Below are 57032 nucleotides of genomic sequence, written 5' to 3' on the forward strand. Positions count from 1 at the left end.
GGTGATATTGAACGCTGGACAGCGTGATATCAGGGGTTACGCGGGCTGGGCACATAGGGTAATTCTAGACCCATGATCTCGGCCCAAGACCTTTCCCCGGCAGAACTGGCCGCGCTTCTGCATTTTCATGCAGATGCGGGCGTTGACTGGCTGTTGGAAGACACAGCGGTGGATCGCTTCGCAGAATTTGCAGCGACCCGCCAAAACCGCGCACCTGCCAGAGAGGCCGAGCCGCGCCAGAGCGAGGCCGCATCAAGCGCACCCTCGCGAAACAGCCCGCAACGGGCCACGCAATCTTCGCCCGCCCGCAGCAGCGGCGCAGTTCAGGCGCCCGCTGTTCAGGCGCCCGCTGTTCAGGCCAATGTCGCGATGCCAGATGAACAGGCGATCGCTGCGGCACGTTTTGCTGCCGAAACAGCGCGTTCGCTATCTGAGCTGAAATCGGCGCTGGAAAGCTTCAATGGCTGCAATCTGAAGAACAGTGCCCGCAACACGATTTTTGCCGAAGGCGACCCGTCCTCCGGCATCATGGTCATCGGCCCCATGCCGGATGCTGATGATGACCGCGAGGGCCACCCCTTCATGGGCAAGACCGGCACGCTGCTGGATCGTATGCTCGCCGCCATCGGTCTGGACCGCGCCAATCTGCTGTTGACCAACGTCGTGCCATGGCGCCCGCCTGGCAACCGCCCGCCATCTGGCCCGGAGATGGAAATATGCCGCCCGTTCATCGAGCGGCAGGTTGCTCTCGCTGAGCCGAAAGTGCTGTTGCTTCTCGGCAACTTCACCGCCCGTTTTTTCTTTGGCGGCACGGGCACCATTCATTCGCTGCGCGGACAGTGGCGGGATGTCGCATGTGGACCCGGCGTCGTGCCGGCAATCGCCACTTTGCACCCGCAGGAGCTTTTGAACGCTCCGGCCAGCAAGTCATTGGCATGGCAGGACTTATTGGCATTCCAGGCGCATCTGCGCCAAATGTAAATGCTTCCTTTTTGATCAATATGAATCATTTGTGAAGAAAGCCATGCAAATTACGCATGACAGCGGCCCATTTGCGTTTCTTGCCGAATCTCTGCTGCGCTGCAATAAGTCATCTCGTCTTGGGAGGAAACGGTTTAAGGAACCAAGGCAATGACCACTCGCTTCCGTCCGGTTCACTCCGGTTTTGAAACTCTTCGGCTTGCAGGCCTCGGCCCGCGCTCCAGCGAAGGCTACCACCGCTTTGGTGGAACCAACGAACAGCTGACAGCGCGCGCATCAGCCCAGCAGGTTCGCACAACACGTCCATCGGCTGTATTCGCAGACTTCCGCGAACGCTGAGGATACCTCTTCAGGCTTTGCCTGTTGGCGGTTATAGCTACGACGCTTTGCAGCGCCTTTCCTATGGAGAGGCGCTTTTGCGTTTCTGCTTTCGTGAAACGAACCGCCATGGCCAGGCTGGAGAGCCCCTATGGGGCGCTGGCAGCGCAATGTTCCAGCGCATCGGCAAAAGCATTGTTCACATAGACGAACTTGATGGCCTGCCAGTTGCAGTATTCGTCCAAAAAGTCCCGCGAGAACCACATTCCGCTTCGAATGCTGTCATCGTGCCAGCCGATGGTGCCCTGCTCTGCTGCCTTGTTGAGCAGGCGTTGTAGATGGGTGCGCGACATCATGAATTCAGCGGATAAGGCCCGCGCATCGACATAGCCTATGTCGATGCGGTCATTCTGACGGCCAGCGTCTTCGATGCGGCTGATGAACTCGTCCATCACAAGCGCGCCCGCCTCTGTCCACAAGAACAGGCCAACGCGCTCAGGCGGATCTACCCATGCCTTGTCGGCAATGCAATTCAACGCGGCGATGGGCTGCGCATGGAAGGCAAGCTCTGGTCTCGCCATCATCTGCGCGGCCCGTATTCCCCCATCCATCCCATCCAGCGCGGCCAGATTTGCCGTGTACCACATCACCATCGATTGCTCGCTGATAGCGGTCGCCCGGTAGCGTCGAGGGCGCACAGTCAGCGGCGATACGCGTTCGCTATAGCGGTAGATTTCAAGCTGATCGAGATAGTTCTGAACGGTGTTGCGGCTGGCGATACCGTTATCGGTCACAAGCTCGCGCAATTGCGCCACGGTAAAACCATGCGGCTTGTTGCGAAGGTTGAGCGCCATACCCGCCTGCGTCATCAGCCATTTCTGGTGGGCTGAGAGCAGCCGTGCGATGCGCGGATTATCGTTATAGGCGGCACGCAGATGGCGCGCCAGCGTGCGGATGGCCCCCAGCAACTGAGGATGCGCGACCAGTTCGGCATGGGAATATCTCATGGCGTCAACCCCGCAGGGATCTGCATGCATGACATAGCCAGGAAAGCAGGGCCTGCAAAAACAGCATGGCCAGCGCCGCGTGCTCGATACGAGCCACCTCGAAACGCCGATGTTGCACCTAGTCCCCTTGCCCATTGCTTGCCGATGCTGTCCGTAGACAACAGGCACGCGCAATCAAGCCCCGCGCATTTTACCCGAAACACGATATGCCACCCGAATTACCTTTACCACCGCTGCGCTCCATAACACATCTACGTGAAGTGTGGGTAAAACTTTGATAAAAATGTAGTATTTCGGCTGTCAACGACAGTGTGCTGAAATTGCAGGCATGCGCCTCCTCAACCCTGTGGAGTCGATGCCTTTCTGGCCGCTTTGCGCGCCAGTCCCAATTGATGCTCGCGAAGTATGATGAATATTCCAGCAGAAACGACAATCGCGGTCCCCACCAGCATCGTTACCGTCGGGATATCTCCGAACAATATGTATGAGACGCCGATCCCAAACAGAATTGAGCTGTATTCAAACGGGGCGATGGTCGAGACTTCCGCGTGGCGATAGCTTTCGGTCAGCAATATCTGGGCAATGCCACCGGCGATACCCGAGGTTATGAGAAGCATGGTCTGCCAAATATCCAGCCATTCCCATGCAAAAGGCAGGCTGAGCGCGGATAGCAGAGTGCCCGTCAGCGAGAAATAGAGAACGATGGTTGCCGTTTTTTCCGTTACCACCAGCTGGCGGACCTGAACCATGGCAAGGCCTGCGAGAACGGCACCGAGCAAGACTGAAAGCGCACCGATGCCCTCGCCTGCAGCAAAGCCACCTTCCTGCAACAGCGTCAGCTTGGGCCACAGGATGATGATGACACCCGTCATACCCACAAGAACCGCAGACCATCGATAAATGCGCACGGCTTCGCCCAATATCAACGCCGCAAAGACGACTGCCATCAGTGGCGAGGCATAACCAATCGCGATGAACTCCGGCAGCGGCAAAAGCGTAAGCCCGTAAAAGCCGCAGATCATCGAGAGGATTCCCAGCATTCCCCGCTTGAAGTGACCCGCAATATTGTCGGTGTGGAATGCACTGTGCAGGCTGCGAAGCCACGCCAGATAGATGACGATCGGCACGATGGCAAAGAGAGAGCGGAAAAAGCTGATCTGCCCGGCAGGCACATCCGGCCCGACGGCTTTGATGCAGGTCTGCATGACCAGAAAAAATGCAACGGAGATCAGCTTGAAGCTTATTCCCTTGATGGGATTGTATGCGGCGGCACTCATGGGGATAGGCATTCCATGGTTCAGCAGGCGAACCGGTTACATCTCACAGACCACGGATCCAGCCTGCATGTCCAACCGTGAATAACAGAGAATCACTGCTTGTGCAGGCAAACTTGTTACGTGCGGCTCAGACACCGCATTTTTCCCTCAATGGCATGCGCAAATGCAACGACAATGGCATGCGCAAATGCAACGAGGAGCAGTGGTGCAAAGGCAAGCCACGGATCATCGCCGTTTGCTGAAGATAATAGAATTGCTAACCAAGCGGATATTTTATGATAATATAATCTAGTCCCGGCGATAATTTCAGTAATCGTTCAACATTTAATGGGATGGTGTGCCAATGCGAGACATGTTCATTGATCATCAATGATCAATTTGTCTTGCGCTACACTACCAAGACATCACGTCTTGCGAATCTCACATGTATGTGACCCATTTTCAGTTCTACTTTCAGGTGACATGCAGCATGAAACCTGAAGCGCGCCAGGCAAGGTTCATTCAGGAATAGTCATGCGAACAGACACAGGCCAAATCGTTCATCTGGCGGATTATCGCCCTACCGATTTCGTTCTCGAACGAGTTGACCTCACTTTCGAACTCGACCCGACAAATACCAAGGTCGAAGCGAGGCTGATTTTCCACCGGCGCGAAGGTGCCGAGAAGACAGCACCGCTTGTTCTTGACGGTGATGAGCTGACGCTTTCAGGCCTCCTGCTGGACCAGATCGATATTCCCGCGACGCAGTTTGATGCGACGCCGGACAGTCTGACGATCCGCGACCTGCCAGAAGCAGAACCATTCGAAATCTGCGTGACGAACTACATCAACCCGGAAACCAATACGCAGTTGATGGGCCTTTACCGCACGAATGGTGTCTACTGCACCCAGTGCGAAGCCGAGGGCTTCCGCCGCATTACCTATTTCCCCGATCGCCCGGATGTACTGGCGCCCTACACCATCACCATTATCGCCGCCAAGGAAGGCAACACCTTCCTGCTGTCGAATGGCAATTTCCTCGGTGGTGGCAATTATGATGAAGGCCGTCACTTTGCGGCATGGTTCGATCCGCATCCCAAACCCAGCTATCTGTTTGCGCTCGTTGCTGGTGATCTCGGCCTCATCGAAGATACATTCACCACCATGTCCGGTCGTGAAGTCGCCCTGAAGATTTATGTCGAACACGGCAAGGAGCCTCGCGCTGCATACGCCATGGATGCGCTGAAACGCTCCATGACGTGGGATGAAGAGCATTTCGGTCGCGAATACGATCTGGATATCTTCATGATCGTCGCCGTGTCCGATTTCAACATGGGCGCGATGGAGAACAAGGGTCTCAACGTCTTCAACGATAAATACGTTCTGGCCGATCCTGAAACAGCGACCGATACCGATTATGCCAATATCGAACGTATCATCGCGCATGAGTATTTTCACAACTGGACCGGTAATCGCATCACCTGCCGCGACTGGTTCCAGCTCTGCCTCAAGGAAGGCCTGACGGTTTACCGCGATCAGGAATTCTCTTCCGACATGCGCTCACGCGCCGTGAAGCGCATCGCCGATGTGCGCCACCTCAAGTCGGAACAGTTTCCGGAAGATGGCGGCCCGCTGGCACACCCGCCACGCCCCGATAAATATCGGGAGATCAACAATTTCTATACGACGACCGTCTATGAGAAGGGTGCCGAGATTACCGGCATGATCGCCACCATTCTGGGTGCCGATGACTTCCGCAAGGGCATGGATCTCTATTTTGAGCGCCACGATGGTGACGCCTCGACCGTCGAGGATTTCATCAAGTGTTTCGCCGATGCAAGCGGTCGCGATCTTGGTCAGTTCTTCCGCTGGTATGTTCAGGCTGGCACGCCGCTCGTCAGCGCTTCCACGGCCTATGACGCCGCCTCCTCAACCTTCACGCTCTCGCTTGAACAGACGGTGCCAGCAACGCCGGGGCAGACCAACAAGCAGACCCTGCATATTCCGCTGTCCACCGCGCTGATCCTCGACAACGGCCAGATTGCCGAGCCGGCCAAGGTCGAGGGCGGCGAATATCGCGATGGCGTGCTGCATCTGACCGAACGCAGCCAGACATTTACATTCTCAGGCATTTCTTCCCGGCCCGTGCTGTCCATCAACCGTGGCTTCTCCGCACCCATCAACCTGCATCTCGAACAATCCGCAGAGGACATGGTGCAGATCGCCCGTCACGACACGGATATGTTCTCGCGTTGGCAGGCACTGGCAACGCTGGCCATGCCTGATCTCATCAAGGCAAGCCACGCGATGCGCGATGGTGCAGCCGTGGCGTTCGACGCGGCCTTCATTGCGACACTGATTGAAATTGCAGCCGATGAGACATTGGAGCCAGCGTTTCGTGCGCAGGCGCTGACCCTTCCAAGCGAAGCTGATATTGCTCGCGAAATCGGCAGCAACAATGACCCGGAAGCCATCCACAAGGCCCGCAATGCGGCCATGACTGCCATTGCCGAAGCTGGCGTGGAAACATTCACAGCACTCTTCACCGCATTGGAAGATAAGGGCGCTTATTCGCCTGACGCCACAAGTGCCGGTCGCCGGTCGCTGCGCAACATCGCCATGAGCTATTTGTCCTTCGTTGAAGGCAGCCCTGCCCGCGCCTCTGCGGCATTCACGGCCGCAACGAACATGACCGATCTTGCCTATGCCCTCAGCGTTTTGACGCAACGTTTCCCCGATGCGCCAGAAACAGCCGAGGCGCTGGCGACATTCGAAACCCGCTTTGCCGACAACGCGCTGGTTCTGGACAAATGGCTTTCCATTCAGGCGGCCATTCCGGGCTGCGGTGCGCTTGATCGCATCAAGCAACTCACCGGCTCGAAGCACTTCACTAGCACCAACCCAAACCGCGTTCGCTCCCTGATCGGCACCTTCGCATTTGGAAATCCGACGGGCTTCAACCGTGCAGACGGCGAAGCTTACCGGTTCCTTGCAGAACAGATCGTCACCATAGACAAGCGCAATCCCCAGCTTGCCGCCCGCATCCTCACGTCCATGCGGTCTTGGCGCTCTCTGGAGCCTGTTCGGGCTGATCACGCACGTGGCGCATTGACGACCATCGAACGGTCTACTGCACTGTCTGCAGATGTTCGTGACATCGTTGAACGTGTGTTAAAGGCTTGACTTTGCTGAGTTAGGCGACTTCGCAAAGAGTCGCCTAACCTGCCCCAAAAAAATACAGAGTCCGTTCAAGGGGTTAAATTTCTTTTAACCTTAAGCTCTGGACAAGCCGAATCAGCTTTGATTCACTGGTGTCAGATTCGAGCAATATGCTTCGAATATCACGAGGAATATCAAGGCGGATTAATGACGAATGTGCGGCGGGCGATTGCGGGCGATGAGCGCCCGTATGCCAAATTTGCTGACATAGCTGCATGGGGCGAAAGGCTATCCGGTTATTTAACTGCTTTTGCCACGGTGCCAAGAAGCAGTATCCAGTTACCACAATTAGAATTGCTGCTGAAGCGGCTCATACCTGTCCTGATACTGGCTTTTCTCGTTGTCGTCGCGACATCGCGCATGCTGGGCATCGTTGCAGAATCCGGGAGGATGGAAGAGGCTGCGCGGCAGACGACAGCACTTTCGGCGCTTGCCGCCAGGGCGTCGCTCCACAATGCCGAACCCCTCTTTGCCACACAGGATCGCGCCGATGCTGAGGCTCGCCTCAGAACGGCTTTTCCTACGGGCAGTCTCGATGATGACACGCTGCTGCTGGTCGCTGGCAATAATGGTCGCATTTTCGGTGGCATCGGCAAGAGCGCGCCGCTTTACGTGGGCACATCGCTGACGAGCCTTCTGCCGGAAATTGCCATCGTCCGCCGCTTTCCAGGCGCGCCCGGCACCATCGAAACCTATATTGAGGACACGCCTCACTACGCAACCATGCTGCCGCTGGGCGTCGAGGGTGGCATGATCATTGCTGCGCGGTCCTTGCAGCCGATCCGGTCTTTCTGGCGCAGCGAAGTGGCCATGAACGTCACACTGTTCACCGGCATTTCCGCAATCCTGCTCGTCATTCTCTACGCCTATTACATGCAGGTGAAGCGGGCGCGGACGGCGGATGAAATCTTCGTGGAATCCAACCTTCGCGTCGAAACCGCACTGTCTCGCGGACGCTGCGGCCTGTGGGATTTCGACCTCTCGAACCGTCGCATGTTCTGGTCCACATCTCTCTACGAAATTCTTGGATTGCCGCCCAAAACAGAGCCTCTGTCGTTCAGCGATGCTGCCCGCATGATGCACTCGGAAGACGGTAATCTCTATGAGCTTGCGCGCTCTGTGGGCTGCGGCGAACTTCGCCAGATCGATCAGATTTTCCGCATGCGCCACGCCCACGGTCATTATGTCTGGCTGCGTGCTCGCGCTCAGGTCATCCACACTTCCGCAGGCCCGCGTGTCATCGGCATTGCCATGGACATTACCGAGCAGCACCGTCTGGCGCAGCGTTATGCCGAGGCCGACCAGCGTCTGGCAGACGCCATCGAAAGCACATCGGAAGCCTTCGTACTCTGGGACAAGAACGACCGCCTAGTGATGTGCAACGCCCACTTCCAGCAGGCATATGGTCTACCGGATAGCGTTCTCGTCGCTGGCACCGAGCGATCCGTGGTCAACGCTGCCGCCTGCCGCCCCGTGGTGGAGCGCCGTGTGGCTGACCCGGACCAATCAGGCCTGTCGCGCACAACGGAAGTTCAGCTGGCCGATGCGCGCTGGCTGCAGATCAACGAACGCCGCACCCGCGATGGCGGTCTGGTGTCCGTTGGCACCAACATCACCCTTCTCAAACGGCACGAAGAGCGCCTTCGCGATTCTGAGAAACGTTTGATGGCAACGATTGGCGACCTCTCGGCCTCCCGCCACAAGCTGGAGCGCCAGAAGACTGAACTGTCGTCCGCAAATGCACTCTATCAGGCGGAAAAGGAACGGGCCGAGGCTGCTAACACGGCCAAATCCGAGTTCCTCGCCAATATGAGCCATGAGTTGCGCACGCCGCTCAACGCCATTCTCGGCTTCTCGGAAATCCTGCTGGCAGAAATGTTCGGCCCGGTCGGGTCCCCAAAATACAGCGAATATGCCCGTGATATTCATGATAGCGGCAAGCATCTGCTCAACGTCATCAATGATATCCTCGACATGTCGAAGATCGAAGCCGGCCATATGCGGATCAACCGCGAGAAGGTCGACCTTGTGCCGCTGGTGGACGAAACGCTTCGCCTCACGGCCATCCAGGCCGCCCAGAAGAACATCTCCATCCGGCAGCGCGTCTGTAAGGACCTGCATATCTCGGGGGATCGCCGCGCCATGAAGCAGATCATGCTCAACCTGCTGTCAAATGCGGTGAAATTCACCGGCAATGGCGGGCGCGTGGAAGTTCGCACTCATGTTCATCAAAGCGGCCTCATGTTGACCATCGCCGATACCGGCATCGGCATTCCCTCGGCAGCCATCAACAAGATCGGCCAGCCTTTTGAGCAGGTCCAAAGCCAGTATGCCAAGAGCCAGGGCGGCTCGGGTCTCGGCCTTGCCATTTCCCGCTCTCTGGTGCGGCTACATGGTGGATCGATGAAGATCCGCTCCTGCGTCGGCAAGGGCACCGTCGTCACCCTGTTCATTCCAAACAGTGAAGCGGTATAAGCAGTCCGCCTCACCTGCATCTTCCATTATCCCGGAAGATGCAGGTCGAACGCGCTCAGTTCATTGCGCGCGTCGCAGCGTGATGCGTGTCAACTCTGACGGAACGCCCAGCCGCAACGCAAAGCCCGGCCAAAGCGCCGTGCCATTGTTCACGTAAAGCTGCATCTCGCCCACTTGGTAAAAGCCCGATACGAATCCTTTGTTGGCGAGCGCCACGAGCTGGTCGAGGCCAAGCACCATTCCGCCATGGGTGTGGCCCGAAAGCTGGACAGAGACGCCAGCCCGCGCATTGCGTTCGGCTTCCATTGGCTGGTGGTCGAGCAGGATGACAGGCGAAGCCACCGGTGCGCCATTCAGTGCTGCCGCTATATCAGGCGCTGGGAAACCAGATCGCGTCGAGGTCAGATCCGTTACGCCAGCGATCACGATGCTCGCGCCATTCCGCTCGATCACGGTATGGGCATTCGCCAGCGTCTTCATGTTCAGACCTTCAAAGTAGCGCATCCATTCTTCGTACCCGAAGAAATATTCGTGATTGCCGGGAATGGTCATCACGCCGTCTCGCGCCTTCAATTTGGCAAGCGGCGCGATATCGGCCTTACGGCTTTGTATGTTGCCATCGATCAGATCACCCGTGATGACAATCAAATCAGCGTTCAAGGCATTGGTTCTGGCAACTACCTCCTCAGCCCATTCTCCCGTAAACAGGCGGCTGATGTGAAGGTCGGTCAGCTGGATCATCTGATAGCCGTCAAAAGCAGGCGGTAGGCCTTTTATGGAAATCTCGATATCCTTCAATGGCGGCACGCGAATGGCCTGCGCGACACCGAAAGACGCCAGCGCCAGGGCCACGAGGCCCATCCCATATCTCAGCCCGGCCGGTGCTGCCGGAAAATGCCCTTTGAACGGCCAAAGCACCAGCGAAACAAGATCCAGCGCTATCTGCAAAACCGCCAGCAGCAGAAGCGTCCCCATCAAGACGTTGAACGCGACGACAAGCATCCTTGGAAATTCAGGCGAGAAAACCGAACCGGACGAAAGGCGGTTGAAGAAATGATATTGGGACGCGACCAGCAAAAGCATCGCCAGCGCAATCTTCACGGACCATATCCACGGCAGCGGTGCGATGAACCGCGTCGCGACCAGCAGCCACGGAAGTCCGAAAATCAGATGAAACATAGGCGAGCCTTTGTTAAACACTTTACTACGGCCAAAGCCACTGATCGGATCAAGGTCCAGACGTGGGCAACGCCATGCCAGTCACTCTGTTCCCGTGATGTCGTAACAGACGAAAGCAATCTTGTTGCCAGCAGCAGCTCTCCCATCACTAAACACCAGAAGACACAGACATCATCCCTGACCTAGTCCTTGGCCGTCGCAACGGTTGAAAACGCTTTCCGAACAGTTTTCGACAACCGTTTCACCTCACCCTCCAGAGTGCCAATATCGGGGCAATCTCCCGCCCGGCAAACAAGGTCGATCAGCCCGGCAGGTGCCTGTTTCGGCTCGAAATCGCTGTCGATGCACAGGCGGATGATCTGGGAAAGCTCAGTGAACAAGTGCAGCGCCGCCATGCAGTCGTCATAGGATTGAGCATCCATGGTGCCAGCCGCAACCCGCTTCCAGACATCAGCCGTACTTTCACCGGCAATATGTTGGGGCAGATTTTTGGCAGAGGCGACCAACGTCAGATACTGCGCAACGAATTCCAGATCGACTAGGCCGCCGGGAATAAGCTTGAAATCCCAGCTATTGGCGGGTGGCTTTTCCTCGGCGATCAGCTTGCGCATGTCCTGCACGTCGGTTGCGATCTTTGCCACATCCCGCGTCTGGGAGAGGATGGAAGCAATGATATCCTGCGCCTGTGCCGACAAGGCCGCATCACCGCAGATCAAACGGGCACGTGAGAGCGCCAGATGCTCCCATGTCCATGCTTCCTCGCGTTGGTATTTCTCGAAGGTTGCGATGCGTGTGGCAACCGGCCCCTTGTTGCCGGAAGGGCGCAACCGCATATCGACCTCGTAAAGCACGCCTTCTGCCGTGGGGGCAGATAGCGCCGAGATCACGCGTTGCGTCACGCGGGTGTAATAGCGGACGGCATCCAGCGGCTTTGGCCCGTCGGATTCAGTAACCCCATCGTCGAAATCATAAAGCAGGATCAAGTCCACATCGGAACCTGCCGTCAGCTCGAACGAGCCAAGCTTGCCCATGCCGACAACCGCGAGCCGTCCACCGGGATAGGCGCCGTGCGCCGTTTCCATCTCAGCCATCACAGCCTTTACCGCAGCCTCGATGACGAGATCGGCAAGGTGTGTGAAGGCGCGTCCCGCCGCGTCACCTTTGATAGCTCCGGTCAGCAACCGCACGCCAATCAAAAACCTTTGTTCGGCGGCAAAAATGCGCAGCCGGTCGAGAATGTCTTCATAGTGCCGCGCAGGTGCCAGAAAGCCCTGCATGCGCTGGCCGAGATAGTCCCGGGTCGGTATTTCGGTCATCAGCGCCGGGTCCAGCATGCCGTCAAACACATGCGGGCGCGCAGCAATGATTTCAGCCAGACGCGGCGCAGATGACATGATCGTCACCAACAGCGCCAGAAGGGCTGGATTGTTGCCAAGCAGGGAGAAAAGCTGAATGCCGGCAGGCAGCCCGGAGAGAAAATTGTCAAACCGCAACAAGGCCTCATCGGCCCGCTTGCTCTCGCCAAAGGCCTTGAGCAATTCAGGCGTCAGTTCCGTCAGCCGCTCGCGTGCCTCAACCGATTGCGTTGCCCGGTAGCGACCATTGTGCCAGGTGCGTATCACCCGCGACATGTCCTCAGGGCGCTCGAAGCCGAGCCTGGCCAGCGTTTTCAGCGTATCAGGGTCATCCCGCTGGCCGGTGAAAACCAGATTTCCGCTTTCGCCCGAAAGCTTCGTCTCCTGCTCGAACAGTGCGGAATATTTGCGCTCCACCACCCGCAGCACGCTTTCCAGCTTCTCAGAAAAGGCCTTCGTATCGGCAAAGCCCAGCATGAAGGCGATGCGTTTCAACTCCGCTTCACTATCGGGCAGAATATGCGTCTGCTCATCGCGCACCATCTGAATGCGGTGCTCGACTTCGCGCAGAAACCAGTAGGCATCCGTCAGGCTGTCGCGGGTCTTGGCGTCGATCCACTTCGCCTCGGTCAGTGCCGCAAGCGCTGCCTGTGTCGAACGAACCCGAAGCGGAGCCATGCGCCCGCCCGCAATCAGTTGCTGCGTCTGCGCGAAGAACTCAATCTCGCGAATGCCGCCGCGACCAAGCTTGACATTGTGCCCCTTCACCGCAATTGCGCCATGGCCCTTATGGGCGTGGATCTGCCGCTTGATCGAGTGGATATCGGCAATCGCCGCATAGTCCAGATATTTGCGAAACACGAAGGGCGTCAGCTCCCGCAGGAAGTTCACACCCGCCTTGATGTCGCCAGCCACCGGCCGCGCCTTGATATAGGCTGCCCGCTCCCAGTTCTGGCCCCTGCCCTCATAATAGGTCAACGCCGCCTCAACCGGTATGGCAAGCGGCGTCGAGCCAGGGTCCGGGCGCAGCCGCAGATCGGTGCGAAACACATAACCATCTGCCGTCCGCTCCTGCATGATACGGATCAGCCGCCGCATCATCCGCCCAAAAGTCTCCAGCGCATCCAGAGGGTCAGGAACGATACCTGCGGTTGGCTCGAAAAACACCACGGCGTCGATATCGGAGGAATAGTTCAGCTCCTGTGCGCCCAGCTTGCCCATGCCAAGCACGATGAGGCCAGAGCCTTCGCTCGGCGCATGCGTGCTGACAAGTGTCAGTTTGCCGCTTGTGTGATTGCTCAGCAGCAGGTGGTCGATGGCTGCGGCAATGCTCGCATCGGCCAGATCGCTCAGCCAGCGCGTCGTGTCGCGGGCTACGAATAGACGGGCGAGATCGGCCAGCGCAGCAATGAAAGAGAGCCGCCGCTTGGCAATGCGCAACCGCGTCATCACCTCGGCTTCGGTCGGTATGCGCCCATCAGCATCCGGCCGCCAGCTGTTGCGCGCATCGTCAACCAGTCGGGAAAGCGTGGGCTCGAGCGGCGCTGATACAGCGAGGCTCAACACGCCCTCATCAGCCACCACCAGATCGCGCAAATAGGGAGAAAGCGTCAACGCATAGGCGATGAAGTCCTTGAGCGGCCTGTCGCTTGCCATGAGGTCTGCGACATCCGGCTGGTTCTTGGCAACGTCCTTCAAGGTCGAAAGAACGGATTTCAGCTCTGTCTGGGTATAGGGGCGGATCACACCCGGCTGCACGTCTTCCAGCCGTCTCTCAACGGTTGCCGCTTGTTGCACTGTCTCTCTCCCTACAACTGTGAATACCCAATTCGCAGAATCGGCTTCATCGTTTTGGAAGCAACCTTACGGCGTGGAAACGGGAAAAACCATCGAAACAGTCAGGCCGGGCGCTTGCGCGTCATCGGGGCCGGTGTCGGAAAGCCGAAGCGATCCGCCATGCAGTTCCATCACCGCTTCAACGAGAGAAAGGCCGAGCCCCGTGCCGGGTTTCGAACGGCTTTCATCCAGCCGCACGAACCGCTTGATGACCTCGTCACGCTTTGGCGCTGGCACGCCGGGACCATTATCGGCAACGGACAGTACAATTCCATCCTCCTCTCGCGCTAGTCGCACCAGAAGGCCCTTCTTACCCTCGTGACCACCAGCATATTTGATGGCGTTGTCGATGAGGTTGGTCAGCGCCTGACCGATGAGTTCGCGGTTGCCCTGCACAATCAACCCCGGCGCAATATCCGCCGTCAGCGTCAGCCCTTCCTCGTCAGCAACCGGCTCGTAGAGCTCGGCACTGTCTTCGGCAATTGCGGACACATCCACATCGCTCATCTCGGCGGCAATGGAGCCTGCCTCTACGCGCGAGATCATCAGCAGGGCATTGAAGGTGCGGATCAACTGATCCGATTCGGCGATGATGCCTTCCAGCGCTGCACGGCGCTTATTGTCGTCCCGGTCCTCCAGCGCCTCGGTGGCCTTGTTGCGCAGGCGTGTCAGCGGGGTCTTCAGGTCGTGGGCGATGTTGTCGGAAACCTGTCGCAGACCCTCGTTCAGCTTTTCGATGCGCCCCAGCATGGCGTTGAGTGAACCGGAAAGGCGGTCGAATTCGTCACCGGATCGCCCCTGCGGCAAACGCTGCGAAAGGTCACCAGCCATGATTTTCTTGGTGGCCGCAGACATGCGGTCGATGCGCTTCAGGGCATTGCGGCCAATCGCAAACCAGATGAGAACCGCACCGCCACCCATAATGGCCAGCGCCACCATCAGCGCATTGCGCACCAGCAGCCTAAACTTCCTCGGCTCACCCAGATCGCGCCCGACCAGAATGCGCAGGCCATTATCAAGCTTGAAAATATGGGCCGTTGCCAGATGCTTCACGCTGTCGCCGCTTTCGGAATAGCGCTCATAGCCAAAGGGCAGTTCGGTCCATCCGTCATTGTCCAGAACACCCGGCTGCACGGAGGCCACGTTGCCCGCCAGAATTTCACCATTCGGCCCGGCAATCACGTAAAGGCTCGCACCCGGCTGGCGGGCACGGCGTTCCATCATGCGCAACAGCGGGTTGATGCCGCCGCGATTATAGATGCGCTGAACGTCGTTCACCTCCTGCTGCACGGCATCGCGGGTCTGCCGGTTCAGCAAACCTTCCGATAGTGCCGTCACATAGAAAACGAGAAAGGCGGCGCAGAGCGCAAAGAGGAGAATGTATAGCGCCGATAGGCGCACGGCTGTTGAGCCGAACAGAAGACGAAGACGTGCCATGAGGCGGATTTACCCCTCGTCCTTCATCATATAGCCCGCACCGCGAATGGTCTTCAGCAACGGCTTGTCGAAGTCTTTCTCGATCTTGGAACGCAGGCGCGAGACGTGAACGTCGATGACATTGGTCTGCGGATCGAAGTGATAGTCCCAAACATTTTCCAGCAGCATGGTACGGGTCACGACCTGACCGGCATTCTTCATCAAATATTCCAGCAGACGAAATTCGCGCGGCTGCAGCAGGATTTCCTTGCCCGCGCGGCGCACATCATGGGACAGCCGGTCCAGTTCCAGATCGCCAACACGGTAGATCATATCCTGCTCGGGCTTGCCCTTGCGCCGGCCCAGCACCTCGATGCGGGCCAAAAGCTCGCTGAAGGCATAGGGCTTCGGCAGATAATCATCGCCACCGGCGCGAAGGCCGGTCACGCGGTCGTCTACCTGCCCCAGCGCAGACAGGATCAGAACCGGCGTCTCGATACCGCGACGGCGCAGCTCGCTGATGACGGATAGTCCGTCCCGGCGCGGCAGCATGCGGTCGATGACCATCACGTCATAGGTGTTTTCAACGCCCATGAACAAGCCGGCCTCGCCATCACTGGCGTGATCGGCAACAATGCCCGCTTCGCGGAATGCCTTGGTCATATAGGCCGCAGCTTCGAGGTCGTCTTCAATAACAAGAATCTTCATGTGCGGGACAATAGCGTTCTCCGCCTTCACCACACAACTGGAAACGGATGCGGGAGACACTTCCTGAGCCTTGTTTTCCATGGGGTTTCTCCGAAGATTTCGCGGCGAGACAATCGCCAAAGCGGAGCGGGAGAGACAATCGCCCCTCCCGTCCATTTTCACGCATCAGCCCTGGTCGATATCCAGTGCGATGAAGCGGCTGCCATTCTCGGTCTGGATTTGGAACAGAGCCTTGGAACGACCGTCCTTCTTGGCCTGCGACAGGATCTTTTCGACATCGGCAGCAGACGCCACCTGCTGGTTGTTGACGGAGGTGATCTTCTCACCTTCCTTCAAGCCACGGGCCGCCGCGTCTGAGTCTGGATCGACATCGGTAATCGCAAGGCCAGCGCCATCTTCAGATGGTGCAACCGTCAGGCCAAGGCTGGACAGCGCCTTTTCCGTTGAAGACTGGCTGCCGCCATCATCGTTCTGGGCTGGAGAAGCCTTCGATGCATCATCGCTCGCAAGGTCGCCCAGCGTCACGGTGATGGGCTGGGACTTGCCAGAACGCCACACGGAAAGCTCAACCTTGGTGTTGGGCGAAAGGGCACCGATACGACGCGAGAGATCGCGGGCGTCCTTGACGGTGTCGCCGTTCAGCGCGGTGATGATGTCACCCTGCTTGATGCCCGCCTTGTCACCCGGTGAACCGGCCTGCGGAGCCACAACCAGCGCGCCACTTGCTTCGGAAAGTCCAAGCGATTCGGCTATGTCCTTGCTGACAGGCTGAATTTGCACGCCAAGCCAGCCACGCTCAACTTTGCCATCCTTCATCAGATCCTGGATCACGTCCTTTGCGACAGACGCAGGAATGGCGAAGGCGATACCCACATTACCGCCGGACGGCGAGAAGATGGCGGTGTTGATGCCGATGACTTCACCGTTGAGGTTGAAGGCCGGACCACCGGAGTTACCACGGTTCACAGCCGCATCGATCTGCAGATAATCGTCATAGGGACCGGAGCCGATATCGCGGCCCCGTGCCGAGATAATGCCTGATGTTACTGTGCCGCCAAGACCGAATGGGTTGCCGACAGCCACCACCCAGTCACCGACGCGGATTTTGCTGTCATCGGCAAACTGAACATAGGTGAACTTGCGGTTTACATCGACTTTCAGCACGGCCAGATCGGTGCGGCTGTCACGACCAACCAGCTTGGCGTCCAGTTCCGTGCCGTCATTCATCACAACGGTGAAGGCTGAGCCGTCATCGACAACGTGGTTGTTGGTAACGATATAGCCGTCTTCGGAGATGAAGAAGCCGGAGCCCTGAGCCGTTGGGCGAAGCGGGCCTTTACCGTCGCGGTGGGCCTTAGGACCACGCTCGGCGCGCTTGTCGCCTTCACCGGAACCCGGTCCGCCGAACTCCTTGAAGAAGCGCTTTAGCGGATGGTCATCCGGCAGCTGGTCGAGGCCACGACCGCCAAAGTTGAACGAATAGCCGTTGCCTTCGTCGGATGCGGGCTGAACGTTGGATTGCACGCGCACCGAGACAACAGCAGGAGAGACAGCGTCAACGACGTTGGCAAAGCTCGGCACCTGCGGCGCTGTCACCTCAACGGGAGCTGCGAAAGAATGAGCAATTGGCCCTGCTACGCCGGTCGTCAACATCAGAGCAGCCAGACCACCAACGGCGGAAGACTTGAGAATAGTCTTCAGCGAGGGACGTCCGTTTTGCGAATTAGACATGGATCTTACCTTCTTTCTTCATTCAGACTGGAGCCCCGTTTTGGCCGGGGTTAAGCGGTGGATGACAAAAGATATAGGTGCCCGCACCTTACTGCGAAGTGTCTGGCATGTGAAAAATCGGTAATGTTGAGCGATACTGTGAAAGGGCTGGTCGAGCAGCCTCGCCCTGAGCACTCATTTTCAGCAGAGCGCCCTTATTTTTCAAGAAGATCGCGAATGCGCGCCTCTTCGTCCACTGTCAGCTTCTGTCCTTCGGAAACTGCCACGCGACGCCGCGCAAAAACAAAAACAGCAGTCGCCCCGATCAGGATCAGAGCAATCGGCGCACCCCATAGGGCAATCGTGCGGGCGCTCACACGCGGTTTGAGCAGCACGAATTCGCCGTAACGGGAAACGACATAGTCCATCACGGCCTCGTCGCTGTCGCCCTGCGTCAGACGCTCACGCACCAGCACGCGCAAATCCCGCGCCAGCTCGGCATTGCTGTCATCGATGGACTGGTTCTGGCACACCATGCAGCGCAACTGCACTGTCAGCGCCCGTGCCCGCGCTTCCAGTGCCTTATCAGCCAGAACTTCGTCAGGGTTGAAGGCAAAGGCGGGCAATGCCGTGATGAACAGTACGAGGAAAAGTGCTGTGTTGCGCATCTGTCGTTGAAGGAAACTCATTCCGCCGCCCCAAGCACAGCATCCTTGGCCGCTCTGGCCTTGCGCTTGGGGGCACCCACACGCAAACGCCGGTCCGATAGCGAAACCATTCCGCCAATCATCATGAAGATCGTCCCGCCCCAGATGCACAGAATGAACGGCTTCCACCAGATGCGGACGACGATACCGCCGTCAGACATCGGGTCGCCCAGCGAGACGTAGAGCTGCGAAAGCCCGAAGGTCATGATGCCAGCCTCGGTCGTCGGCATGCGCCGCGCCGTGTAAAGCCGCTTGGATGACCACACATCGGCCACCTCTGCGCCAGCCTTGCGCGCGGTAAAATGTCCCCGATCCTCGGTAAAATTCGGGCCGACATGGTGGCGGATGCCATCGAAGGTGAGGCTGTAGCCGCCCGCATCCACCGTCATGCCCTGCTTCATCTCGACAACGGTTTCCGTCTCGAATGTCGTCACGATGACGATGCCGAGCACAGTCACACCAAGACCCATATGGGCAAGCGTCGTGCCGAAGGTGGAGCGTGGCAGGCCTTTCAGTCTGCGCATGGCAATCCCGAAAGCGAGCTTTCCGAAGTTGGCGCGATACCAGAGATCGGCAAGCGCCCCGAAAATCAGCCAGAACCCGGCCATGAGGCCCAGCGCCGCCAGCACAGGCCCGCCATGCTCGATGTACCACAGCGTCAGGCCTGCAAGGGCCGCAAGGCCCGCCGCAACATAAAGCCGCTGGAATGCGCCGAGAAGATCGCCGCGTTTCCAGGCAAGCATTGGGCCGAAGGGCGTCACGATCAGGATCGGGATCATCAAAAGCCCGAAGGTCAGGTTGAAGAATGGCGCGCCAACGGAAATCTTCTCCCCCGTCAGCGTTTCCAGCACCAGCGGGTAGAGCGTGCCGATCAGCACGGTCGCAGTCGAAACAGTGAGGATCAGGTTGTTCAGCACCAGCGCGCCTTCACGCGAAACCGGCGCAAACAGCCCGCCCGCCTTCAGCATCGGCGCACGCCATGCAAACAGCGAAAAAGCACCGCCGATGAAGATCATCAGAATGCACAGAATGAAGATGCCACGGCTCGGATCGGTCGCAAACGCATGGACCGATGTCAGCACGCCGGAGCGAACGAGGAAGGTGCCGAGCAGTGACAGCGAAAACGTCATGATCGCCAGAAGCACGGTCCAGATTTTCAGCGCCTCGCGCTTTTCCATCACCAGTGCCGAATGCAACAAGGCGGTTCCGGCCAGCCATGGCATGAAGGATGCGTTCTCAACCGGGTCCCAGAACCACCAGCCGCCCCAGCCCAGCTCGTAATAGGCCCAGTAGGACCCCATCGAAATGCCTGCGGTCAGAAAGGTCCAGGCCGCCAGCGTCCAGGGCCGCACCCAGCGCGCCCATGCGGCATCGATACGCCCCTCTATAAGGGCTGCAACAGCAAAGGAAAAACACACGGAAAATCCGACATAGCCGAGATAAAGCAGCGGCGGATGGATGGCGAGACCAAAGTCCTGCAGCACCGGGTTCAGATCCTGCCCTTCGGCTGGAACCGGCGAAAGGCGCGCAAACGGGTTGGAGGTGAGCAGAATGAACAGCAGAAACGAGCTCGTCACCCAGGCCTGCACAGCCAGCACATTGGCGCGCAGCGTATCTGGCAGATTGCGCCCATAAACGGCCACCATCGCACTGAACAGCACAAGGATCAGCAGCCAGAGCAGCATGGATCCCTCATGGTTGCCCCACACGCCTGTCAGCTTGTAGAGAACAGGCATCAGCGAGTGGGAGTTCTCATAGACATTCTTCAGCGAGAAATCGGATACCGCGTAGGCATGCGTCAGCGCGGCGAAAGCCAAGCCCACCAGAAGAAACAGCAGAACAGAACCAACCGGCGCGATGTCCATCAGCGCCTTGTCATTGCGGCGTGCGCCAATGGCTGGCAGGGTGGACACGACAAGCGCGACAACGAGCGCCAGAACCAGAGCATAATGGCCGATTTCAGTGATCATTTCACGGCTCCTGTTTCCAGTGGTCCAGTCTTACCCACGCCGTCAGGTGTCTGCTGCCACAGGCCCTTGTCTTTCAAACGGTCGGCAACCTCCTTGGGCATGTAGTTTTCGTCATGCTTGGCCAGAACGCTGTCCGCAACGAAAGCATGGGTCGCCGCATCGAAAGTACCCTCGGTCACCACACCCTGCCCCTCGCGAAACAGGTCCGGCAAAATGCCGGTATAGCTTACCGGAACGGTCGACCCGCCATCCGTCACCGCAAAGCTCACCGTGCGTCCCTCGCCGCGCTTGACCGAACCTTCGGCCACCAGCCCGCCAAGGCGAATGCGCGTGCCGGGGGCAACGCTGGTCTTTTCCAGATCGCCGGGCATGTAGAAATAGGCAATGGACTGGCCAAAGGCGAACATCACCAGAAATGCCGCGATCATGATGAAGCTGACACCGCCGCCGATAATCGCCAGTCTCTTCTGCTTGCGGGTCATTGTGCCACTCCCTGCGCATTCACGCCAAGCTGCTGCGCCAGCGCCAGCAATTGTTTGCCCTGCTCCCCGGCAGGCGGAAAGGCTTTCAAACCATCGGCCAACGCTTGCCGTGCCTTCTCATCGTTCTTCAGCATCGCGTAAGACCGCACCAATCGCATCCAACCCTCGAAATTGTCAGGGTTTTCCTTCAGCCGCGCATCAAGGCTTTCCACCATACCAGCCACCATTGCCTGCCGATCTTGCGGCGACATATTGCTGGCGGCAGCAACATCCTGCTCGCTCGGCCCACCTGGGGCCTGCGGTTTGGGCGCTTGCGGATTTGGCGCTGTAGCAACGGCCCCGCCGGTATTCTGCAAATGCGCCTGAACCAGCGGTATCCACGGCGCACCCTCAGGCGAATCCTTCAGCAATCCGGCAAAGGCACCGCGCGCCTCGGCGGTCTTGCCCGCCTGCTCCAGCGAAAGCGCCAGATAGAAACGAGCGCGCGGATTGCCGGGGCTCGTCCTTTCGGCCTTCTCCAGTGCTGCGCGCGCATCCTCGATGACAATACCCTGATTGGCCGCAATCAGCGTCTCAGCAAGGCCCGTCAGGCGCTGCGGGTTTTCACCTAGAAAGCGAATGGCATTGCGATAGGCCATCTCGGCATCACCGAGCCGCATCGTCTTGAAATAGATCGGAGCCAACACGTCCCAGCCAGCGCCGTCATCGGGCTTCTGCGCCAGATGCCGCTCGGCCTTGGCAATCATCAGATCCATGTCGTTGCCGGGCTTTTCCAGCCGCGCCTCCAGCGGCATGTCGGGCGCATTGGGGCTGCCCATGAACAAGTAAAGACAGAGGCCCGTCAAAGGCAGAAGCAGGGTCACGATACGGGCCAGCACATCATGGCGACGTGGCGCGCTTGTGGATTTTTCACCCTTCTGGCCGGATGCCGCCGCTAAAAGACGCCGTCCGATTTCGGCGCGGGCATATTCCGCCTCGGTCTCGCCAATCAGCCCGCTTTCGCGTTCGCGCTGCAATTCGGCCAGCTGGTCGCGATACACCGCAACCTCGCCATCACGGCCCGTGTCGGCTGTGCCATAGCTGCGCATCAGCGGGTAGGTCAGAACGAGGGCAACAGCTGCCGTCAACAGGGCGATAATAATCCAGAACATGCCGTTTCAATTACTCGAATGCGCACCGCTTTGGAATGAGTCGCGGCGGAATGACGTGAATTTGAGGATATATACCGCAGGTGGTAGCAGCAATGCACCACTCCCGGCAAGAAACCTCACAGTTCAGCTTTTGAACGACAAATCCTGCGCCTGCCTTGACATGTGTCAAATCGAGGTCAGGTCAGCGGCGTCCATGTTCCATTGCTGTTGCGACAGGCAGCACCGCGCACTTTCGCCTGCTTGCCATCAACGGTCAGGCTGTGGGCATATTGGCGGCAATTCTGATTACCCACCTGGTAGGGTGCATTGGCAACCACTTCGCCGCGCGTATCACCGCTGCCCCATACCACAGCCTGTCCACCGGGTGATGTTTCCAGCGCCTGATATTCGGCTTCCATAGCCCTGTTGAAGTCGCCACGGCTCATCTGCAGGCCGCTTCTGCCGGCAATCCCGCCCTGAAGCGCGGAAATGTAGGGCGTTGCAGAGGCACCGCCGCGACCCAGCAATCCGCCACCGGCGTTGCGGGTATTGGATGTCGTGCAGGAACTGAGAACTGAAATGCAGAGCAGCGAGACAACCACAGGGCGCATAAGGCTGGAGTTCATACCGGCAAATCCGGCTTTGCCTATCACGTCAACCAAGAATACACTCCTTCTCAACGCGCCATCCTGGCGCGGTCATTCCTCACGCAATGTCATGCCAGTTTTTTTTCGTCATGCAAGCTCTTTCGAAAGTCCCGGCAGAAGCAATTCGGCTTTCAACCCACCAAGCGGGCTGCGCTGCATGGCAAAAGTACCGTGGTATTCTGAAACCACTTCGCTGACGATGGAAAGACCAAGACCGGTGCCCGGTCGGCTTTCATCCAGCCGCCTGCCCCGCTTCATCGCTTCGGTAATCTGTTCCGGCTCCAGTCCCGGCCCGTCATCCTCCACCAGAAGCGTCACCCATGACCTGCGCGTCACATCAGGGTCGGAAGACGAATGCGTTCCAGGCGTCACCGTGACCACAACTCTTGACTGTGCAAAGCGCGCCGCATTTTCCAGAAGATTGCCCACGGCCTCTTCCAGATCCTGCTGCTCCATGGCCAGCACCATGCCCGGATGCTCCATGTTCAGTTCGAAGCTCTTTTCCGGGTTCAAACGACGCATCACCCGCACCAGCCGCTCAAGCGCCGGCTCGGCCTCGGCACGCGCCAGAATAGAGCCCCGCTGCGCCGCAATGCGTGCCCGGGAAAGGTAGGATTGAACCTGCGCCTGCATGGCATCCACCTGTCCTCGCACCAGATCGCCATGGTGGGTGTCCATCGTGCGGGCCTCGTTTAGCAGCACCGCAATCGGCGTTTTCAGCGAGTGCGCCAGATTGCCCACCTGCATGCGCGCGCGCTCCACAAGGCGTCGATTGCTCTCAATCAACGCATTGATCTCAGTCGCCAAGGGCTGGATTTCCCTCGGAAATTCACCCTCCAGCCGCTCTGCATCCCCGCCGCGTATCTTACCAAGCGCCACACGCGCATGGTCCAGCGGCCGCAAGCTGTAGAGAATGGCAAGGCCGTTCACCACAAGGCTTCCAACCCCGAAAACAGCCAGCGCCAGATAAAGACTGTTGGAAAAATCGCGGACATCGTCTTCCACGACATTCAGATTGCCGGTCACGCGAAACCGCGCCGCCCGGCCCTCACCGTCCAGCACCACTTCGGTCTCGGCCACCTGCACCCGGTTTCCAGCACCATCCGTCACTACGTAATAGCGCTCATAGCGATTGTCGAAAGGCACATCCAGAATGCCGGGAACCGGCAGCGTCGAAACGCCAAGCGAAGACGATACAAGTGGTGCGGTCTGGAAATTGCCCAACGGCTCAACCACCCAGTACCAGCCTGTATCGGGCTGCGAGAACCGCAGGTCGCCCAGCTGCGGGCTTCCGGCAAGCGTGTTTTCGTTGGAAACGGTAATGGAGTTGATGACGTTGTAGAGCTGCGCGCGCAGCAGATCGGTAAAGCTACGCTCCACACCTTGCCGGTAGAGCGTCGAAATCACCACCGCGATCACCACCAATGCCAGGGCAGACCATGCCGAGGCCAGCAGCAGAACGCGGGCGGTGAGTGAGTTACTTCGCATCTGCGGGCGCTTGCATCCGGTAGCCAAGCCCCCGGATCGTCTCGATCAGATCCACGCCCAGCTTCTTGCGCAAGCGTCCAACAAATACCTCGATCGTGTTGGAATCGCGGTCGAAATCCTGGTCATACATATGCTCGACCAGCTCGGTGCGCGACACCACCTCGCCCATGTGGTGCATGAGGTAGGAAAGAAGGCGGAATTCGTGAGACGTCAGCTTCAGCGTCACGCCGTTGACCGTCGCCTTGGAAGATTTGGTGTCGAGCCGCACCGGTCCGCAGACAATTTCGGATGACGCATGGCCCGCCGCACGGCGGATCAGCGCGCGCACACGCGCCAACACTTCTTCCACATGGAAAGGCTTGGTCACATAATCATCGGCACCGGCGTCGATACCCGCCACCTTGTCGCTCCAGCGGTCGCGGGCGGTCAGAATGAGAACCGGCATGGACTTTCCACCAGCGCGCCATTTCTCGACAACGGTAATACCGTCCATCTGCGGCAGGCCGATATCCAGAACGATGGCATCATAGGGTTCGGTTTCGCCCAGATAATGGCCTTCTTCGCCATCATAGGCCTGGTCGACGACATAGCCCGCTTCTTTCAGCGCGTCGGTCAGCTGCCGATTGAGATTGGTATCGTCCTCGACCACAAGAATGCGCATCGTCAGTCCCTCTTCATTCCATCCGTCGATTCTGCAGTACGACGGTCATTCCGGCTCAGGTCTATACCAGTTTTTGAGGAATTGCGACGCTCTACATCGGAACGCGCATAGTCACCTTGCGCGGGCGCTCGCCATTGCCCTGCACCAGCACGGTCACGACGCAATTCTCGCCGTCATTGGAAGGGTAGACCGAAAGAAGCTGCCCACCCGTTTCACGCACCACGCGGGATACGGCACGGGTGCAATCGCTGGCCACCTGTTGAACCTGGCCCTGCAAGGGTGCATCCTGCACACCCACCTGCGGCGCAGGAAGGCCAAAAAGCCCGGCTGCTAGCGTCGCGATGATGATAGGTGATGCCATTGCAAATAACTTCCACAGACAATTCGGATGCACGCCGAAGCGAACTCATGGCCAAATATGTAGCGCAAACCTTCTGAATGGCAAATGAATGTGGGCCACCATATTGCGTTGCACGGCAGCGCGCGTGTCACTACGCTGCCGTGCAACAACGCATCGCGTTATTTGATTGCACTGGTCGCAGAGAGGCGTCCGTACAGGGCAATCAGCCCGCCCACGCCGCCCGCAACCGTGACAAGCCCTTCCGCAAGCTCGTCCTCAAAGCCGCCCGGCAGGTTTAAGCCCACCACATGCAGCAGCGGTGCCAGCACCGCAATCAGCGCACCCCAGATGGTTTTCGATTGATACCAGGCTTTCATATCGTCCATTTTTGGTCCTTTCGGTTGACGTTATTGTGAAGGTGAGAGCTGTTTGTTTTTACGCAATTCCGGACGCAAAACCGGTTCCCACTTTTGCTGGAATTGCTCTAAAGGCTGAGCGTGCGGCTTGCCGCAATGCCCAGCGGCACGGCCCGGCCAAGCTGGCGCACCCGCACGGAAAGCGTGCTTTGTGCCGCGCCGAAGTCGGCAAGCTCATCACTTGCCGCATAGAAGCAGGCGGCTTCGCCCACCTCCATCACGCGCCGGACCGTGATGCCGGAGAGCACCTCGATCCGGTAGCGTTCGGAAACCTCGTCCAGCGGAATATCCGCCGCGTCCCAGCCATCGGCCTCCACGCGGCCCCGGCGCACCCATGTCAGCCGCACGCCGTCCGGGGTGCGAAGGCCACGCAGATGCACCGGCGCGAGCGGCGTTTCCACCCGCATTCCACCCGCAAAGGAAAATGGCCCGACGCGTGAAACCTGCGCACCCGCCGCCTCGACGATCCAGTTCAGTTGCAGCCCGCGCTCTTCGGCACGAAGTCCCATGGCAACCACGCCCGCATCCAGCACCACCACGTCGGCGCCTGCAGCAGCGCCCGCCGCCATCGCATCTTCCGTTCCGGCAAGTCCGCGCAACAGCCGCGTAAGCCGCCATTGGCCTGATAATGTCTCCTGCGCCACCGCAAACGCCGCCACCTCCCAGGCACCAGTTTCGCTGCGAATAGCAATGCGGTTTGCGCCGTTCAGCACGGCCAGATCGGACGCCGATGACAGATCGCCATAGGGCAGCGTGAGGTCGATGGCGCCAGCCCCGTTGAACCGTCCCGCAAGGCCCGGCGGCAAGCCACTGGCAAGCGCGCCGATCTTCGCAGGCTGGTCCAGCAGCACCCGTCCCACATAACCTTCAGTCCCGGCAGAAACGGAAAGCGCCATGCGCCGCCATGGCCGCGCAAAGGCCGCCACCCGCGCAAAGCTGTGCGCCTCGCCCGTTTCAAAGCGCGGCAGGTCCATCAGCACGATGTCGGGGTCAAACCCGCTGGATGCCCCACTTGCGCTCGCGCGTGGCGCTTCTCCATCAATTGAAACGGTCAGTGCCGCAGGCGCAAACTCCCGCGCTTCGATGCGTCTGAGGTCGCCATCCTCGATACGGCTCACCATGAACCGCCCGGCGGGGCCATCCACCAGTTCCACACAATCGCCGGGGTCCAGCGCAATGTCGCTGGGCGAAATCGAAAAGCTCACCGTGCGGCGCGCCAGCCGGTTATCCCGCAACAGCGCTTCCACCATGTTCTGCGTGGTTTCCTGCGCCAATACCGCGCCCAGATCGTATCGCAGCACCCGGTTTCCGGCATTGTCGATGCGGCGGGAACGAACGCTGGCCTGCTCATAATCCAGCGCCGGGTTATACGCCGTCAGCACGGCTTCAGCGGCAAAATCGCTGTCATGCCCACGCGCCTCGGACCAAAGTGCCGCATCCTCGCTGTCGGCATAGGCCGAAATCACTTTCGTGCAGGTGGCCGCCCGTCCGCGAGAGATGAACTGAAGCGTGCCCCCGTCCTCTATGACATGAACCTGAAACGCCTCCAGCAGCGGCTCCAGCAGGCTGCGGGCTGATGTCACATCGGCCTGCGCATAGCCTGTCACATCGCCCGTCACGGCAGAAACGTCGAAATCCTCAAAGCCGTGGTCCTGAAGCACGGCGGTGATCAGGTCCGCCAGCGTGGTGGCTCCCAACCTGCCGTTCAACCAGTGCCCGGTGCGCCAGTTCGCGCCATCACTCCATGTCGCCGTGTCCTGTGGAAAGGCCGGAAAGGGCCGCGCATCCCATGTCCACACGAAAATCCTGTTAGGATCAACCATCCCCGCAGGTGCTGATCCGCCTACCCAGTGGTCGTGATGCGCCTCCAGAAACCGCCGCTGCTGGCTGTCGGCGCGCATGCGGCTGGAAAAATGCGGATAGGCGCTTTCGGATGATTTCGGGTCGATAAACGTATTGGGCCGGTTCGCGCCCTTGTCGATGGCCGGGCATCCCAGTTCCGTAAACCAGATCGGCTTCATCCACGGCACCCAGGCGCTTGCCACAGTGCTTTCCACACCGGCAATGCGGTTGTAATGCCGGTTCTGCCACCAGTTCCCTAAGTCCTTGTAGCGATAGATCCAGTGCTTGCCGCTCAAACCGTCTGATATGGCACGGCGCGTGCGGCTCGCCCGGTCAGCGTCACCGCCATAATACCAGTCGAACCCTTCCCCTGCCGTAATGCAACGGCCAAAGCCCGCCGCATCGTCAGGCCCGTCAAACCCATCGGGATTGCCACCCTGCACATCCTCGTCGCGCCAGTCGGAGAGCGGCATATAGTTGTCGATGCCGATAGCGTCGATGTTGGGGCTGGCCCACAGCGCATCGAGGTTGAAGAACACGTCGCCGGTGCCATCCGCCGGGTGATAGCCGAAATACTCGCTCCAGTCGGCGGCATAGGTCAGCTTTGTCGAAGCGCCCACAACGGCGCGCACATCGCCCGCCAGCCGCACCAGTTCTTCCACGAAGGGAAAGGCGTTGGTCCCGTCGCGCACCCGCGTCAGCCCGCGCAGTTCGGAGCCGATCAAAAACGCGTCCACCCCACCCGCCTGTTTTGCCAGCGCCGCATAATGCAGCACCATGCGGCGATAGCCGTCTGCGCGATTGCAGAAGGTGGAAATCTGCGTGCGCGCAGCCGCAGTCTTGTCTGCACTGCCGCTCATTCCCGCTGCCGGGTGGCAGGTAATGTTGCCCCGCCAGCCATAGGCGTCCTGCTCGGCCTTGCCATAGGGGTCGGGCAAGCCGTTGGCAGAGGGAATATCCATCATCACGAAGGGGTAGAGGCACACCTTCAGCCCTCTCGCCTTCAAATCCGCAATCGCCTGCAAAACGGAAGCATCACCTGGCGTGCCGCCATAGGCGGGGCCACCGTCGCGCCGGCTCACCAGCCGCGCATGCCCGCGCCCCATCCCCGCCACAGACCAATGCGCGCTTTCGCGGTCACGGAAGGCCACCTCCACCCCCGGCAGAATGCGGCACTCACCCGCGCGCATATCCGTGCCAAACCATGAAACCACCAGCGCCACGCTTTCAAGATTGGGGCACAGCGCCTGCAATTCGTCCATCGAGGCCTGCCAGTCGGTGGCCGCCGTCAATGTGTGGCGGTTCATCACCCGGCTTTCGCCAGCCCCCGCCCGCTCGGAAACCGCAACCGTCGAGTATCCATGCTCGGTCGCGCCGGGAATAACGGTTACGGCACGGATCTGGCGTTCCAGCTTGCCAATGGGCCTCACCACCTCGAACTGAAACAGCGGAATGCGATTGCCAAAACTGTCCAGCGGCAACCGCTCGAACACCACATAGGAAAGCCCGCGATAGGCTGGCGCGTTTCCGCCCCCCTGCCGCGCCTCGATCAGCGGGTCGGGCAGCTGGTCGTCGCTGCCGGGGTAAAACCGCATCTCGATGCCGGTCAGGTCCAGCTCCTGCCCGTCCGCCCAGACACGGCGCACCAGCGCAACCTCGCCCTCGCACAGACCCACGGCCAGATTTGCGAAGTAACTATAGGTCTCAACCGTGGTCGATGCGCTGCCACCACCGCCTTTGCCGCCCTGCCGCTCCCGCGTCACGCTTTCCTCAAACCGCGTGGCCCAGATCAGCGTGCCACCAATGCGCACTGTGCCATAGGCACGCGTTATCGCCCCACCTTCTTCGGCACCGGGAATACGCGCCGTGGAAAGCCGCGTGCCCGTGACGGTTTTCGAGGATGACAGCATCGCACTATCCAGCGCACTGCCTGCCAGCGCCCCCGCCGCCCTGCCGATCATGGCGCCAACCGGCCCGAAAATGCTGCCGATAGCGGCACCCGCCGCCTGTAAAACCAAGGTCGCCATCACTCACCTCTGCGGAAATCGGAAAATACCGGCAATGCGTTTTCGCCACGATGGCACCAGTGCAGAGCGCAGCACCGCCGCCCCCTCATAGGCATGAATGAAGTGATCGGGCCCGGCCAGAATACCCACATGCTTGGCCGCACAGTCCGGTCGCCAGCGAAACAGCACCATGTCACCCGGTTGCGCCTCGCCAAGGCTTGGCACAGTTTCGAAATGCCGTGCCGCTGCGTCCATCAGCCGGTCCTCGCCACCGCGCTCGGCCCAGTCGCGGGCATAGGGCGGCGGCGTTTCCGGCTCAGTGCCATAGAGCTCGCGCCAGATGCCGCGCACCAGCCCAAGGCAGTCGCAACCCACACCCCTGGTAGAGGCCTGATGCCGGTACGGCGTGCCGATCCAGCTTGTCCCAAGGCTTAAAACCTGCTCTCCCATATCGGCCATCAATAGAGTGCTCCGCCATCATGTTGCGTGCGGCTCGTCACATAGGAATAGGCAAAATCAGCGCCCGGCATGTGCGGAAACCCTCGAAAATTCAGTTGGTTGGAAAACTTCGCCTTGCATGTCGCAAAGCTCTTGTCGCAGCCTGCTGTCACGGTGAACGTGTCACCGGGCGCGGGCGCTGCCTCCAGCGGCAGCCAGAAACTCAGCTCCGTCACCCCGCTGCGCACCGCATGGTCATCCAGATCGAAGCTGCGGCCCGCATTCGCCCCGCTGGAAAAGGCAAGCTTGCCCTGTCGGAAAAACCCTTCCGCAAAGCCGCCAAGGCCCGAGACCACAATCCGTCCCGTGCCATTGATGGAAACAACCGCCCCAGTCGCGCGAAAAGCCGCGACATTGGCCCGGCATCGGGCATCCCCCAGCGCCGCATCACACCGTCGCCCATAGACCCGCCCCTGCGGCTGGCTGAGCTGGTGGGCGAAACTGCGCAGCTCGGCCTTGAAGGCACCGCCCGCCCGCGTCACCTCGCCAATCTCGCGCACCTTCAGCAGCACATGCTGCTCCGGTGCTTGCCAGTTCACGAGGTAAAGCTCCACCTTCGCCCCGTCATAGCGCCCCGCTGCCAGATCGGCCTCGCGCACCGCCTCGCTGGAAAAGCCGCCCGCCACCTCGCCGCTCGCCGCCGCCAGTCCGGTTTCGCTGTCGTTTTCACCCGCCTGAAAACCGCTTGCCGCCAGATAGGTCACACCGCCAAAGGTCAACGCCTCGTCATGCTCGGTAAAACCCAGCACGGCACCATCGCGAAGGCTCACCTTCCAGCACTGGCACGTCGTCGTCGCCTCGCCTTCCAGATGCGCGGCAAGCTCTGCTGGCACGTTCTTCACGGCAAAATCTCCACAAGAGGAATGGAAGGAATGCGCCCGGCCTCAAAGGCACTCAGGCTCACATCGATGCGGTCGATATCGAAACGAACCGGCACATCGAACTCAAACCCGGCCCGGATCGCCGCACCGGCAGCAGGCACCTGGCCCCCCGCGAAGGTCACGATGCCCGTCTCATGGTCCGTTGTAAAACCCGTCGCCGCCACGCCGTTCACCGAAACCACCACAGAACCCGCCACCGGCTTGGCAATGTTGCGCGTCCAGCCGCCCGCCACATCGGCATAGGTCTTGCAAAGCTGGAACCGCGCCGTCAGCCCGTCGCCGGTGCCAATGCGCTGGTCCATCGCCGTAGGCACCGTCAGCGGCGGGCAGGAGCGGAAATCGACCGGGTCTCGAAACCGGAAGCCGTAGAGTTGCCCGCCGCGCGCCTCGAAAAACTCAAGCACCGCATAGAGATCGCTGACCGAGCGGACACCAGACCCCGCATCATAGGCCCGGCGGGAATTTCGCCAGCGCTGGTTCCGGTTTTCCCGCCCGTTGGACAGGTTGACGATATCGGTCCGCCGCACGGGTCCGCCACTGGTTCCCAGCGCAAGCCGCAGCGGGAACCGCACCTCATGAAATGCCGCCATGGTTCTGATTTTCCTGAATTATCGTCTAGATGCCTGAGCGAAAATGGCTCACAGCCCGCGCTGCCCACGTCCCACGCTGCGCGCCAGCATGGCGGAAATCTGCCCTTCGCTGCGCCTGAAACTCGCCGCATCGCTCGCCGTCACATTGAACACGATCTGCGTGCCGCCGCCGCCACCGCCAGCGGCGACACCAAGAGATCCGTCGGCACCGCGTTTCAGCGGTAGAATGGCCTCGCTGCCCGCCTCGCCCATCAGCCCCATATCGCCGCACATGGGAAAGAATGTCGGGCTTGAAACCACCCCGCCATCAGCAAAAGGCGTCACCCGCCCCGGCACGCCGCCATTGGCGAAGGCAAACAGTGATCCCGCGCCCGATGTCAGCCCGCTGACGGCGCTCGACAGCATGTTCTCCAGCGGCTTCAACCCGGCAGAAAGCACAATGTTGGACAACCTCATACCCAGCCCCTGCAACACACTATCAAGCCCTTTGCCGCCTGTCGTGGCCGCCTGCAATGCAGAGGTCAGCGCCGATCCAAACCGCTGCGATCGCTTTTCCAGATCGTCCATCACGGAAACCAGCGCCTCCGCATCGTCCCGCTGATCGGCAAAATTCGTCTCGTCAGCCATCGTCCCTACCTTTCTGATTCAAGTGGAGAAGCCAGTGGATTGAAAGTGCAGGCGTTTTTTAAACTGCCTTTCCACTCATCCGTCCGGAAACTGCCGCATCAGATCGTCCAGCCCGTGCCGGTTCAAGGCTTGCGCTTGTCGCCTCAAGCCGCCGGTCATGGCGAAGAATTCCAGCGGCGTCAGCGCCCAGAATATGTCAGGGGAAAGCCGCAGCAGGCTCAGGCCCGCATGGATCACCTCGTCCCAGGGAAAGGGTCTGGTGTCCTGCGCCGGGCCTTCGCCCGCTGCGGCTTTCAGGGGGAAGCGTGTGCCTCCCCTCCCGTGCCGGTTCCAGCAAAGGCCGCGGTCAGGAGGTCTCCCACGATCTTCACATAACCGGCAATTCCATCCTCAACGCTCATGGTCGCCACGTCGTCGTCGGAAAACACATTGCCCGCGCCGCGCAGACCCGCACCAATCACGCGGATCATATCGGCAGCCTTCATCCGTCCACTCGCAAAACGTTCCGCCAGCCCGGTCAGATCATCGGCGCAAAAGGCGGTTTCCAGTTCCGCCAGCGCGCCCAGCGTCAGGCATAAAATCCGCCGCTCGCCGTCCAGCACCGCTTCAACCTCACCACGCCTGCGGTTGGCGCGCCCAAAATTGGCGGCTCCCATCACAAGGCCGTAAAGGTAATCGCGCCAGCCGATTCCAGCGCGATTTCAAACTGCACCTCGCCGTCATGGCGGCCGGAATATTCCAGCGCGCTAATCTGGAAGGACCCTTGCAGCGTGCCGAAATCCGGGATGACGATCTGATAGGTCAAAATTGTCCCGGCAAAGAATTGCGTGCGCACCAGCGCGTCGCTCTGCACGTCCTTGAATATGCCAGATCCCGTCAGTCCGGCCCGCTGCACGCCCGCCCCGGCCAGCAACTCCCGCCAGCGCCCGGCACTTTCTGAGTCTGTCACGTCAACGGTCTGCGCGTTGAAGGCCAGCCGCTTCGTGCGCAAGCCCGCAATCGTCACATAAGTCCCGGAATTGTTGATCTTCAGCAGCAGGTCCTTGCCCTTCTGCGCCACCATGGCTCGTCCTTTCAAAATTGATAAAGTGGATAAAAAGCAGGTGCTATTCCGTCACGGCCCGAAACCGGATCTCCGTCAAAAACTGCCGGGATTTCGTCTGCCGCACGGAACGGCTGGAGCGAAAAAACAGGCTGACCAGCGCAATATTGCCGCCCAGCACCAGCGGCGCATCGTCCAGAACGGCCAGAAGGCGCACGGCAATGTCCTGCGCCAACTTGCGCCCGCCATCGTCGCTCCACACCTCAAGCGTCAGAATGTGCTCCTCACCGCCTTCCGATGCCGTGCCATAGGGGCGGCTTTCAATCTCGCCAAAGGCCACGCAGGGAAACACCGGCCTCGGCAGCAGCCGGTCGACGATGCCGTTGCTGCCCACCAGCGCCGTCAGTGCCGCGTCGCTTTTCAGCTTTGCGTGAATGGCCTGCAGCAATACGTTCGCCGCTTTCATCGGCTTTCCTCCTCGCAGCGGCAGATGATGAAGCGGCGCGTCTCATCGGCATCAACAACGGATTTCACGGCAAAGATGCGCGTCCCCTTTCGCAGCCGCATGCCCGCCGCAACATCGTCGCGAAACATGGCCCAGATCCGGTGCGTCACCGCCACGCCATCGGCAGAGGCCCGCTCATAGGCACCCTGAGACACCGGCTCGATGGCGGCCCATATGGAACGCACCACCACCCATCCGGCAACCACGCCGCCCTGCCCGTCGGCCACGTCTTGGCTTACCTCAAGGTCCAGACGCGCCGTCATCTGGCCGGGATCGAGAAAAGTCAGGTTCATGGCTCAAAGCCCCAGCCTGCAAAAGGGTGCCACCAGCCGATCATAACCGGCAGGCACGCCGGCGGGCTGGTCGGCTGCGGAAACGACACCACGAAAGGCAAACATATGGGCGATATGCACCAGCATGGCGCGTTTCAGCGTGTCGGGCACGTCAGCGCCGCTCTCGCCAAAGCCTGCGGTAAAATCGATTTCGATGCCGTTCAGCGGCTGGCCGGGTGCAGGCGGCTGGCGCAGCCACAGCCGCGCTGGCCGTGCCTGCCCATCCAGCAGCGTGTCTGTGGCGGTCGCGTCAAAAGGGTCGCCCGCATCATCGAAAACCAGAATCTTTTCGATGGCTTGCACCGGCCCCTTGGCAATCTGAATCACCCCATCGCGCGGCCACGCGTCGAGATAAAGCCGAAGGGTCTGGCGCATCAGGCACAGCCCGGTCTGGCGCTCCAGATGTTCACGTGCCGTCTTTATAAGGCTCGTCAGCAACGCATCCTCATCGCTGCCATCTGCCCGCAAATGCGCTTTCACATCGGCAAGCGTCAGCGCCTCCGCCTGCGGCGGGGTAATCTGTGCATAGGTCATGGTGTCCTCGGGAGTTTTGGAAATTCACCGTCATGCCGGCAACCCGGCACGACGCGCTTTTGAATGATGAAACGACCGCCTTAGCTGGCGGCGAACTTGATGAGCTTCACGGCTTCAAAGTTCTGCACACCGCCGCCTACGCGCTTGGTGGTGTAAAACAGCACGTAAGGCTTGGCCGAATAGGGATCGCGCAGAATGCGAATGCCGGTGCGGTCCACGACAAGATATCCGGCACGGAAGTCACCAAAGGCAATGGCCATGCTGTTGGCCGCCACATCCGGCATGTCCTCGGCTTCCGCCACCGGAAAGCCCATCAGCGCGGCGGGCTGCCCCGCAGAAGCTGGCGGCTGCCACAGGTAATTGCCGGTCGTATCCTTGAAGCGGCGCAAGGCAGACTGAGTCTTGCGGTTCATCAGGAAGGTGCCGTTCTGGCGATGCCCCGCTTTCAGCGAATAGACCGTATCAACCAGCACATCCAGCGGCCCGGTGGAGGCAAAAGCACCCGCCGCACCGGTTGCAAGGTAGCCGACCTTGCCCCAGGCATAGGAGGCATTGGCAACCGTCTCATAGGCCAGAAGACCCTTCGGCTTGTTCACACCATCACCTGAAATGAAGGCCGTGCCTTCCTGCTCGGCAAAGGCCACATCCACTTCGGCGGCAATCCACGCCTCGATATCCACGGCGGAATCATCCAGCAGCCCCTGCGTCGCCGCTGGCATGGCGTAAAGCTCCATGGTCGGGAAGGACATTTCCGCAAGCTGTGGCGTGTTGGTCTGCGGTCGCGCTGCCGTCTCTGCCACCCAGCCGGTGGAAAGACCTGCCAGCGCAAAGGGCTTTTTCAGAACAGCACCGGAAACCTGCCGCACCGTGGCCAGCGCACGCATCGGCGAAACCACCGCCATGCGCTTGCCAATCTCGCTGTCGGTTTCGGTCGGCAGCAAAAATCCGCCATCGGCACCGGCGCTGCCTGCAAAGGCCTTGGCCTCCAGCTCGCGCAATGCACCCTCGTCACCCCGGCGAATATAGGCCTCGAAGGCGCTCTTATGCTCCTGCATCTGCGCAGAGGCAGCACCGCGTGCACCCAGCGCAGGCCGCGCCTTCTTCAGCGAAAGCTCGTCCATCGCCTGCTTGTTGTCATCAAGCGCCTTGTCGATGCGGTCAAGCTTTTCGCGTGTCAGCACGTCGCTCGTCATCTTGCGCTCGATATCGCCCAGCCGCTGGTCATTGGTTTCGCGGAACGCCTCGAAGGCTTCCATGAAATCATCGAACGCCGCCGTCATCGTTTCCGGCACGGCCTTGGTCTGGGGAGCAACGGCCTGCAAGGATGTCTGTTCTGTCATGGGGTCTTCCTCTGTTGTGATGGATGATGGGAATGGAGCGTGGCGCCTCACCGCCGGAAACTGCTGTCGGCGAGGCTCTTGGCGGCACGGCGCATGCTGCGCACAAGCTCGGTTTCCCGGTCGCGGAAGAACCTCGCCTGCTTGACGTTGGAAACCCGGGCGGATGGCAGCATGGGAAAGGTCACGACGGAAATTTCCCAGAGATCGGCTTCCAGAATGCGGCGAATGCCACCTCGTGCGGCCTTGCCCGCCCGCACCGTCTGGAAGCCGATGGAAAGCCCGTCCAGCGCGCCTGTTTTCATCAGCGAGTGAACCTCTTTGGCTCTGGCCACATCAGGCGCCAGCACACCCTCGACGAACAAGCCGCGCTCGTCTTCACGAATGGTGTGCCACGCACCGATCGGCTGGTTGGGGTCGTGCTGGTAGAGCATGCGAATGCCGCCCGCGCCACGCTCCTCGATGGACCGCCGGAAAGCCCCCTGCTCGATCACGTCGCGGCCCAGATCCACCTCGCCAAACACACTGGCATAGCCGGAAAACGTGCCGTCAAAGGCAATGCCGCGCAGCTCCAGATTGGCAAATTTGCGCGTAGCGGGCCGTGGCCCGCGATAAGCGTGCATGAAAATCTCCTGCGATTTTGAGATAAGTTTAAAGTCGGGTCAGGGCTTGGGTCGGGCGGCGTAACGCTCGGCCACGCGCACCATTACGCCCAGCCCCCACCAGGCGCACAGGCTTGCTGCGGCAGATCCGGTCAGCATGATTTCCTGGCTCGACAGCCCATCGGCAATATCGAGCCGCTGCACCATCCACAGCCCCACCGGCCCACCGAAAATCATGCCGCAGGCCAGTCCGGTCAAAAACCGGCTCGCCGCCTCGTGGTGCGTCTGCGGCAACAGATAGATCAGCGAAACCCCGGCACCCGCCACGGCCCCGGTAAAACGAGCAGCCCAGATGCTGCTCTCATTGGCAAATTCAGACATGAGAAACCATTCCGGGTTAGAGTAAGGGGAAGGTGTGCACAGGTTGCCCAGCACCTGCTTTTCGTGTGTCGTGATTTGTTGAATCTTCGGAATCACTTGGCAGCATAGCCTCACAAAGAGATTCCAGGCTTTAAGAAACTGGTTGAGGAATGCGTCAGGCTCTACGGCCTCAATACCCCACCGCCTCGCGCTTCTCGTCATCGCTCAAAAACGCCGCCGCCCCCACCCGCGTCCACAGCGCATCGCGCTCGATGGAAAGCCCTGCAATCCGGTCGAGATCCGGCTCCAGCCGCACCGCGCCTTCAAACAGCGGTGCCAGCCAGCCGGAAAGCCCCGCCGCCGTTCGGTTGATCAGCGGCAGCACCGTCAGCCGGTAGAAGGCCCGGTTCGCCTCCTGGTAATTGGCATAGGTATTGTCGCCGGGAATACCCAGCAGCATCGGCGGCACGCCCAGCGAAAGCGCGATGTCACGCGCCGCACCGTTTTTGGCCTCCATGAAATCCATGTCGCGGGGTGAAAGCCCCATGCTTTTCCAGTCCAGCCCGCCTTCCAGCAACAGCGGGCGCCCAGCATTCACCGCCCCGGCATAGCCCTCTTCCAGCTCCCGTTTCAGCCGCTCATACTGGTCGGAGGTCAGGTTGCCGCCCTCTTTCGGCTGGTAGACCAGCGCGCCGGATGGACGGGCGGAATTGTCAAGTAGCCGCTTGTTCCACACGCTCGCTGCATTGTGCAGATCCAGCGCTGCACCCGCCGCCGCCAGCGGTGAAAATCCGCAATGGTCGTCCAGCGGATTGAACAGCCTCAGGTGCAGCAAGCCCAGCCCATCCCGGTCGGCAGCAATCCGCCTCACAGCCCGCCCCTCGGCACGGTAGTCGAAGGCCGCAGGCCAGCCGTCGCCCCCTTCGATGATGCTGACGCGATCAGGGCGCAGCAAATGCAGCTCCCGCAGCCGCTCGCCCACCATCACAGGTTCGATATAGGCATTGCCGGATAGCAGCAGATGGCCGTACAACGCCTCGAAAAAATCCGGCCCGCTCATCTGCCCGTTGGGTCGTGCCAAAAGGCGCAGCAGCGCATGCTCGCCAATTTCCCGGTCGCCCTCATAGAGCAGCCAGCTCACGGAAGCCGCGGCCTCGGCCACCATGCGGGCGGCGCGGTGCGCCACCGGGTTGCGCATGAACCCCTCACGAGACAGCGCCTGATAACCCCGCCCGGACCAATGCGCCCGCCCCGTTTCGCCTGATAGCACCAGAAAACCGCCCGCCGCCTTTTCTTCGCGCACAACTACGCGCTCCGCCGGGCGCCGCCACGGCAGATGACCAAAAAATCGCATGGATCATGTCCTTTATGGAAAAATTTGGCGCAAGCCCGGTGGCTTACCCCTTAGCCAATCGGCGTCTTCACCGCCCGGTCGCTGTCGAAATCAGCCGCCACCCGCGTGTCGCGCAGCGGCTTCACCGTCTCGGTGGAAAGCTGATAGGCCGGGTCGGCCTTGTAGGCCGCAAGTGCTGCCTCATCTTCAAACTCGCCATAGACGATGAAATCGACCTGATTTCCCCACTGGTCCTTCTTCACATTCTCGCCAATCTCCAGCTTTTGCGCATGGGAAATCGCAGTCAGGCCGGAAAGCCCCTTGCGCACCGCATCGCGGTTGGCTTCGGGCACGGTGAAGAAAACAATGTGGCGGATCATGAAGGCACCTATGACGCAAATCTGTGGGTAGAAATCGCTATCACCCCACCGCGGTAGGTTCAATCCGGCTGACTGTCAGGGCAGCATTGAAGCTCCGCCCATATCCGGCAATCAATTCCGCACGGTCGCGCCCGTTGATAATGGCTCTTGCGCCCAGCCAGTCCTCGCTTTGAGCATTGAAATATCGCGAAAGCCGCCTGCCGGTAAAACTGCCCTGCAACATCCCCTCCACCAGTATCGTGGCGGAAACCTCAGGCTCCATCGCCCGCTCCGGTCGCGCAACAAGGTCAATCCCCGTCACAGCCGACATCGCCTCGTAATTTCGCTTGTGCGTCAGTTGCACCAGCCCACGCCCCAGCCAGCTCTTGCCGTCGGCATCGCGCCGCCAATAGGGCGAACTCACCTGCCCCAGCCGCCCTGCCGCATAGGCCCGGTCGAGAATGATGATCGCCGCATCGTCGCTTGCGGCCAATGTCTCGCGCACCGGCTGCATGGTCGCCGCCGTTTCATGAAACGCCGTCGCTAGCATATAGGCCAGGTGCCGCGCATCGCCATCAGGTGCAATTCTCTCGAATTGGTCCAGCACCAGCTCAGTGCCCTGCACCTGCCCCCCACTCAACTTTCCCGAGAATGGCGCATTGCGAATCGCTGCGAAAAAACGCTGTCTATCAAACACCATAATCACCTTTCTAACATTGCTACAATTTAAACCACAGGTTTTAATAGATTAATTCACACACCCTAAATCGATTTAAAAATCTGCTAATCGATTTTATTTTTTACGAACCGATTTAAGGGAAAAATTTACCTTGAATTGGGGAACAACTGGCCGCCTACTCTGTTTCAGACCGCGCGATAAACGCGCCAAACCCGCGAGGAGAAATGCCATGACATCGACGATCTCCCAGACCACCTACGACCGTCTTGAAAACGAATGGCGTCAGATGCGCGAAGTCTCCGCGCAGACCAAACCTTCGCAGGCACCAAAGAAGTGAGTTGGCAGAGGGGCGCAGCGTGCCCCTCTTTGAAACATGCCCAAAATAGGCAGTTTAGGCCGTCGTGGCTCCAGATCGACCGAAGTCTCCACAATGTTCAGGGATAACTAACCGTCAGACTATCGTTCTGCGCGGATCAGCCTACCGAGACCGCGACGGATCAGCGTCATCACATACCCACCGATAATGGCAATCGTCGCAAATATGACCCCCGTAATCGGTATAACCGTGCGGGCAGTGTCCCTGACCATGGCATCATACCATTTTCCAGCTTCTCCCATAAGCTCTTCATCAGTGAAGCTCTGACTGCCATCCAGATCGAAGGTGTTGAGACGCCAAGAAACATACTCGTCAATCAGCAATACCGACGTCACGATGTAGACGTAGCTGACAAGCCATATCCATAAAAAGGACGTCCATTTTCGGCGGGTGCGCGATGTGTTGTCAGCGCGCCAAAAAAGCAGAAATGGAGGTATGAACCAGCTATAGGAAACAACTCTCGTGATGATCAGCAGCTCATAAGGCATTTAATCTTCCATCGTCGGCACGAATATACAAGCAAAGGATGTATCCGTTTGCCCTCGCTTGGAAAAGCGCAATTCACCCGGATGTCATCAGCTTCTCGAATTATTTCCACAGCAGGAGCCAAAGAGGTAAACTTGGAATCGCGCGCTAACGCCGCCCATAATAATAGAACGCCCTCGATGTAATTTCCCACCACAGCGGGACTTTTTACCCAAAACTATCGGCGGGCAAGACCTATCAAAATCCATGCGCCACGACGAAAAAGCGTGAGAAAATACGCGATACACACAGCAAGCCCAGCAGGAATAAAGCCGGTAAATAGAACAAAAGTCCGCGCTGTATCGACCACTTCGGCGTTCGACCAATATGCAAAATCGCCTTGCATCTCTCTGGCCGAAAACATTTGGTTTCCATCCAGATCGAAAGTGTTCACTCGCCAGGAAATATAGAAATCGACGATAGATATGGTCACCACAACGACGATATAACTGACAAGCCATGCGCTCAGAAAAACCATCCAGCGACGTCGTCTTTTAGTATTGAAATCAGCGTGAAGAAACAAAAGGAACGACATCAATACGGACGAGCAGAATGCAACCATTGGCAATCGCTCGATAATCACCTGCTCAATCATTGTTACTTCCAAGGGCCATGATAGGTTTCGTTCCGCTCGTATGTGTTAAAGGCGCCTGCTGATGTCTTGCAGAATTCGTAAGCGCAGCATGGGTCTTAGTGCTAAGGTTCACAGAACCGCAATTTCAATCGAAATAGTGCCATGCAGCAGAATGTCTATCTTCAACTAGAGCACCTAAGCATCTGATTTCAATCATTTTCACCACAGGAATGCCCCTTACATTCCCCGCACCCTCGGCTCGGCCATGGTTTCCATCGCCAGCGCCGTCAGCGCCCAGACCAGTGCATCCAGCCGGTCTGGAGAGCGGCCGGAAGATAATCCGCCCGGCCCGAAATCCGTCATCTGGTCCTCCAGCTTTTCAAACCGCCCCGCATGGCGCACTCGCCCCTGCTCGTAAAGTGCCGCAATCGGCTCTGCCCGGGTAAACTTGCCCCGGCTTGCCCGCACCATGGTGATGGGCAGGTTCGTGTCGATGCTTTTCAGCATGGCGCTCACCATCTCGCCGCCCTGGTTCACCTCTGCCACCACGCGGTCGGCCTCATGGCGGTGGTGGGCCGCCACCACGGCCTTGGCCCAACCAGCAGGCGTCGCGCCCTCAACGGAACAATCCGCCAGCACCCACAGCCGCCCGTCAATGCCCATGCCCGCCACCACAATGCCGCAGCAAGACCCTTCTCCGCTTCCCGCTGGCGGGTCCACCGCCACCACAATGCGCATGAGAGCGTCAGGCTTTTCATCGAAAATCGCCTCGATATCGGCCCGCTTCCACAGCGCATCATCGCGCTGCGCAATCAGCTCGCCATCCAGCTCCTGCCGGCCAAGCCGCGTGCCGCCATAGCGTTTCATCATGGCCTCGATGAAGCCGGGAGACAGGTTGTCGGCATTGTCGTGGGTGCGCATTCGCACAACACGGCTTGCCGGGTCCGCCATCAGCGTCTTCAAAAGCGGTATCGGCCTTGGCGTCGTCGTAATCAGTTGCTGCGGGTATTCGCCAAGGCGCAGGCCAAATTGCAGCATGTCCCAGGTTTCCTGCGCGTATCGCCACTTCGCCAGCTCATCGGCCCAGGCAAAGTGAAACTGCGGTCCACGCAGGCTTTCCGGGTCTTCGGAGGAAAAGATCTGCGCCATCGCCCCGTTCGGCCAAACCAGCCTGCGGCGCGTTGCCTCGAAATCCGGTCGTTTCCGCCTGGCAATCCGGCATATGCCGGAAATGCCGTCGATCATCACCTCGCGGGCGTCCCCCAGCGTTTCCGCCACCAGCGCAATACGCAGGTCGGAACGATCTCCGCTGGACGCAATCCGATGCACCCATTCGGCCCCGGCCCGCGTCTTGCCGGAACCACGCCCGCCAATCAGCAGCCAGTTGCGCCAGTCGCCCGGCGGTGGCTGCTGCGCATCATTGCCCACAAACCGCCAGTCGCGGTTGAAGCGCGTGACGTGCTGCTTTTGATGTCTGAGTGCCAGAAGCATTTCCATCCGGTTTCGCATGCCCTCGTGGCGGCCTGTCCCATCCCCCTCAACAAGGGCGATACAGTTGGACCGAGCCGCGTCATTTTCCGCCTTCATCCGGCTTTTCGTCCGGCGAAAGACCGGCAGCGACAAGCCTTGCCCGCATTTTTTGCTCGACGAGCTCATCGATCCGCCTCTGGAAGAAGGCCACGGCCTCCTCATAATCCTGATTGTCCGCTTCGCTCTCAGCCACCGTTTCCCGGTCGCGGGCCAGTTGCCGTTGCAGCGTGTCTATCTTTTCCAGCGTACGAACGATGAGCGAGATCGCATCGGTCGCGGCCTTAACATCGGCCCGGGCCAGCTTGCCCGCCGCATCGTCGGCCACACCTTCCAGCGCCGCCCCCGCCCCTTCGCGCAACTCGCGAAAAAACCGAAACTGCTCACGCATCTCCTGCGTCATCTCGTTCAGCAGCCGCCACACCTCATCCGGCCCGTCAATGGTGCCGTCTGTCGTGGAAGCTGCCTGATCGATAACAACGGATTTCGTCTCAAGTGCCACGGCGTCAGCACCATAAACACACGTCATCGGCCACTCGCCGTAAAGCGAGAGGTCGCAATCATCTGTCATTGTCATGGGTTGCCCTTGTCGTCTGTGAAAGGAACGACACAAAGCCGAAATAGAATAGCGCAGAAGCCAACACCGTGGCTCATCCGCACTTTTCCGACTGTGCCATAAACCTATCAAACGACCGTCACGCCGTCAAGGATTATTTTCCTATTATTTTCAAATTTAATTCTTCCACCCACTGCGGGGCCATATTACAATCAGCTCAACAATTTGGAAGGACGCAGAATTTTGAGATGGATCAGGCATCTGGCCATGCCCCTTTCGAGCACGGGCATCGTTTTCGGCACCGTGTTACTGTGCGTGTCGCTCACGCCATCGCTGCTTCCGCGCACCTATGTCATGCAGGGCGTCCTCAGCGGTTTTTCCTTTGGCATCGGTTATCTCATCGGCATCCTGCTCAAAGATGTCGCCATCTATCTCGGCCTGCCGCAGCCCTCGCGGCACAATAAGCGCGGCGTGCTTTTCGTCGTATCGTTGGCCGCTATCGTTGCAGCCGTTGGCTTCCTCTGGCAGTCCGCGACATGGCAAAATTCCATCCGCGTGTTGATGGAGCTGGAGCCATTGGATAGCGCCCACCGCTTCAGAACGGGTGCCATAGCGGTCATCATCGCCGCCGTTCTGCTCGGTTTTGGTCGCCTGTTTCAAATCATCAGGCGCATGTTTTCCCAGCGCAGCCGCCGGTTTCTGCCGCACCGCCTTGCCAATGTCGTGGGCATCGCCGCCGCCGCCGTCATCGCCTTCTTTCTCCTCAACGGGCTCATTGTCGATATCGGCCTGCGGTTTGCAGATAGCTCGCTCAAGCAGGTGGATAGCCTCATCGAGCCGGATGTGCCGCGCCCGTCAAATTCCTTGAAAACCGGCAGCGAAGCCTCCCTCATGACATGGGAATCGCTTGGCCGTCGCGGTCGGGGATTCGTGGCCACCGGCCCGCAAAGCACTGACATCTCCGCCTTCACCGGCCGCCCGGCCATGGAACCGATCCGCGTCTATGCCGGGCTGAATGCGGGTGCCACCCCTGCAGAGCGCGCCGCCCTGGCGCTCGAGGAATTGAAGCGAACCGGCGGTTTTGCGCGGGAAACGCTCGTTATCGTAGCCCCCACCGGCACCGGCTGGATCGACCCGGAAGCCATTGATACGCTTGAATATTTGCACAATGGCAATGTTGCCACCGTCGCCGTCCAATATTCCTATCTTTCCAGCTGGATCGCCCTTCTCACAGAGCCGGATTACGGCGTGGAAACCGCCCGCGCCTCGTTCGAGGCCATCTATGGCTACTGGACGACACTGCCCAAGGAAACGCGCCCGAAGCTCTATCTGCACGGCCTCAGCCTAGGCGCTCTCAACAGCCAGAAATCCTCGGATTTGTACGATGTTCTGGCAGATCCCTTCCAGGGTGCCTTGTGGAGCGGTCCGCCCTTTTCCAGCCCCACATGGCGCATGGCGACATCAGGCCGCGTCGCTGGCACACCCTATTGGCTACCAAAATTCCGCGATTCCTCGGTCATCCGTTTCGCAGATCAATATAGCAGCGCCCACATGCCGGATGCGCAATGGGGCCCGATGCGCATCGTTTATCTGCAATATGCCAGCGACCCCATCACCTTCTTCGAAACCTCTGCCTTCTACCGCCGCCCGCAATGGATGGCCCAACCGCGCGGGCGTGATATCTCATCATCCTTCCGCTGGTTCCCCGTCGTGACCGGCCTGCAACTCCTCCTCGACGTCGCCGCCGCCACCACCGCCCCCATCGGCTACGGCCACGTCTACGCCCCGGAACACTACATCGACGCCTGGCTGGAAGTCACCCAACCCCAGGGCTGGACACCCGAAACCACCCAACGCCTGAAGATGTTCTTCAAGGCCAGACGCGGCAGCACGGACCCGGCATGAGGTGGCGACAAATCCTTTGACGAAAGTGGAAAACCGCCCTATCTTTGTATTACAAATCGAGGAAATTTCGATGGAAGATCAGAGAAATCTATCCAACCCGATCACCATGCGTCTCCCAAAAGACGTACTGGCGGAGATCGAAGAGATCGCCGCCGCCTGTGATAGAACGCGTAGCTGGGTTTTCGTCCGGGCCTTGAAGTCTTATCTTGCTGCCGAAGGCCGGGATATCCTCACCCTCGCGCAGGCTCGCCAGCAGGTCGATAGAGGCGAAGCTGTTGATCTCGATGATCTGATTGACGAGGTCGATCACATCGTGAAAGGCGCTGCCGCGTGAAACTGGTCGTTTCTCCATTAGCGAGGGACTACATCAAATCGGAAGCTGCCTATCTTCGAAAACGCAGCCCACAGGCAGCGCTCCACTTCCGGGATGACCTTGCCCGTTTACGAAACAACCTGCTTCAATACCCTCATATCGGCCACGAGGCCGAAGATCTTCCCATTGCTGGCATCCGCCGTTTCGTCATGGGCGTCTATCTGGTGGACTACGAAGTTCGCCGCAATGAGATCGTGATTCTCACTGTGCGGCATGGTCAGCAGAAACCGCCGTCCCTTACGATAGATGACGATTTCGATTACGAAGAATAGTGCATCTCACCGCGAAATGCGCGTCGAGAGGATCACCGAAGACAGCGTCCTCTCCACGCCATCCAGCGCGCCGATATGGTCCAGAAGCCGGTCGAGATCGGCGATGGAGGGGGCGGCGAGGATGGCGATGAGGTCAAAGGTGCCGCTCACCGAATGCAGCGTCGTCACCTCCTTGATGGCCGCCAGTGCCGCCGTCACGCCTGCGAGCGCCTTGGGTGCGATGGTAATCAGCACATGCGCCCGCACCAGCCCGGAAAGGTAGCTTTCGGATAGTTTGATGCCGTAGCCCGCAATCACGCCGTCGGCTTCCAGCCGCTCTATGCGCGCCTGCACCGTGGTGCGGGAAAGACCCAGCTTGCGCGCCAGTTCCGCCACCGGCATCCGCGCATTGTCCGATAGTAGGGACAGCAGCGCCCGGTCCTTGTCAGTTATCGGCATTGTGCATATTCCTTTTGGCGATATGCCCAAATATGGCAGGAGTTTCGTACAAAGTGAAGCTACGAATCCTTCACAAAAAGCGGCATCCTGTTACCTCAATATTTCAGTCTGAGGGGACATCATGAAACACATCGTCATTATCGGCGCAGGCAATATCGGCTCTGCCATCGCGTGGATGCTGGCCGTCACGGGCGATTACCGGGTCACGGTCGCAGACCGCTCGGTCGATCAGCTTGCCAATGTTCCCGCCCATGAGCGTGTTGATACCGAAGTGGTCGATATTACCGATCGCCTCGGCCTTCAGGCGCTGTTGAAGGACAAGTTCGCGGTTCTTTCCGCCGCGCCCTTCCACCTCACCGCAGGAATCGCAGAGGCAGCCGTTGCCGTAGGCACCCATTATCTTGACCTGACCGAAGACGTTGAATCCACACGCAAAGTCAAGAAACTCGCCGAAACATCCGAATGCGCGCTCATCCCGCAATGCGGCCTTGCACCCGGCTTCATCTCCATCGTCGCCGCAGATCTCGCCGCCCGTTTCGACAAGCTGGATAGCGTGCGCATGCGCGTCGGCGCGCTTCCTCAATATCCGTCCAACGCCTTGAATTATAACCTCACCTGGAGCACGGACGGGCTCATCAACGAATATATCGAACCCTGCGAAGCCATTGTCGAGGGACGCCTCACCGCTGTTCCGGCCCTTGAGGAGCGCGAGGAATTCTCGCTTGATGGCATGACCTATGAGGCCTTCAACACGTCAGGTGGCCTCGGCACTCTGGCCTCCACGCTGGAAGGCAAGGTGCGTACTATGAATTACCGCACCATCCGCTATCCCGGCCACGTCTCCATCATGAAGGCGCTGCTGAACGACCTCAACCTGCGCAACCGACGCGATGTTCTGAAAGACCTGTTCGAAAACGCCCTGCCCGCCACCATGCAGGATGTCGTCATCGTCTTCGTCACCGTTTGCGGCACCAAAGGCGGCCGCTTCATGCAGGAAACCTATGCCCACAAGGTCTATTCCGGCCCCGTTTCCGGCCGCATGATGAGCGCGATCCAGATCACCACCGCCGCAGGCATCACCACTGTTTTGGACTTGTTGAGCCAAGGCAAGCTACCGCAAAAAGGCTTTGTAAAACAGGAAGATATCGGCCTGCCCGATTTCCTCGCCAACCGCTTCGGGCAGTATTATGCGACCCGTGAGGGTCTGGCGAAGGTGGGGTAGTTTCATCTGGTACGGTGGGTGGGGCTTACCCCACCCACCGTACCCAACTATCACGTTCCGCAAAACGTCCTGAACACCCGCTCATGCCCCATCGGCGCCTGAGCATAAACCGCAAACTCCGGCAAATCCTCATAGGGCCGCTGGATTGACTTGAGCATGGCTTGGAATGGCTCAAGATCACCATCTTCCACAGCCGCTGCAATCAGTTCCTCGATGCGGTGGTTGCGAGGAATGCGCGCCGGGTTGACCGCCCGCATGGCCTTTGCGCGGTCGCTCTCGGTTGCGCTTTCACGCCATGCCCGCTGCCGCCAGCGCGCCAGCCATTCGTCGGCGCCGGCCAGATCAGTAAACATGCTGCGAAACGCCTCCGGGCTGCCATCCGCCGCATCGCATAGACGCCGGAATGTGAGCGTGAAATCCACCTCGTTGCGCTGCATCAGCGCCAGCAGATCCTGCACCAGTTGTTCGTCGGCGTCATCTGCGGTCGAAAGTCCAAGCTTTTCCCGCATGCCGGAAAGCCAGCGTTTCGGGAAATCCGTCGCAAACTCCGCCAGCACGCCATTGGCCAGCTCCACAGCCTTTTCGGCATCTTCATCCAGCAGTGGCAACAGGCATTCCGCCAGCCGCGCCATGTTCCACTGGGCAATGCCGGGCTGGCTGTTATAGGCGTAGCGCCCGTTTGCATCGATGGACGAAAAGACCTTGTTAGGATTATATTCATCCATGAAGGCGCAAGGCCCGAAATCGATCGTCTCGCCTGAGATCGCCACATTGTCGGTATTCATCACGCCATGGATGAACCCCACCATCAACCATCGGCACACCAGCGCACGCTGACGCTCGGCAATGGCGTGAAGCATCGCATAATAGGGCCTCTCCGCCCCCTTAAGATGCGGGTAATGCCGGTCGATCACGTAATCGGCCAGCACCTTGATGGCCTCATTGTCTTCCCGCGCAGCAAAGAACTGAAACGTGCCGACGCGAATGTGGCTTGCCGCCACGCGCGTGACCACGCCACCCGGCAGACCGGTTTCCCGCTGCACCCGCTCACCCGTCGCCACCGCCGCAAGCGCGCGCGTGGCCGGAATGCCGAGCGCGTGCATGGCTTCAGACACGATATATTCCCGCAGCACCGGCCCAAGCGCCGCACGCCCATCGCCGCGCCGTGAAAACTTCGTTGGCCCGGCACCCTTCAGCTGAATATCCCGGCGTTTGCCATTGATATCAATAACTTCGCCCAGCAAAATCGCTCGCCCGTCACCAAGCTGCGGCACAAAATTGCCGAACTGGTGGCCCGCATAGGCCATAGCCAGTGGCTCTGCCCCTTGCGGCACGGCATTGCCGGAAAAAATCGCCGCCAGCCGCGCGTCATCAACGCCTTCAACCTCAAGCCCAAGCTCCGATGCCAAGGGGTGGTTGAATGCAAGCAGCAAGGGTGCTGCAACCGGCGTGGGCAAGGCAGCGGCGGTAAACCGCTCTGGAAGGCGCGCATAGGAATTGTCGAACTGGATCACGGGTTTTCTCCCTGTTTGCCCCTATATGGGATCAGCGATGCGCAAATTCGAGTGTCTGCAACAGGAAAGCTCCATAAGCTCTTTAGCAAGTACCGTCATACGTGCAAAAGATCACATATGAATATTTATAATTGAATAACACAACCTGCGCTAGCACTCTGTGATGGGGTTTTTCCATTGGGGCTTGAGTGGGGTATTTGCATATGACATTCCGTTTTTCACCAACATTGATGGCTGGCGTTTTTTCGCTCTGTCTCACCGCGCCGGTTACGGCGCAGCAAATCGTCTATACCGATCAGGGCAACAACTGGAACGCCACCACGCGAAACCTGTACTACACGCAGGATCAGGGCTCGCGATTTATCGCGCTGTCGTGGCTGCAGGCGCTCAAGCATCCGGATGGAACGAGCTTTCTTGCCGATGGTCTCGCCCGCTATGGATACCTGCCCATGGAAGGCCCGTCCATGGGCCTTCCCGTAGGCTTTCCGGTTACGGGTGATGACGCGCAGCAGACGGTCGGCATGACCTGTTCGGCCTGTCATACGCGCGAAATCGCTGTCTCCGGCACGCGATACCGCATTGATGGTGGACCGGCCTTGGTGGATTTCCACGGCCTTCTGGTGGACGTCAATAACGCCACGCAGGCCCTCGTCAATGACAAGACGGCTTACGAGGCCTTTGCCCGCGAAGTGCTGGGAACGGAGTATCAGGACCTCAACAGCCGCGCATGGCTGGAAACGGAGTTTCAGCTGTGGACGCAGCGTTTCAATGCCATCGTGGCCAACGGCGTTCCGCACGAAAGCTGGGGCGTCGGTCGTCTGGATGCGGTCGGCATGATCTTTAACCGGCTGACGGGGTTGGATATCGGCCCGCCGCCTTCCAATCTGATGGTCGCCAACATCAAGCCGGCAGATGCGCCGGTGCGCTACCCCTTCCTGTGGAATGCTTCCATTCAGGATTATACCCAGTGGCCGGGTTTTGCGGCCAATGGCAGTGACCTTCTGGGCCTTGCCCGCAATGTGGGCGAAGTCTACGGCGTGTTCGGAGAATTCGCACCGAAAAAGGAAAAATGGTCCCTGCTCGGTTATGATTACCTGACCGGCAACTCCACCAATTTCAGTGGGCTTTCCACACTTGAAGGGCTGATCCAGAAGATGGGCCCGCCAAAATACCCCTTCCCGGTTGATCAGACGCTGGCCGCACAGGGTGCCGCCATCTTCAACAGTTCCGGCAACAATGGCTGTGCAGATTGTCACGGCATCAAACCGGGCAAACCACGCCTGTTCAACCAGACATGGGCCACACCCATTCTGGATGTCGGCACTGACAGCCGTGAATATGACATCATGAGCTGGACAGCCGCGACCGGCGTCATGCAGGGTGCCCGCATTCCATTCGCAAACGACAAGCTCGGCAAGACCGAACCGTCGATCGATATCCTGACCGTTGCCGTGTCCGGCAGCATTCTGCAGCACTATGGCAGCATGCTTTTGGATGGTCGCATGAATGTTGTGTCGCTTCTGGCATCCGCTCCGTCTGCCGTAGCCAAGAGCTCCAGCATCCCCGAACTGAGCCTGCCGGGGCGCATTCAGGAGCTGAAGGAAGCCTTCCCCAGAACGCGTGGCGAAGGCCGCACGGTCATGAAGAAGACCGCGCCGAATGGATCGACCGATTTCAAATATGAATCGCGCGTCCTGCAGGGCATCTGGGCAACCGCGCCTTACCTGCACAACGGCTCCGTTCCCACGCTGGCAGACCTGCTCAAACCAGCCGCAGAGCGTCCTGCACAGTTCAATGTTGGCCGTGACTACGACATTGAAAAGGTTGGTCTGGCGGCGGCCCAAAGCGGGCTCACCTCCACCACCGTGACCACAGGCTGTGACAACCGCAATTCCGGCAACAGCCGCTGCGGCCACGAATTCGGCACCACGCTACCAGATGCGGAAAAGCATGCCCTTCTGGAATATTTGAAGACCCTTTAAGCGCGGCGGACCGACACGGCCCCTGCTGCCCGGTTCGCCGGGCCAGCAGGGGCCGTGTGCACATCTGAGGACTGCATTTCACCTGAGAGCGTTTCTTTAGTGAGCGGGAATGCACCAGACCTGCGCCATTGTGAAAACATCGCCATCGGCCCTGAGATGCTTAGGGATGATGGGATGCGCCGCACCAACTGCGAGAGTGGTTAGACTGATCTCATATCGATTGTCCGCAAGCCCCTGTATTTGACGATTGGCGTCTGCGGGCTGACATGGGAAGAAACGAAGTGCATGACGTCGGCAATCTCGTCCTCCGACGCAACGGCGCGCTTAGGCAGTGTCAGCGCCTCACGCTTGGACAACGCAAGCAATAAATGCCTGTCGGTCTCGATGACCTTGACGACCGACTTCCAGGATACTTCGCTCCTGATGTCTTCGGAGCGCGCGAGAATGAAATTCTCCTGCAACTCCACAACAATTTCCTTGTTTGCAGACGCGTTCCTCTTGAAGACATAAGCCGCCGCCAAACCTGCGACTTGCGTGCCAAAAAGAGCGAAAAAGAGTGGCAGAAACCAGAGTGGCAGATATCGTGTATAGATCTCTAAATATTCAGGCGACACATTTTCAGCGCCTCTCAACACCATAACGATGAGGGGGTTCGCAGCAATGATCACCGCAAAAAATAGCCTGAACACAGTGGTCAATAAAGACGGGCGCACCAAGGCACGGGTCAGAGCAACGAAATCCCGCTTCTCGAATACGTACCTGATCTCCCGCATCACCTGCCCTCACTCTTTTCCCGGCCACCGCTGCGGCATCTGTTAGACCAAAACGAGTTGTCTTTGTGAATGGCTGAAGGATGAATCGGTGCTTCTTTGCTCATCGACGAACGATAAAACAGCTGAACTTTAACCTGCCACTTTCGTTCCTATGCTGTGCACCCACAGAGATGAAAGGATAGTGGAATGAATGACATCGCATTGCCCGTTGAGGTCGAGAGCGCTGTGCGCACCATACAAACCGATCTGCCGGTCAACGCCACTATCCATGTCTGGCTGAAGGCGAAGAAGGCCGATGAGCCGGGGGCGGTGTCATTCTCCAACCATAATGGCAAGTTCGGAGAGGTCTCATCCACCAATGTGGATGAGTATAATTTCCGCATCTATCAGGTGTTTGGCGGCGGGCGCATCGAGATGAGCTACGATACGGTCACCACCGCCGTGTCTGTCATCTACTGGTTCATCGCGTCCGATGTGCTGGAAACGGGCATCACCGTGGTCCACACCAAGCCAGATAATGCAGCACCAGAACTGCCGGATAGTTACCACTTCCGCCCGCCCTTCGGCTGGATGAACGACCCCAACGGCTTTGGCCGTTTCGAGGGCCGCCCTCACCTCTTTTACCAGCATTATTCCCACGGGCTTCGCTGGAACACCATGCACTGGGGCCATGCAGTATCGTCGGATTATCTGCGTTGGCGACACCTGCCGATCTTCCTATTTCCGTCCGAAGAACTCATGACGCGGCCAGACAAGCGCGGCGGCGCTTATTCCGGCTCCACCATTCCGCTGGTGGAAGGCACAGGTATCAGGGTGTTCTTTACCGAGCAGGTGCAGGACCGCGTTCCCGAACAGCAGATCCAGCTGACCGCCACCTCGTCCGATCTCATCATGGCCGGACAGGCCGAGGTCATCCTCGGCAACCGCCCGGATGGGCAGGGGCTGACACCTGACTTCCGCGATCCTTACGTTTTCCGGGGACCGGATGGCCTATGGAAAATGCTGCTGGGCAGCCAGAGCGATGGCGGCGGCGTTATTCTTCTTTATGAAACGCAAGACCCCACGGCGGCATCCGGCTGGTCCTATGTCGGCAAGCTTTGGGTGGAAACGCGCTACAAGACGACGGCTGTGGAATGCCCCTGCCTGCTGCCGCTGGATGGCCCGGCTAATTCCCGCTCCACCCGCTGGGTGCTGGTCTATGGCCTGATGCATTCGGAAGACGCAGCCACCGGCCGCAAAAACCTCACCATGGCCGATGTCGGCTGGTTCGATGGCAAGAGTTTCGTCAAGGAATTCGGCCAGGAGCTGGATTTCGGCACTGACAATTATGCCTTCCAGGCGTTTCTGGATGGCGATGCCATTGTCGGCATCGGCTGGCTGGCAAACTGGGCGGATGCGACGCCGGAGATCGATTTCCCGACCGCCATGACCTTGCCGCGCCGCATGGTCTTCTCCAACGGCGCGCTTCTGACACCGCCCATCGGCGCTGCGGAAAGCCTGCGCCATCGCATTCTGGACCGCACGCGGCTTGCCGCTGGCGACCAAGTCGAGTTCCCGAATGGTGCTTTCGAAATTCTGTTCGAGCTGGAAAAGCCGGGCCTGCCCTTCGATCTGGAACTGGACCATCCAACCGTCAAGCTGGGTGTTGTCTGCGATGAGACAGGCCTATGGATACGCTATGAGGATGACCGCGAAGGGCCGACGCCGCGCTATATATCGGAAGGCGCACGCCCGTTCCGTCTGCGCATTTTCGTGGATTATGGCTCCATCGAAGTCTTTGCCGATCATGGCCGCTTCGTCGGCACCAAGCGCATAGACAGCTTCGAGCCGGTGCGCTCTGCCCGCCTGAACGCCGCTCAAGGCGCGGTTTCCCACGCGACGACATGGATGCTGAAACAGTAGCCCTCAGGAACCTTCGCACCTTTGGTCCGTTCTCTTGATAAGCAATATATCAGGAGAGCCCTATGTCCAAAATTGAAGAGAGAGACCCTATGCTGGCCTCCACCGAAGCGGGAGAAGACAAGGGCACGAAGAAGAAGGCCGGTCGCGGGATCATCCTCGCGCTCGCTGGCTTCTGCATCATGGCCTTCGTCATCTACCTCTCGATGATCGCCATCATGACCACCCAATCATCATAACAAAACAGGCAGGAAACACATCATGGATCCGCGTGACAAGATTTCGACAGGTGAAGATGCTTTCGACCAGGACCTGGTCGAACTCGATATTGATGACCCTCCCGCGAAGGGCGAAATCCCCCAGCAGTTCGAGCATGAACTGATGGAAGAGGAAGCTGAGAGCGAAGACGACCCTTATCAGGAAAGCGACGAAGCGCTTCCCGACGATGCGGAAGAGCGCGTGATTGACCGCAACCCTTCCCGCGAAGGTGGCGCGTTCGACGACGTTTGATCTGACGCATTTCAACTCATCAAAAGGCCGGGTCTGTCATTGAGACAACCCGGCCTTTTTACGTGTTCAGCTTGCACGTTCCGGGCTGTATCCCGCCTCGCGCATGGCCTCTTCCGCCTTTGCTGCATCTCCGTTAATGGTCACGCTGTGCGCCGCAAGGTCGATGGTGATATCAGCGCCGGGAAGTGCCTCGGATACCGCACCGCGTATCGTTTTTTCGCAATGGCCGCAGGTCATGTCAGGCACCGTAAATGTCGTCGTGGTCATTGGATTGTCCTTTCTTTCAGATATTTCAGGGTTTCGTATCGGCCCCATCGATGCCCGCCAGATCATCCAGAATAGGGCAATCAGGCCGGTGGTCGCCGCCGCAGCAATGGGCAAGGTGAGAGAGTGTTTTCACCATGCTTTTCATCTCAGTGATCTTGCGCTCAAGATCCGCGATATGGGCGGTGGATATGTCTTTCACGGCGCTGCTTTCGCGGGTCTTGTCCTGCCACAGCGCCAGCAATGTCTGCGTCTCTTCCAGCGAAAACCCCAGCGTGCGCGACCGCTTGATGAAGCGCAGCGTATGCACCTCCTCTGCGCCATAGGTGCGGTAATTATTTCCGGTTCTGGCCGGTGGCGTGATGAGGCCGATCTGCTCGTAATAGCGGATCATCTTGGCCGAAACGCCTGATGCTTCCGAAGCCTGACCAATATTCATGACGATACTCTCACCGTTTTCAGCCGCAAGGCATTCCCGACGACAAACACCGAAGACAGCGCCATGGCGCCTGCCCCGATCATGGGCGACAGCATGATGCCGAAGACCGGATAAAGCGCACCCGCCGCCACTGGTATCAGCGCCACATTATAACCGAAGGCCCAGAACAGGTTTTGGGCGATGTTGCGCATGGTGGCGCGGCTCATCTCTATGGCGTGCACCGCACCCATGAGGTCACCGCCCACCAACACCACGTCAGCACTTTCAATGGCAATATCCGTGCCCGTGCCGATGGCCATGCCGATATCGGCCTCAGCCAATGCCGGGGCATCATTGATGCCATCTCCCACGAAGGCCAGCGTGCCTCGGCCCTTTCGCAGGTCCTTGATGGCCTTCACCTTTCCCTCAGGCAGCACCTGCGCAATCACGTGATCGATGCCCACCTGTCTGCCGATGGCTTTGGCCGTGCGTTCATTATCACCCGTCACCATGGCGACCTCAATCCCCATGGATTTCAGTGCCTTGATGGCAGTAACGCTCGAAGGTTTCAGCGGATCGGCCACAGCCAGAACGGCTGCAAGCTTCCCATCGATAGCGGCATAGATCGGTGTCTTGCCCTCGTCACCCAGCCGCGCGGCTGTATTTGCGAATGCCTCAACGGAAAGGCCGAGCTTTACCATGAACCTGTCTGCCCCGACATGGACCCTTGAACCATCAACGGTGGCGGAGATGCCGTAGCCGGGGAGGTTTTCGAAGTCGGTCATCGCAGCTGGGTTGTCAGGCAAAGCGGCCGCCGCCCGCACGATAGCCTCTGCAATAGGATGTTCGGAACGGCTTTCAACCGCAGCCACCAGCCTCAGAATCTGCGCAGGCTCGAAGCCTTCCACCGGTTCCAGATCGGTCAGTTCAGGCTTACCCTTGGTCAGCGTGCCGGTTTTGTCGACCACCACAATTTTGACCGAACGAAGGGCTTGCAGCGCCTCGCCCTTGCGAAACAGCACACCCAGTTGCGCGGCCCTGCCCGTGCCGACCATGATGGATGTTGGCGTGGCCAGCCCCATGGCGCAGGGGCAGGCAATGATGAGAACGGCGACTGCATTGATGAGGGCATAGGTATAGGCAGGCTGCGGCCCGAACATGGCCCAGATGATGAAGGTCAGCACGGCAATGGCCATCACCCCGGGCACGAACAACGTGGTGACGCGATCCACCGCGAGCTGGATGGGCAGTTTCGCGCCCTGCGCCTGTTCCACAAGGCGAATGATCTGCGCCAGCATCATATCCGCGCCCACCTTGGTGGCCCGGAATTTCAACGCGCCGTTGCCGTTGATCGTGCCGCCCGTCACGGCATGGCCGACGGTCTTTTCCACCGGCACCGGCTCGCCTGAAATCATCGATTCATCGACAAAGGACGCGCCCTCCACCACCTCGCCATCGACAGGCAACCGCTCGCCGGGGCGGATGATGACGATATCGCCGACGACGACCTCATATGTTGCAAGATCAAGCATTGCGCCGCCGCGCTCGACCCGCGCTGTCTTTGCCTGAAGGCCCGTCAGCTTGCTGATGGCGCCACCCGTCTTGCCGCTGGCACGGGCCTCCAGCAGCCGCCCGATGAGGATCAGCGTCACGACGACGGCAGCCGCTTCATAATAGACATGCCGCGCATCAACAGGCAGCAGGCCGGGCGCAAATGTGGTGACCAGCGAATAGAGGTAGGCCGCACTCACACCCAGCGCCACCAGCGAATTCATCTCTGGCGCGCCATGGGCAAGGGCCGGAAAACCCGATTTCAGGAAGCGCCAGCCGGGGACGAAAATGATGACCGTGGTCAGTGCGAAATAGAGATAATAGAGCGTCTGCGTCTCGATGACGCCCATCAGCCAATGGTGCATCGGCGCATAGACATGCCCGCCCATTTCCAGCACGAAGAGCGGTGCGGTGAGAATGGCGGACAGGATCACGTCGCGCTTCAACCACGCCTCATCATCCTGCCCGTGGTCTTGGACTTGGGAGGTCTGAGCGGCACCGAAACCGGGAGCCTTCAGCGCAAAACCGGCAAGCCGTGCCGTTTCTACCAGTACCTCGCGCTGCCTGTCACCGCCCATGGTTTCAACGGTGACCGCACCGGTCTCGGCATTCACGGCAACGCTGACAGTGGTGGCGACGGCCTCCAGAACGGCCTGCAAGCGCGCCGCATCGCCAGCCTTCAAGCCATGTGCAGTGAGTGTGATCGTGCGGGGTGCCACCTCATAGCCGATCTTCCTGACGGCAACGGCGAGCTTTATAGCCGAAAATCCATCCGCCGGTTCCACCGTCAGCCGCTTCGTTGCGAAATTGACAGAACTTGCCGCCACTCCCGGCACTTTGGCGGCGGCCAGTTCCACACGCCGCACACAGGACGCGCAGGTCATGCCTTCGACAGCGATGGAAAGCGGCTCTGCATATGTGCCAGAATGGGTGCCAGTATCGGTGTTGATCTTGACGGTCTCGTTCATGGGATTTCCCCTTTCACAGACCCATGTAATGCTTCCCATCATGGGAAGGTCAAGAGCTATTCAGCTTTTAGCCACGGCCTGCCCCGGCGCGCACCTTTTAAGTATATCCTTTATTACTCATGCTTTATGATGGCGCTAAGCCCGATACCGGCTCATCAATTTAAAACTCTTCCAGTACATCTGGAATATCTCCCTAACATATGCTTTAAAAATACGGGGTTTTTCATCGGGGGTATCTATGCGTTTCTTGCCATTCATCGGCCTAGCAGCAGTCATCACGACGCTTGCCTCATGCGGCACCATGTCCAAGGAAGAATGCCGCGTGGCTGACTGGGGTGTGGTGGGTGATACGGATGGCGCAGCCGGTTATAATCCACAGAGCCGCTTTGCCGACCATGTCAAATCCTGCTCCAAAAGTGGCGCAACACCGAACCAGACCCAATGGTATCAGGGATATCAGACCGGCATCAAACGCTTCTGCACGCCCCTGAGCGGTGCTTCCCATGGAGAATCCGGCGGTGCCTACAACAATGTCTGCCCACCGGAAATGGAACCGG

General features: G+C 59.2%; 57 protein-coding genes (2 of these 57 cut by a window edge). 14 read left to right on the forward strand and 43 right to left on the reverse strand.

Annotation, left to right across the window (positions count from 1 at the left end; translation table 11 throughout):
* From IFT53_RS00815 to IFT53_RS00825, 3 genes are all read left to right on the forward strand, one after another.
* Window positions 1-27: the final stretch of an Hsp70 family protein gene (locus tag IFT53_RS00815; RefSeq protein ID WP_192063692.1), read on the forward strand. The gene continues 1266 nt to the left of window position 1, outside the view; the window shows 27 of its 1293 coding nt (coding positions 1267-1293); its start codon lies beyond the left edge, outside the window; the stop codon is at window positions 25-27.
* A 45-nt stretch (window positions 28-72) separates the two neighbouring features.
* The gene (locus tag IFT53_RS00820; protein WP_192063691.1) at window positions 73-981 is read left to right on the forward strand and encodes a uracil-DNA glycosylase; all 909 of its coding nucleotides are present in this window, start codon (window positions 73-75) and stop codon (window positions 979-981) included.
* Between the two features lie 150 nt (window positions 982-1131).
* Window positions 1132-1320, forward strand: a complete 189-nt coding sequence (locus IFT53_RS00825; RefSeq protein WP_192063690.1) for a hypothetical protein — start codon at window positions 1132-1134, stop codon at window positions 1318-1320.
* Between the two features lie 128 nt (window positions 1321-1448).
* Here IFT53_RS00825 and IFT53_RS00830 read toward each other — a convergent pair whose 3' ends face one another.
* The gene (locus IFT53_RS00830) at window positions 1449-2306 is read right to left on the reverse strand and encodes a hypothetical protein (protein WP_052496856.1); all 858 of its coding nucleotides are present in this window, start codon (window positions 2304-2306) and stop codon (window positions 1449-1451) included.
* Window positions 2307-2644: 338 nt separating this feature from the next.
* Window positions 2645-3583: a DMT family transporter gene (locus IFT53_RS00835; protein ID WP_192063689.1), complete on the reverse strand. Its 939-nt coding sequence runs from the start codon at window positions 3581-3583 to the stop codon at window positions 2645-2647.
* Window positions 3584-4096: 513 nt separating this feature from the next.
* Between IFT53_RS00835 and pepN the strand changes: the two genes are divergently transcribed.
* Together pepN and IFT53_RS00845 are read left to right on the forward strand one after the other, a co-directional pair.
* Window positions 4097-6745, forward strand: coding sequence for an aminopeptidase N (gene pepN / locus IFT53_RS00840; RefSeq protein WP_192063688.1), 2649 nt, complete (start codon window positions 4097-4099; stop codon window positions 6743-6745).
* 183 nt (window positions 6746-6928) lie between these two features.
* Window positions 6929-9256, forward strand: coding sequence for a PAS domain-containing sensor histidine kinase (locus IFT53_RS00845; protein ID WP_192063687.1), 2328 nt, complete (start codon window positions 6929-6931; stop codon window positions 9254-9256).
* 60 nt (window positions 9257-9316) lie between these two features.
* Here the strand turns inward: IFT53_RS00845 and IFT53_RS00850 are convergent, their stop codons facing one another.
* From IFT53_RS00850 to IFT53_RS01020, 35 genes are all read right to left on the reverse strand, one after another.
* Window positions 9317-10435, reverse strand: coding sequence for a metallophosphoesterase (locus tag IFT53_RS00850; protein WP_192063686.1), 1119 nt, complete (start codon window positions 10433-10435; stop codon window positions 9317-9319).
* A gap of 182 nt (window positions 10436-10617) precedes the next feature.
* Window positions 10618-13587, reverse strand: a complete 2970-nt coding sequence (locus tag IFT53_RS00855) for a bifunctional [glutamine synthetase] adenylyltransferase/[glutamine synthetase]-adenylyl-L-tyrosine phosphorylase (protein WP_192063685.1) — start codon at window positions 13585-13587, stop codon at window positions 10618-10620.
* A gap of 66 nt (window positions 13588-13653) precedes the next feature.
* Window positions 13654-15063, reverse strand: a complete 1410-nt coding sequence (locus tag IFT53_RS00860) for an ATP-binding protein (protein WP_192063684.1) — start codon at window positions 15061-15063, stop codon at window positions 13654-13656.
* A gap of 9 nt (window positions 15064-15072) precedes the next feature.
* Window positions 15073-15831 carry a response regulator transcription factor gene (locus tag IFT53_RS00865; RefSeq protein ID WP_446737639.1) on the reverse strand — a complete coding sequence of 253 codons (759 nt, stop codon included), beginning with the start codon at window positions 15829-15831 and terminating at the stop codon, window positions 15073-15075.
* A gap of 84 nt (window positions 15832-15915) precedes the next feature.
* Window positions 15916-17481: a Do family serine endopeptidase gene (locus IFT53_RS00870; RefSeq protein ID WP_192063683.1), complete on the reverse strand. Its 1566-nt coding sequence runs from the start codon at window positions 17479-17481 to the stop codon at window positions 15916-15918.
* A 194-nt stretch (window positions 17482-17675) separates the two neighbouring features.
* Window positions 17676-18128 (reverse strand): cytochrome c-type biogenesis protein, encoded by a 453-nt coding sequence (locus IFT53_RS00875; RefSeq protein ID WP_192063879.1) that lies wholly within the window; start codon window positions 18126-18128, stop codon window positions 17676-17678.
* Window positions 18129-18145: 17 nt separating this feature from the next.
* Entirely contained in the window at window positions 18146-20137 is a 1992-nt protein-coding gene (locus IFT53_RS00880; protein WP_192063682.1) for a heme lyase CcmF/NrfE family subunit, read from the reverse strand.
* Window positions 20134-20619, reverse strand: a complete 486-nt coding sequence (ccmE, locus tag IFT53_RS00885) for a cytochrome c maturation protein CcmE (protein WP_192063681.1) — start codon at window positions 20617-20619, stop codon at window positions 20134-20136. Before ccmE ends, IFT53_RS00880 begins: the two co-directional genes overlap by 4 nt.
* Window positions 20616-21770 (reverse strand): c-type cytochrome biogenesis protein CcmI, encoded by a 1155-nt coding sequence (ccmI, locus tag IFT53_RS00890; RefSeq protein ID WP_192063680.1) that lies wholly within the window; start codon window positions 21768-21770, stop codon window positions 20616-20618. Before ccmI ends, ccmE begins: the two co-directional genes overlap by 4 nt.
* A 176-nt stretch (window positions 21771-21946) precedes the next feature.
* Window positions 21947-22375: a hypothetical protein gene (locus IFT53_RS00895; RefSeq protein WP_192063878.1), complete on the reverse strand. Its 429-nt coding sequence runs from the start codon at window positions 22373-22375 to the stop codon at window positions 21947-21949.
* A gap of 108 nt (window positions 22376-22483) precedes the next feature.
* Complete coding sequence (locus tag IFT53_RS00900; RefSeq protein ID WP_192063679.1) at window positions 22484-23884, reverse strand: ATP-binding protein; 1401 nt, start codon at window positions 23882-23884, stop codon at window positions 22484-22486.
* Window positions 23874-24545 carry a response regulator transcription factor gene (locus IFT53_RS00905; protein ID WP_042618337.1) on the reverse strand — a complete coding sequence of 224 codons (672 nt, stop codon included), beginning with the start codon at window positions 24543-24545 and terminating at the stop codon, window positions 23874-23876. Before IFT53_RS00905 ends, IFT53_RS00900 begins: the two co-directional genes overlap by 11 nt.
* Window positions 24546-24636: 91 nt before the next feature.
* A complete protein-coding gene (locus IFT53_RS00910) occupies window positions 24637-24906 on the reverse strand; it encodes a hypothetical protein (protein WP_042618336.1) in 270 nt (89 codons plus the stop codon).
* A 158-nt stretch (window positions 24907-25064) separates the two neighbouring features.
* Window positions 25065-25271 carry a hypothetical protein gene (locus IFT53_RS00915; protein WP_042618335.1) on the reverse strand — a complete coding sequence of 69 codons (207 nt, stop codon included), beginning with the start codon at window positions 25269-25271 and terminating at the stop codon, window positions 25065-25067.
* A gap of 98 nt (window positions 25272-25369) precedes the next feature.
* The gene (locus IFT53_RS00920; protein ID WP_192063678.1) at window positions 25370-29170 is read right to left on the reverse strand and encodes a baseplate multidomain protein megatron; all 3801 of its coding nucleotides are present in this window, start codon (window positions 29168-29170) and stop codon (window positions 25370-25372) included.
* A gap of 3 nt (window positions 29171-29173) precedes the next feature.
* Complete coding sequence (locus tag IFT53_RS00925) at window positions 29174-29608, reverse strand: C40 family peptidase (protein ID WP_192063677.1); 435 nt, start codon at window positions 29606-29608, stop codon at window positions 29174-29176.
* The gene (locus IFT53_RS00930; RefSeq protein WP_192063676.1) at window positions 29608-30489 is read right to left on the reverse strand and encodes a baseplate hub domain-containing protein; all 882 of its coding nucleotides are present in this window, start codon (window positions 30487-30489) and stop codon (window positions 29608-29610) included. The genes IFT53_RS00925 and IFT53_RS00930 overlap by 1 nt, the downstream gene beginning before the upstream one ends.
* Window positions 30486-31118, reverse strand: coding sequence for a DUF2460 domain-containing protein (locus IFT53_RS00935; RefSeq protein WP_192063675.1), 633 nt, complete (start codon window positions 31116-31118; stop codon window positions 30486-30488). The genes IFT53_RS00930 and IFT53_RS00935 overlap by 4 nt, the downstream gene beginning before the upstream one ends.
* 48 nt (window positions 31119-31166) lie before the next feature.
* Window positions 31167-31745, reverse strand: a complete 579-nt coding sequence (locus tag IFT53_RS00940; RefSeq protein ID WP_192063674.1) for a phage tail tape measure protein — start codon at window positions 31743-31745, stop codon at window positions 31167-31169.
* 75 nt (window positions 31746-31820) lie between these two features.
* A complete protein-coding gene (locus tag IFT53_RS00945; protein ID WP_192063877.1) occupies window positions 31821-32042 on the reverse strand; it encodes a rcc01693 family protein in 222 nt (73 codons plus the stop codon).
* Window positions 32039-32401, reverse strand: coding sequence for a gene transfer agent family protein (locus IFT53_RS00950; protein WP_192063673.1), 363 nt, complete (start codon window positions 32399-32401; stop codon window positions 32039-32041). The genes IFT53_RS00945 and IFT53_RS00950 overlap by 4 nt, the downstream gene beginning before the upstream one ends.
* Window positions 32401-32808, reverse strand: a complete 408-nt coding sequence (locus IFT53_RS00955) for a phage major tail protein, TP901-1 family (protein ID WP_042618327.1) — start codon at window positions 32806-32808, stop codon at window positions 32401-32403. The genes IFT53_RS00950 and IFT53_RS00955 overlap by 1 nt, the downstream gene beginning before the upstream one ends.
* A 43-nt stretch (window positions 32809-32851) precedes the next feature.
* On the reverse strand, window positions 32852-33253 hold the full coding sequence (locus IFT53_RS00960) for a DUF3168 domain-containing protein (protein WP_192063672.1): 402 nt from the start codon (window positions 33251-33253) through the stop codon (window positions 32852-32854).
* Window positions 33250-33585 (reverse strand): phage head closure protein, encoded by a 336-nt coding sequence (locus tag IFT53_RS00965; RefSeq protein ID WP_192063671.1) that lies wholly within the window; start codon window positions 33583-33585, stop codon window positions 33250-33252. The genes IFT53_RS00960 and IFT53_RS00965 overlap by 4 nt, the downstream gene beginning before the upstream one ends.
* A gap of 3 nt (window positions 33586-33588) precedes the next feature.
* Window positions 33589-34158 carry a head-tail connector protein gene (locus IFT53_RS00970; RefSeq protein WP_192063670.1) on the reverse strand — a complete coding sequence of 190 codons (570 nt, stop codon included), beginning with the start codon at window positions 34156-34158 and terminating at the stop codon, window positions 33589-33591.
* A gap of 80 nt (window positions 34159-34238) precedes the next feature.
* Window positions 34239-35498, reverse strand: coding sequence for a phage major capsid protein (locus tag IFT53_RS00975; RefSeq protein ID WP_192063669.1), 1260 nt, complete (start codon window positions 35496-35498; stop codon window positions 34239-34241).
* 47 nt (window positions 35499-35545) lie between these two features.
* On the reverse strand, window positions 35546-36118 hold the full coding sequence (locus IFT53_RS00980) for an HK97 family phage prohead protease (protein ID WP_192063668.1): 573 nt from the start codon (window positions 36116-36118) through the stop codon (window positions 35546-35548).
* A 39-nt stretch (window positions 36119-36157) separates the two neighbouring features.
* Entirely contained in the window at window positions 36158-36478 is a 321-nt protein-coding gene (locus IFT53_RS00985; RefSeq protein WP_192063667.1) for a DUF6107 family protein, read from the reverse strand.
* A gap of 169 nt (window positions 36479-36647) precedes the next feature.
* On the reverse strand, window positions 36648-37811 hold the full coding sequence (locus IFT53_RS00990; protein WP_192063666.1) for a phage portal protein: 1164 nt from the start codon (window positions 37809-37811) through the stop codon (window positions 36648-36650).
* Window positions 37812-37861: 50 nt separating this feature from the next.
* On the reverse strand, window positions 37862-38170 hold the full coding sequence (locus tag IFT53_RS00995; protein WP_192063665.1) for a Dabb family protein: 309 nt from the start codon (window positions 38168-38170) through the stop codon (window positions 37862-37864).
* Between the two features lie 40 nt (window positions 38171-38210).
* Complete coding sequence (locus IFT53_RS01000) at window positions 38211-38849, reverse strand: hypothetical protein (protein ID WP_192063664.1); 639 nt, start codon at window positions 38847-38849, stop codon at window positions 38211-38213.
* Window positions 38850-39284: 435 nt separating this feature from the next.
* Window positions 39285-39692, reverse strand: a complete 408-nt coding sequence (locus IFT53_RS01005; protein ID WP_192063663.1) for a hypothetical protein — start codon at window positions 39690-39692, stop codon at window positions 39285-39287.
* Window positions 39693-39907: 215 nt separating this feature from the next.
* Window positions 39908-40324 (reverse strand): hypothetical protein, encoded by a 417-nt coding sequence (locus IFT53_RS01010; RefSeq protein WP_192063662.1) that lies wholly within the window; start codon window positions 40322-40324, stop codon window positions 39908-39910.
* A gap of 216 nt (window positions 40325-40540) precedes the next feature.
* Entirely contained in the window at window positions 40541-41800 is a 1260-nt protein-coding gene (locus tag IFT53_RS01015) for a DNA-packaging protein (RefSeq protein WP_192063876.1), read from the reverse strand.
* A 73-nt stretch (window positions 41801-41873) separates the two neighbouring features.
* Window positions 41874-42407 carry a hypothetical protein gene (locus IFT53_RS01020; RefSeq protein WP_192063661.1) on the reverse strand — a complete coding sequence of 178 codons (534 nt, stop codon included), beginning with the start codon at window positions 42405-42407 and terminating at the stop codon, window positions 41874-41876.
* A gap of 246 nt (window positions 42408-42653) precedes the next feature.
* Here IFT53_RS01020 and IFT53_RS01025 point away from each other — a divergent pair, with 246 nt between their 5' ends.
* The 3 genes from IFT53_RS01025 (at window position 42654) to IFT53_RS01035 (ending at window position 44936) form a co-directional block, all read left to right on the forward strand.
* On the forward strand, window positions 42654-44291 hold the full coding sequence (locus IFT53_RS01025; RefSeq protein WP_446737640.1) for an alpha/beta hydrolase: 1638 nt from the start codon (window positions 42654-42656) through the stop codon (window positions 44289-44291).
* Window positions 44292-44397: 106 nt separating this feature from the next.
* A complete protein-coding gene (locus IFT53_RS01030) occupies window positions 44398-44625 on the forward strand; it encodes a CopG family ribbon-helix-helix protein (protein WP_446737649.1) in 228 nt (75 codons plus the stop codon).
* Window positions 44622-44936, forward strand: coding sequence for a type II toxin-antitoxin system RelE/ParE family toxin (locus tag IFT53_RS01035; RefSeq protein ID WP_192063659.1), 315 nt, complete (start codon window positions 44622-44624; stop codon window positions 44934-44936). Before IFT53_RS01030 ends, IFT53_RS01035 begins: the two co-directional genes overlap by 4 nt.
* Before the next feature lie 6 nt (window positions 44937-44942).
* On the opposite strand, the gene IFT53_RS01040 is transcribed toward IFT53_RS01035, so the two are convergent.
* Complete coding sequence (locus tag IFT53_RS01040) at window positions 44943-45374, reverse strand: Lrp/AsnC family transcriptional regulator (protein WP_042618315.1); 432 nt, start codon at window positions 45372-45374, stop codon at window positions 44943-44945.
* A 121-nt stretch (window positions 45375-45495) separates the two neighbouring features.
* On the opposite strand from IFT53_RS01040, the gene IFT53_RS01045 reads away from it, so the two are divergent.
* Complete coding sequence (locus IFT53_RS01045; RefSeq protein WP_192063658.1) at window positions 45496-46596, forward strand: saccharopine dehydrogenase family protein; 1101 nt, start codon at window positions 45496-45498, stop codon at window positions 46594-46596.
* Between the two features lie 50 nt (window positions 46597-46646).
* Here the strand turns inward: IFT53_RS01045 and IFT53_RS01050 are convergent, their stop codons facing one another.
* Window positions 46647-48107, reverse strand: a complete 1461-nt coding sequence (locus IFT53_RS01050) for a protein adenylyltransferase SelO family protein (RefSeq protein ID WP_192063874.1) — start codon at window positions 48105-48107, stop codon at window positions 46647-46649.
* Between the two features lie 206 nt (window positions 48108-48313).
* On the opposite strand from IFT53_RS01050, the gene IFT53_RS01055 reads away from it, so the two are divergent.
* Window positions 48314-50092 (forward strand): di-heme-cytochrome C peroxidase, encoded by a 1779-nt coding sequence (locus IFT53_RS01055; RefSeq protein WP_197980102.1) that lies wholly within the window; start codon window positions 48314-48316, stop codon window positions 50090-50092.
* Window positions 50093-50292: 200 nt separating this feature from the next.
* On the opposite strand, the gene IFT53_RS01060 is transcribed toward IFT53_RS01055, so the two are convergent.
* Window positions 50293-50865 (reverse strand): YcxB family protein, encoded by a 573-nt coding sequence (locus IFT53_RS01060; RefSeq protein WP_042618313.1) that lies wholly within the window; start codon window positions 50863-50865, stop codon window positions 50293-50295.
* A 186-nt stretch (window positions 50866-51051) separates the two neighbouring features.
* Here IFT53_RS01060 and IFT53_RS01065 point away from each other — a divergent pair, with 186 nt between their 5' ends.
* The 3 genes from IFT53_RS01065 to IFT53_RS01075 all read left to right on the forward strand — a co-directional run bounded on the left by IFT53_RS01065 (window position 51052) and on the right by IFT53_RS01075 (window position 53274).
* The gene (locus IFT53_RS01065) at window positions 51052-52767 is read left to right on the forward strand and encodes a GH32 C-terminal domain-containing protein (RefSeq protein WP_192063657.1); all 1716 of its coding nucleotides are present in this window, start codon (window positions 51052-51054) and stop codon (window positions 52765-52767) included.
* A 62-nt stretch (window positions 52768-52829) separates the two neighbouring features.
* Window positions 52830-53003: a hypothetical protein gene (locus tag IFT53_RS01070; protein ID WP_192063656.1), complete on the forward strand. Its 174-nt coding sequence runs from the start codon at window positions 52830-52832 to the stop codon at window positions 53001-53003.
* 22 nt (window positions 53004-53025) lie between these two features.
* Window positions 53026-53274 carry a hypothetical protein gene (locus tag IFT53_RS01075; protein ID WP_192063655.1) on the forward strand — a complete coding sequence of 83 codons (249 nt, stop codon included), beginning with the start codon at window positions 53026-53028 and terminating at the stop codon, window positions 53272-53274.
* Window positions 53275-53340: 66 nt separating this feature from the next.
* On the opposite strand, the gene IFT53_RS01080 is transcribed toward IFT53_RS01075, so the two are convergent.
* The 3 genes from IFT53_RS01080 to IFT53_RS01090 are packed head-to-tail and all read right to left on the reverse strand — an operon-like array spanning window position 53341 to window position 56475.
* Window positions 53341-53541, reverse strand: a complete 201-nt coding sequence (locus IFT53_RS01080) for a heavy-metal-associated domain-containing protein (protein ID WP_192063654.1) — start codon at window positions 53539-53541, stop codon at window positions 53341-53343.
* A 25-nt stretch (window positions 53542-53566) separates the two neighbouring features.
* A complete protein-coding gene (gene cueR / locus IFT53_RS01085; protein WP_192063653.1) occupies window positions 53567-53977 on the reverse strand; it encodes a Cu(I)-responsive transcriptional regulator in 411 nt (136 codons plus the stop codon).
* On the reverse strand, window positions 53974-56475 hold the full coding sequence (locus IFT53_RS01090) for a heavy metal translocating P-type ATPase (protein ID WP_192063652.1): 2502 nt from the start codon (window positions 56473-56475) through the stop codon (window positions 53974-53976). The genes cueR and IFT53_RS01090 overlap by 4 nt, the downstream gene beginning before the upstream one ends.
* Before the next feature lie 238 nt (window positions 56476-56713).
* Here IFT53_RS01090 and IFT53_RS01095 point away from each other — a divergent pair, with 238 nt between their 5' ends.
* Window positions 56714-57032, forward strand: partial view of a DUF2799 domain-containing protein gene (locus IFT53_RS01095; protein ID WP_192063651.1) — the 5' portion only. Its footprint extends 299 nt past the window's final position; only the first 319 of its 618 coding nucleotides appear in the window; its start codon is at window positions 56714-56716; its stop codon lies beyond the right edge, outside the window.

It is taken from the genome of Rhizobium sp. CFBP 13644, from assembly GCF_014842165.1.
Lineage (GTDB): Bacteria > Pseudomonadota > Alphaproteobacteria > Rhizobiales > Rhizobiaceae > Agrobacterium > Agrobacterium tumefaciens_C.

Bases quoted from the DNA above. Each gene is read 5' to 3' on its own strand.
- IFT53_RS00955 (WP_042618327.1), bottom strand. From the start codon at position 32,808: ATGGTGGCGCAGAAGGGCAAGGACCTGCTGCTGAAGATCAACAATTCC.
- IFT53_RS01030 (WP_446737649.1), top strand. From the start codon at position 44,398: ATGCGTCTCCCAAAAGACGTACTGGCGGAGATCGAAGAGATCGCCGCC.
- IFT53_RS01005 (WP_192063663.1), bottom strand. From the start codon at position 39,692: ATGCCTTATGAGCTGCTGATCATCACGAGAGTTGTTTCCTATAGCTGG.
- IFT53_RS01060 (WP_042618313.1), bottom strand. From the start codon at position 50,865: ATGCGGGAGATCAGGTACGTATTCGAGAAGCGGGATTTCGTTGCTCTG.
- IFT53_RS00990 (WP_192063666.1), bottom strand. From the start codon at position 37,811: ATGCGATTTTTTGGTCATCTGCCGTGGCGGCGCCCGGCGGAGCGCGTA.
- IFT53_RS00895 (WP_192063878.1), bottom strand. From the start codon at position 22,375: ATGAACTCCAGCCTTATGCGCCCTGTGGTTGTCTCGCTGCTCTGCATT.
- ccmI (WP_192063680.1), bottom strand. From the start codon at position 21,770: ATGTTCTGGATTATTATCGCCCTGTTGACGGCAGCTGTTGCCCTCGTT.
- IFT53_RS01055 (WP_197980102.1), top strand. From the start codon at position 48,314: ATGACATTCCGTTTTTCACCAACATTGATGGCTGGCGTTTTTTCGCTC.
- cueR (WP_192063653.1), bottom strand. From the start codon at position 53,977: ATGAATATTGGTCAGGCTTCGGAAGCATCAGGCGTTTCGGCCAAGATG.
- IFT53_RS01090 (WP_192063652.1), bottom strand. From the start codon at position 56,475: ATGAACGAGACCGTCAAGATCAACACCGATACTGGCACCCATTCTGGC.
- IFT53_RS01065 (WP_192063657.1), top strand. From the start codon at position 51,052: ATGAATGACATCGCATTGCCCGTTGAGGTCGAGAGCGCTGTGCGCACC.
- IFT53_RS00835 (WP_192063689.1), bottom strand. From the start codon at position 3,583: ATGAGTGCCGCCGCATACAATCCCATCAAGGGAATAAGCTTCAAGCTG.
- IFT53_RS01075 (WP_192063655.1), top strand. From the start codon at position 53,026: ATGGATCCGCGTGACAAGATTTCGACAGGTGAAGATGCTTTCGACCAG.
- IFT53_RS00910 (WP_042618336.1), bottom strand. From the start codon at position 24,906: ATGGCATCACCTATCATCATCGCGACGCTAGCAGCCGGGCTTTTTGGC.
- IFT53_RS00950 (WP_192063673.1), bottom strand. From the start codon at position 32,401: ATGGGAGCCGCCAATTTTGGGCGCGCCAACCGCAGGCGTGGTGAGGTT.
- IFT53_RS00905 (WP_042618337.1), bottom strand. From the start codon at position 24,545: ATGCGCATTCTTGTGGTCGAGGACGATACCAATCTCAATCGGCAGCTG.
- IFT53_RS00985 (WP_192063667.1), bottom strand. From the start codon at position 36,478: ATGTCTGAATTTGCCAATGAGAGCAGCATCTGGGCTGCTCGTTTTACC.
- IFT53_RS00995 (WP_192063665.1), bottom strand. From the start codon at position 38,170: ATGATCCGCCACATTGTTTTCTTCACCGTGCCCGAAGCCAACCGCGAT.
- IFT53_RS01070 (WP_192063656.1), top strand. From the start codon at position 52,830: ATGTCCAAAATTGAAGAGAGAGACCCTATGCTGGCCTCCACCGAAGCG.
- IFT53_RS00825 (WP_192063690.1), top strand. From the start codon at position 1,132: ATGACCACTCGCTTCCGTCCGGTTCACTCCGGTTTTGAAACTCTTCGG.
- IFT53_RS00970 (WP_192063670.1), bottom strand. From the start codon at position 34,158: ATGACCTATGCACAGATTACCCCGCCGCAGGCGGAGGCGCTGACGCTT.
- IFT53_RS00865 (WP_446737639.1), bottom strand. From the start codon at position 15,831: ATGGAAAACAAGGCTCAGGAAGTGTCTCCCGCATCCGTTTCCAGTTGT.
- IFT53_RS00850 (WP_192063686.1), bottom strand. From the start codon at position 10,435: ATGTTTCATCTGATTTTCGGACTTCCGTGGCTGCTGGTCGCGACGCGG.
- IFT53_RS00980 (WP_192063668.1), bottom strand. From the start codon at position 36,118: ATGCACGCTTATCGCGGGCCACGGCCCGCTACGCGCAAATTTGCCAAT.
- pepN (WP_192063688.1), top strand. From the start codon at position 4,097: ATGCGAACAGACACAGGCCAAATCGTTCATCTGGCGGATTATCGCCCT.
- IFT53_RS00940 (WP_192063674.1), bottom strand. From the start codon at position 31,745: ATGGCTGACGAGACGAATTTTGCCGATCAGCGGGACGATGCGGAGGCG.
- IFT53_RS00860 (WP_192063684.1), bottom strand. From the start codon at position 15,063: ATGGCACGTCTTCGTCTTCTGTTCGGCTCAACAGCCGTGCGCCTATCG.
- IFT53_RS00975 (WP_192063669.1), bottom strand. From the start codon at position 35,498: ATGACAGAACAGACATCCTTGCAGGCCGTTGCTCCCCAGACCAAGGCC.
- IFT53_RS01025 (WP_446737640.1), top strand. From the start codon at position 42,654: ATGCCCCTTTCGAGCACGGGCATCGTTTTCGGCACCGTGTTACTGTGC.
- IFT53_RS01020 (WP_192063661.1), bottom strand. From the start codon at position 42,407: ATGACAATGACAGATGATTGCGACCTCTCGCTTTACGGCGAGTGGCCG.
- IFT53_RS00900 (WP_192063679.1), bottom strand. From the start codon at position 23,884: ATGCGAAGTAACTCACTCACCGCCCGCGTTCTGCTGCTGGCCTCGGCA.
- IFT53_RS00925 (WP_192063677.1), bottom strand. From the start codon at position 29,608: ATGGCCGATATGGGAGAGCAGGTTTTAAGCCTTGGGACAAGCTGGATC.
- IFT53_RS00875 (WP_192063879.1), bottom strand. From the start codon at position 18,128: ATGCGCAACACAGCACTTTTCCTCGTACTGTTCATCACGGCATTGCCC.
- IFT53_RS00965 (WP_192063671.1), bottom strand. From the start codon at position 33,585: ATGAACCTGACTTTTCTCGATCCCGGCCAGATGACGGCGCGTCTGGAC.
- IFT53_RS00880 (WP_192063682.1), bottom strand. From the start codon at position 20,137: ATGATCACTGAAATCGGCCATTATGCTCTGGTTCTGGCGCTCGTTGTC.
- IFT53_RS00830 (WP_052496856.1), bottom strand. From the start codon at position 2,306: ATGAGATATTCCCATGCCGAACTGGTCGCGCATCCTCAGTTGCTGGGG.
- ccmE (WP_192063681.1), bottom strand. From the start codon at position 20,619: ATGACCCGCAAGCAGAAGAGACTGGCGATTATCGGCGGCGGTGTCAGC.
- IFT53_RS00820 (WP_192063691.1), top strand. From the start codon at position 73: ATGATCTCGGCCCAAGACCTTTCCCCGGCAGAACTGGCCGCGCTTCTG.
- IFT53_RS01000 (WP_192063664.1), bottom strand. From the start codon at position 38,849: ATGGTGTTTGATAGACAGCGTTTTTTCGCAGCGATTCGCAATGCGCCA.
- IFT53_RS00935 (WP_192063675.1), bottom strand. From the start codon at position 31,118: ATGGCGGCATTTCATGAGGTGCGGTTCCCGCTGCGGCTTGCGCTGGGA.
- IFT53_RS01040 (WP_042618315.1), bottom strand. From the start codon at position 45,374: ATGCCGATAACTGACAAGGACCGGGCGCTGCTGTCCCTACTATCGGAC.
- IFT53_RS01080 (WP_192063654.1), bottom strand. From the start codon at position 53,541: ATGACCACGACGACATTTACGGTGCCTGACATGACCTGCGGCCATTGC.
- IFT53_RS00870 (WP_192063683.1), bottom strand. From the start codon at position 17,481: ATGTCTAATTCGCAAAACGGACGTCCCTCGCTGAAGACTATTCTCAAG.
- IFT53_RS01010 (WP_192063662.1), bottom strand. From the start codon at position 40,324: ATGATTGAGCAGGTGATTATCGAGCGATTGCCAATGGTTGCATTCTGC.
- IFT53_RS01015 (WP_192063876.1), bottom strand. From the start codon at position 41,800: ATGGAAATGCTTCTGGCACTCAGACATCAAAAGCAGCACGTCACGCGC.
- IFT53_RS00920 (WP_192063678.1), bottom strand. From the start codon at position 29,170: ATGGCGACCTTGGTTTTACAGGCGGCGGGTGCCGCTATCGGCAGCATT.
- IFT53_RS00845 (WP_192063687.1), top strand. From the start codon at position 6,929: ATGACGAATGTGCGGCGGGCGATTGCGGGCGATGAGCGCCCGTATGCC.
- IFT53_RS00960 (WP_192063672.1), bottom strand. From the start codon at position 33,253: ATGAAAGCGGCGAACGTATTGCTGCAGGCCATTCACGCAAAGCTGAAA.
- IFT53_RS00915 (WP_042618335.1), bottom strand. From the start codon at position 25,271: ATGGACGATATGAAAGCCTGGTATCAATCGAAAACCATCTGGGGTGCG.
- IFT53_RS01045 (WP_192063658.1), top strand. From the start codon at position 45,496: ATGAAACACATCGTCATTATCGGCGCAGGCAATATCGGCTCTGCCATC.